The organism is Cellulosimicrobium sp. CUA-896 (assembly GCF_001942335.1).
Lineage (GTDB): Bacteria > Actinomycetota > Actinomycetes > Actinomycetales > Cellulomonadaceae > Cellulosimicrobium.
In genome coordinates, this window is sequence record NZ_MKKH01000015.1 from 1 (window position 1) to 56570 (window position 56570).

Here is a 56570-nt window from a genome sequence, read left to right on the forward strand (position 1 = left end):
GCGCCTTCTCCCCGGACGAGCCGCCGCAGGACGAGCCGACGGCCGCGACGTCCACGACCGACCCGGCCCCGAGCGGCGAGCCGACCGGCCCGTCGGCCCCGGGGACGCCGTCGACGGACCCCAGCAGCGAGCCCACGGACCCGGCGACCGACCCGACGTCGCCCGCCAACGTCCCGCCCGCCGACACGCTCGGGAGCACGCCCGTCGAGGTCCCGCCCACCGCTCCGGGCGGCACCCCGGCGACCGACGGCGTCGCGCAGGACCCGTCCGCCGTCGGCGGGACGCCGCCCTCGGGCGACCCGGCGCCCCCGCCGACGCCCGTCGACCCGGGACCGGTCGATCCCGGGCCCGTCGACCCCGGGCCGGTGGACCCGCCGCCCGCGCCGCCGTCGCTCGACCTCACGCTCGGCTCCGTGCAGCTCGCGGCGCGGCAGCCGGCGGAGCTCGTCGTCACCGCCTCGAACTCGGGCGGTCGTGCGGCCGAGCAGGTGTTCGTCGACCTCGTGCTGCCCACGGGGGTCGAGGTCCCCACCGCGCGCGTGGTCGGCGGGTCGGGCGTCGCGACCGTCGTCCGGGCGGAGACGGTGCCGTGCGGCGCCGCGGAGCCGCAGGGCGACGGCACGAGCGTCGTGAGCTGCTCCGTCGGCGTGCTGGGCCCGGGCGAGTCGCGGCGGCTGGCCGTCACCGTCCAGGCCGACTCCGGTGGCGACTACACGTTCTCCGGGTCGGTGCGGGCCCAGGGGGTCGAGCCCGTGCGCCGCACGTTCGCCCCGACGCCGGCCGCGTACTACGGCGCGGAGGTGCGGGTCGCCGCGCTCGACGGCGGTCGGCGCGTCGACGGGCTCACGGTGCCGATGGCCAACCCCGGCGACGGGTCGGTGACGCTGGAGGTCCGCAACACGGGTGACCGCGTCGCGGCCGACCCGGTCGTGACGTTCCCCCTGCCCGACGGCGTCCGCCTCGTCGGCGGCGGTACCGACGGCTGGACCTGTGGCGTCGGCGACGGGACCGTGTCGTGCACCACCGACGCCGACCTGGCGCCGAAGCAGGCGAGCGCGTTCGACGTGCACCTCCTCGCCGCGGCGCAGGACGCGGAGGCCGCCGACCACACGCTCACCGTGGGCGTCGACGCCGTGGACGCGCACGAGGGGTCGACGCGCGTCGGTCTCGACGTGGGGGCGTGGTGGGCCGGGGCCGACGGCCTCGCCGGCGTCGCCACGCCGCGGTGCGGCGCGGACGACGTCGCGTCGGTCCTCGCGACGTACACGAACGGCACGGCGTACGACGACCTGTCCGTCCGGCTCGAGGCCGCCGGTTCGAGCGCCACGGTGCCCGTGGGGCGCGACCAGGAAGCCACCCTCCAGGTCGACGACGGCGTGCGGTTCCCCGCCGGGCCGGCGGCGGTCGTGCTGTCGACGACCGTCGCGGGCGAGACGTTCGAGCACCGGCTCGACGCCGGGACGGTCGCCGCGACGGACTGCTGGACGCAGCCGCCGTGGCTCACCGCGGCGGACGTCGCGATGGTCGCGGAGAACGTCGGCGGGACGGTGCGCTTCACCGCGGTGCCGACCAACGACACGGGGATGCGCATGGATGTGCGCCTCCTCGCGCCCGACACGGGCACGTGGACCTCGGTCGCCGACTCCGCCGCCATCGCGCCGCTGCGCGAGGGCGCCTCGGGCCGGCTCGTGCTCGAGACCGGCCAGGCGCAGACCTCGCGCGCGAACGCGGTCCTGCGCCAGTACCGCTGGCACACGGACGCGGACGGCGACGGCAAGGGCTACCAGCGCCTGCTCCCGCTGCTGCTGGAGAAGCAGTCGATCGCCCCGGCGTCGAGCGCACCCACGGTCGGTCGGTGCGTGTTCGACCGGGCGACCGACACGTCGAGCGCGACGGTGACGCTGCACTACGACAACCGCGCGTCGACGCTGCCGGTGCCGTTCTCGGTGGCGGGCCGCGACGACCTGGCGCGCACGGTGCCCGGCGGCGAGGTGCTCGACGTCGAGGTGCCCGGCGGCGTCGGCGGCGAGGCCGCCGCGTTCACCGTCCGCGCCGACGGCATGGAGCCCCGGACCCATGAGGTCGCGGGGGTCGACTGCTTCCCCTGGGACGTGGCGGCGTCGGCCGCGGCGGCGTGGACCGCGGTCCCCGGGGGCGGGTCGGTCGTGCTCACCGGGACGTTCCGCAACGACCACGCGGTGACGGCGATGCGCGTCGTCATGGACGCCGGCGCGGCGGGGGAGTCGACCGCGGTCGACGTCGGGCCGGGCCAGGAGGTCGCGCTCGCCGTCGACACCCGGTCGCGCGACGTCCCGTCCGGCGCGGTGACGTTCCGCGCGACGCGGCTCGACGCCTCCGGCGAGGTGCACGAGGACGAGGTGGCGTACGCGGCCGTGCGGTACGCGCCGGCGGCGGACGCCGCGCCGACGGTCGGCGAGTGCGTGTTCGACCCGGCGACGGACACGTCGAGCGCCCCCGTGGCGCTGCGGCTCGACAACACCCGGTCGACGGTCCCGGTGACGTACTCCGTCGCCGGTGTCGGCGAGGCCCGCGTGGCCCCCGGCGCGACGGGCTCGCTCGCGGCGACGGTCGGCTCGCAGGGCACGACGTTCACGGTCCTGGCCGACGGCGCGCCGGTCGCGACGCACGACGTCGCCGGCGTCGACTGCTTCCGCTGGGCCGTGGACGGGTCCGCCGGCGTCGAGTGGGCGGCGGACGGCGGCACCGGGTCGCCGGTCCTCAGCGGCACGTTCCGCAACGACCACCGCGCCGCGCCGCTGCGCGTGGTCATGGACGCCGGCGCGCTCGGGGCCTCCGACGCGTGGAGGTCGCCCCCGGGCAGACGGCGACGCTCACGGTCCCCGCGCGGGGCCTGACCGTCAAGGCCGGCGAGGTCGCCTTCACCGCGACGCGTCTCGACGGGTCGGAGGGCGCGCACACGATCACGACGCCCTACGCCGCGTTCAGCTACACGCCGCAGTGGGCGACCGACGTGAGCGTCGAGGCGCGGTGGGAGGACGGCTCGGTCAAGCTCGTGGCGACCCTGACGAACGACTCGCCCGAGACGATCGACGCCCAGCTGCGCGGCGGTTCGCTGCCCGACTCGCCGGTGGTCCGCGGGATCGCCCCGGGCCAGACCGCGACGCTCGTCGCCGACACGCGCTCGACCGACGTGAAGCCGGGACGCGTGGCGTTCCTCCAGACCCGCACGGTGCTCGGCACGTTCTTCTTCGACCAGGACCTCACCGCCGCGTTCGGCGGCGCGTCGTACGTGCCGGAGTGGGACGTGTCGGCGACCGTCGCGACGCGGTGCGTCGCGGACGCGGCCGTGCTCGTGCCGAGCCTGCGCAACGACTCCGGCGAGACGATGCACGTCGTGGCGCGCACGCCGCCCGGGACGCACGACCTGGGCGACGTCGCGCCGGGCCGTGCCGTGAGCGCCGAGGTGGCGACCGGGCAGATGAGCGTCCCGGCCGGCGAGGTCACCTTCGACCTGACGCGGAAGGTCCTCGGCCGCACGTACGTCGAGCACGTCACCGCCGGGTACGGGGCTGTCGACTGCACCGTCCTGCTCCCGGCGGCGAGCCTGCAGCTCGGCGAGCCGTCCTACGACGACGCGCACGGGCGCTCGTACCGCGCCGTGTCCGTCGTCCTCGACAACACCGGGTCGAACGTCCCCGCGTCGTTCCGGGTCACCGGTGCCGCGCAGGGGTCCTGGGAGGTGCCGGCGCACGAGCGCCTGACCGTCGACCTCGGCCAGGTCGGCGCGCAGGGGGCGGCGTACGTCGTCCAGGCCGGCTCGTGGTCGCAGCAGCTCGCGGTCGACGCGTTCTCGGCGGCGCCGCAGTGCGCGACGCCCTGGGACGGTGACGCCTGGTACGTGCGCGGCGACATGGTGTCCTACGGAGGCCGGAACTACTCCGCGGTGTGGCACACGTTCGGCACGCGCCCCGGCGGTCTGATCGGCCGCGGGCTCTGGGACGACCGCGGGCGCTGCGGCGAGGGCTGACGCCCCACCGGGCGCCGGTCAGGCGAGCGCGTCCGCCAGCGCCTCGTCGACGGGGCGGTCGCCGCCCACGAGGTCGAGCACCGTCCCCGCGGAGCGCGGTTCGTGCAGCAGCGCCGCGACGACCAGCGCGACGTCGTCCCGCGAGATGTCCTCGCGATCCCCGCCCGCCTTGCGGCGCTTGCCGCGCGGGCGCTGGCCCTCGTCGTCCACCGGCGCGAGCGCGACCAGGCCCACCCCCGGCTCGTCGGTGAGTCGTCCGGGCCGCACCACGGTCCACTGCAGGAGGGAACGCCGACGCAGGTCGTCCTCCGCGGCGGCCTTGGCCTCCAGGTAGGCCCAGAACACGTCGTCGACCCCGTCCGGCCGCTGCCCGGAGTGCGCGGCCTCGACGCCACGCGAGGACACGAGCACGTACCGGCCGACGCCGCCCGCTCGGCGGCGTCGGCGAGGACCGCGGCGCCTGCCCGGTCGACGGTGTCCTTGCGCTCGGCGCCGCTGCCGGCGCCGGCACCCGCGGTGAAGACGACGGCGTCGGCACCCTCGAGCTCGAACGAGACGGCGACGGCGTCGTCCTGCTCGAGGTCGACGAGCGCGACGTGCGCGCCGAGCTCCGTGAGGTCGGTGATCTGCGCGGCCGACCGGACGAAGGCGACGACGTCGTCACCCCGCTCCACGAGGGTCCGGGCGAGGCGACGGCCGACCTGGCCGTGACCACCCGCGATGACTGTGCGCATGCGCCGAACGTATCGCCGACGGCGGTGGGTCGCCCGGTGAGCGTGCGGCGCTGACCTCGGCGTCGGGTCAGGAGGGCGCGTCGAGCTCGCCGAGCACGACGGGCACCTGGGGGTCGAACCGGTAGCCGAGGCCGCGCACGGTCGTGATGAGGTGGTCCACGCCGAGCTTGCTCCGCAGACGGCGCACGTGGACGTCGATGGTGCGGCTCCCGGGCGCCACGGCGTGGTCGGCCCAGACCGTCTCCAGCAGCTCCGCGCGGCTCACCACGCGGTCGGCGGCGCGCGCCAGGTGCGTGAGCAGGTGAAGCTCGCGCCGGGTGAGCCGGGTCCGGCGACCGTCGACCGTGACGGTCCGCCCGACGTCGTCCACGACCACGCGCGGCACGGGCGCGAGCGCCGCGAGCCGTTCGCGGAACGCCGCGATGTCGGGGACGGGCGACCGCTCGGCGGTCGCCGCGGAGGGTTCCGCGAGGGCGAGCGCGGTGTACGTCTCGGCGTCCGGCAGCCAGTCCCGGGCGAGCTCGCCCAGCGCCTCGGCGAGCTCGACGAGCTCGGCGGCGGGGGCCTCTCCCGGCGCGGCGTCGACGCGACGTACAGGACGAAGCCGGGGCGGCGGCCGCCGTCGTGGGTGGGGCGGGGTGCGGTGAGGGTGGTCACGGGTGGCTCCGGGTGCGTCGGGCTGCCGACGTCTCGGCCGGAGGGGTCCGGCGGGTCGGCGGGTCGAGGGCTGAACGAGGACGGTTCAGGCCTGACAACAGACGCACATGACCGCGCCCGGGAGCGCGCCGGACGGCGCGCTGGCGGGGGTGGTCAGGGTGCTCACGAGAGGCAGCATGGCAGCGCGCGGGCGGCGGTGCCAAGAGCCCGGACCGGAGATCTCACCATCCGGTACAGAAGACCCGGGGCGGCGCGTCACATGCCGGACGCGCGGCGACCTCAGACGACGCCGTAGAGGCGGTCCCCGGCGTCGCCGAGCCCGGGCACGATGTACGCCTTCTCGTTCAGGCGCTCGTCCACCGCCGCCACGACCACGTGGACGTCGACCCGCTCGCCGACGGCCTCCTGCACGACCTCCAGCCCCTCCGGCGCCGCGAGCAGGCACACGGCGGTGACGTCGCGCGCCCCCCGGGCGAACACGTAGTCGATCGCCGCGACGAGCGTGCCACCCGTCGCGAGCATCGGGTCGAGCAGGAACACGTGCGGCCGGTGAGGTCGTCGGGCAGCCGGTTCGCGTACGTGACCGCCTCGAGCGTCTCCTCGTCGCGCTGCATGCCGAGGAACCCGACCTCCGCCGTCGGCAGCAGGCGCGTCATGCCGTCCAGCATCCCGAGACCCGCGCGCAGGATCGGCACCACGAGCGGGCGCGGCTCCGCGAGCCGCACGCCCGTCGTCGTCGTGACCGGCGTCTCGATGTCGTGCGGTTCGACCCGCACGTCGCGCGTCGCCTCGTACGCGAGGAGCGTCACCAGCTCGTCGACGAGCAGCCGGAACGTCGGCGACGCCGTCTCCTTGTTCCGCAGGACGGTGAGCTTGTGGGCGACGAGGGGGTGGTCGGCGACGTGCAGGCGCATGACCGCAACGGTACCCGCCCGGGCGCACCCGCTCGCTAGCCTGGGTCGCGCGACGACGTCTCGCCCACCCCTGGAGGTCACGTGCCCGACGACGCCCCGCAGCCCCGCGACGGTCCCGGCCGGGCCTCGGCGCGCCGTGGGCCGACGCGTCGTTCCCGCCGCCGACGCTCGAGGCGCGCCGCGAGGTCTGGGACGCACTCATGGGCCTCGCGCTGCACGAAGCCACCCACGCGCTCGCGAGCGACGACGTGCCCGTGGGGGCGCTCGTCGTCGGCCCCGACGGGCGGCTGCTCGGGCTCGGGCGCAACCGCCGCGAGGAGACCGGGGACCCGATCGCCCACGCCGAGGTGCTCGCGCTGCGGCAGGCCGCCGCGACGCTCGGGACGTGGCGGCTCGAGGGCTGCACGCTCGTCGTCACGCTCGAGCCGTGCGTCATGTGCGCCGGCGCGCTCGTGCTGTCCCGCGTGCAGCGCCTCGTGCTCGGCGCGTGGGACCCGAAGGCCGGCGCGACGGGCTCCGTCTGGGACCTCGTGCGCGACCAGCGCGCCAACCACGAGGTCGAGGTCGTCCCGGGCGTCCGCGCCGAGGAGTGCGGTCGGCTGCTGCGGGACTTCTTCGGGACTCAGCGCTGAGAACTCCCGGCTCCCACGGTCAGGGTGCGGCCGTCCGGGACGACGCCGCCGGGTCGGGGGCCCGGCCCGACGGTCCGGGACGGCGGCGCCGGGTCTACCATCCGGCGCCTCGTTCCTCGGCGCCTCCCGCCAGACCCGCCACGACCCGGCGCCGCCGTCCCTCCCCGCCGGTCCCGGACCCGCGACGCGGCGTCGTCGTCGCTCCGCCTGGCCCAGGCGTCGGGCCGCGTCAGCTCAGGCGTCGGCGAGGGCGGTGAGGGTCTCGGAGACGCCGGCCTCGACCTTGAGGGTCGCGAGGGGGTCGCCGCGGGTCGCGCCGCGGTTGACGATGACGACCGGCTTGCCGGCCTTCGCCGCGTGGCGCACGAAGCGCAGGCCGCTCATCACCGTGAGCGACGAGCCGGCGACGAGGAGGGCGTCGCCGTCGTCCACGAGCGCGTAGGCGCGGTCGACGCGCTCGCGCGGCACGTTCTCGCCGAAGTAGACGATCTCCGGCTTGAGGACGCCGCCGCAGAACTCGCACGGTGCCGGGCGGAAGTGCGACGTCTGCTCGATCACGGCGTCCGCGTCCGGCGCGATCTCCACGTCGCCCACCTCGGTCACCGACTCGAGGAAGCCGGGGTTGAGCGCCGTGAGCCGGTCCGCGAGGTGCTCGCGCGAGATGACGCGACCGCACTGCAGGCAGATGACCCGGTCGTAGCGGCCGTGCAGGTCGATGACGGTGCGGCTGCCCGCGTCCTCGTGCAGCAGGTCGACGTTCTGCGTGATGAGACCGACGAGCACGCCCGCGTCCTCCAGGCGCACGAGCGCGCGGTGCCCGGCGTTCGGGTGCGTGCGGTGCACGTGCTGCCAGCCCACGTGGTTGCGCGCCCAGTAGTGGCGGCGGAACGCCTCGTCCTGCACGAACTGCTGGTACGTCATGGGGTTGCGCGGCGGCGAGTCGGGGCCCCGGTAGTCGGGGATGCCCGAGTCCGTGGACACGCCCGCACCCGTGAGCGCCGTGATGCGCAGGCCCCGCAGGAGCTCCGCGGCGTCCGCGGCCGTCCCCGTGCGCGGCGCCGGACCGGTGCCCGACGCCGGCGGCCGGCTCGGGCGCCAGGTCAGCCGCGACGAGACGGTCGGGACGGCCGACGGCGGCAGGTTCGCGGCGGACGTCGCCACGTGGGCGGGGGAGGACGAGGCCGGCGTCGAGGGGTCGGAGGGCACGCCTCCCACGGTACGACGACGCCCTGCGGTTGGCGCTCGTCGCCCTGGATGAGGGGCGGGTCGGTGCGCCGCGTCTACCCATCCGCCGCTCGTTCCTCGCGGCTCCCGCCAGCCCCGCCACGACGCGGCGCCCCCACCCACCCCTCCTGCTCCGTCTCACCCGGGCGCGGGGGTCCTGCCGGCCCGAGCCGCGTCGGGGTGCCGTCAGGACGTGGTCGTCGCGTCGTCGGTGTCCGTCGTCGTGTCGCTCTCGCGGCGGCCGCCACCCATGCCGCCCATGCCACCGCCCGACCACTCGCCCGCCGTCACGGGCGTCGAGGCGCTGCCGGTGGTGACGGTGTAGGTGTCGCCGCTCGTCACGTCAGGGGAGGAGAAGACGACGTTCGCCGTGTCCTTCGTGACCGTGTACGTCGCGAGCTCCGTGCCGTCGGCCGCCGTGATCGTGACGGTCCCGCCGGCGCTCGCGGAGACGTCCGTCGCGAGCCAGCCCTGCGCGGAGTCCGCGGAGGGTGCCACGGCCATGCCCGCGCTGCCCGCGGCGAGCAGCGTGCCCCCCGTGACCTCGAGCGTGCCGCCGACGTCGAGCGCGCCGTTCCCGTCGTTCGTCGGGCCCTGGACGACCGTGTCGCCGCCGCTGACGATCAGCGACCCGTTGGAGTCCAGGCCGTCGCCCCCCGCGTCCACGGTGAGCGTCCCGCCCGAGATCGTCAGCGTCGAGCCGTCGTCGCCCTCGAACCCGCCCCCGCCGCGCCCGCCCGGCGGCATCTCGCCCTCGGCCGGGGGCTCGGGCATCTCGCCGTCGGCGGGGGGCTCGGGCATCTGTCCGTCCGCCGGCCGATCGGGCCGTGTGCCGTCCTCCGGCGCGCCGGCAGGCGGCTGCGCCGTCCCGCCCGCCGCGCCGTCGGTGCCCGCGGTGGCGCCGTCGGTCGTGCCGGTGCTCGTGGTGCCGCTGGTCGCGTTGAGCCCGTCGTCGCTCGCGGTCACGTCGACCGTGCCCCCGGCGACGGTGATGTCGGCGCCCTCGATCCCCTCGACGGAGGTCGTGACGGTGAGCTCGCCGCCGGAGACGGTCACGTCGCCGTCGGCGTGCACGCCGTCGTCCCCGACGCGAGGGACACCGACCCGCCGGAGATCGCGACGGCGCCGTTCGCGTGCAGGCCGTCGTCGGCGGCGTCGACGGTCACGGCCGCGTCGTCGCCGACCACGACGCCCACGTCGCCCTTCAGACCCTTGGCCGACGCGTCGTCCGCGACCGTCTCGCCGGCACCGCCCGCCGCGACGACGTCGAGCGTGCCACCGGACACGATGACGTCGGTCACGGCCTGGACGCCGTCGTCGCCGGACGTGATCGTGACCGACCCGCCGCGCAGGTCGACGAAGCCGAGCGCCTCGTCGCCGTCCTCGGTGGATTTCAGCCCGTCGGCCGCGGCCGTGACGTCGAGCGTGCCGCCCGTGACGACGAGGTAGTCCTTGCCCCGCACGCCGTCGTCGCCCGCGTCGACCGTGAGGTCGCCGCCCGCGATGACGAGGCCGTCCTTGGAGACGATGCCGTCGGCCGCGTGCGACGTCACGGCCAGGGTCCCCGACCCGCCGATCAGCAGGTCGGCGGTCGAGAACAGCGCGCCGTCGGGCTCGCCGTCGGCGCCTGACCGGAGTACGTCTCGGCGTCGGTGAGGGTGTTCGCGGACCCGTCGGCGAGCACGACGGCGACCCGGTCGGCGTCCTGGACGTCCACCGCGGCGTTCGTCGTGCCCGTGACCTCGGCACCGTCGAGGACGAGCTGCACGAGCCCTTCCGCCGCGGAGTCGACGACGACCTGACCCTCGAGCGTGCCGCTCAGCACGTACGTGCCCGGGGCGGTGACGGTCACGGTGGCGCCGTCGACGGTCACGCCGCTGCCGTCGGTCACCGTGGCGGTGTCGCCGTCGAGCGCGACGGCGACGGCGGAGGCCGCGTCCCAGGCGAGGTCGGCGTCGTCGACGGCGACGTCGGTGTTGTCGGCCCGGGCCTCGTCGGGGGTCAGGCCCGCGACGGCGGTCGAGGCGACGGTCGTCGTCGCCGTGGTCGCGGCGGTGCCGTCGCTCTCGGTGGCGGCGGTGCCGCTCAGCAGGGAGCAGCCGGCGAGCGCGGCCGCGGCCGCGGCGGCGGTGAGGGTGGCGAGGGGGCGGCGGATGCGCATCAGAGGCTCCTGTCGTCGGGGTGCCCGGCGGTGCGGGCGGGTGCGGTGAGGCCGGGGTCGAGGTGGCGGCGGATGACGCGGCGCCACGGACCGTCCGGCAGGTCGGGGCGCAGCAGCGCCAGGCCGGTGCCGTACTTGGAGATCCGCTCCGGCCGGTGGCCGTGCCGCCACAGGAGGCGGTCGAGGGCGGACGGCGTCGACCCGCCCTTGGTCTCGACGACCACGACGTGCGGGACGGCGAGGGTGACGGCCCGTCCGGTCGGGCGGGTGGTCCCTGCCCGGTCGGTGCCGAGCCGCCACGCCAGCCCGGTGTCGACGGTGGCGCGCGCCCCGCCGTCGGGTCCCGGCAGGTGCAGGGTCGTGCGGCGGTAGCGAGAGACCAGGCCGGACTCGAGGAGGAGCCGGTCCGCGGCGGGGACGCCCTCGGCCACGAGCGCGCGGGTGACGAACGCGCCGCCGGGGCCGAGCGCCGTCGGGCACCCCGCGTGCTCCGCGCGCTGCTTGAGCGTCGTGCCACGGGCGGCCCGCGTCTTGACCTCGAGGAAGCTCTGGCCCGAGTCGAGGTAGGTCCGGGTGCGGACCTTGAACCGGCGACGGCGCCGCGTCGCGGTGAGGCGGAACGAGGCGAGGTCGGGCGTGTCGAAGTACACGGACTCGTAGCCGAACTGGCGGACGCCGTCGATCTCGAGGACCCGGGCGCCGCCCGTGCGGGCGAGCGTGTCGAGGACGGCGGTCGCGTCGTCGACCCCGAGGACGTACTTGCGGTCCACGCGCGCCAGCAGGCCGCGGACGCCACGAGCTCGTCGAGCGCGATCCCGTCGAGCGGGTGGAGGGCCGCGCGCACGAGGTCGTGCGCGGTCGCGAGGCGGGTGGGCGCGGTCACGCCGAGGCCCCGACGTGGGCGCGGGCGGGCGGCGCGGGTGCGACGTCGGGCGCGGTCGGCGCCGCGGCGTCGGCCCGGCCCTCGGCCCGCGCGGTCACGCCGGAGCGACCGGACCGGCGCGCCGCACGCCCCGGGGCGCTGAAGCGCACGTCGACCCAGGTCGTGTCGTTGACGAGGTCGACCCGCTGGACGCTCACCCCGTGGACGCGCGCGCCGAGGAGCTGCTCGAGGTGCGCGACGAGTGCCTCCTCGTCGACGAGCGCCCGGTCGAGGACGATCGTCCGGCTGCGCGCGCGGCGCAGGACGCGCTGGTGGTCGGCGGCGGCCATGACGGCGACGACGAGCGCCGAGCCCGCCACGGACAGCCACCCCGTGGTGGCGCCGAGCCCGCCGAGCAGGCCGAGCGCCAGGGCCGCGAAGTAGTACGCGACCTCGGTCTGGGACAGCTCGGTCGAGCGGAGCCGGATGATCGACAGGACGCCGAAGAGGCCGAGCCCGAGCCCGGCGCCGACCGCGCTCGACGCGAGCGTCGCGGCGACGACGAGCACGCCGACGTTGACGCCGAGGTACGCCACCACGAGGTCGCGCCGGCGGTGCCGGGGGAAGTAGAGGCCGAGGGCCAGGACGGCGACCGCGACGAGGTCGACGACGTAGAGCAGGGGCTGGGACACGGGGCGGCTCCCGGGGCCGGGGCGCTGGGCGCCGGTGGACGGTGACAGGTCCAGGGAAGGGCCGGTGCCTATGCGTCCGCTGTGGAGGCCGCAGGGCGCGCGTATGAGTGCCGTTCACCACGCGGACCCCTCGCGTTCACCGGGGCGGACGCCGGGTGTGACGTGGACCTCGCCGGACAGCCGTGGGAGGCGGGCGGCGAGTGATGTTAGCCTCACCTAAGACGGCCATCGACGAGAGGCAGGCATGTCGACCCCCACCACGCAGGCGCCCCGTCGCGCGCGCCCGCAGACGATCCTGGAGGTCCTCGAGACCTCATGGCTCGCGCCGCACATGGTGCGCGTCGTCGCGGGCGGGCCCGGCTTCGCCTCGTTCACGACCAACGCGAGCACCGACAAGTACGTGAAGATCTTCTTCGCCAAGCCGGAGCTCAAGCTCGAACCGCCGTACGACGTCGCCGCGCTGCGCGAGACGCTCGCGCCCGAGGACCTGCCGGTCACGCGCACGTACACCGTGCGGCACGTCGACGAGGCGGCGCAACGCCTCGCGATCGACTTCGTCGTGCACGGCGACGAGGGGATCGCCGGACCGTGGGCGGCGAGCGCGCGCCCCGGTGACCGCATCGTCTTCGCCGGCCCTGGCGGCATGTACACCCCTGACCCCACGGCGGACTGGCACCTGCTCGCCGGCGACGACTCGGCCCTGCCGGCGATCGCCGCCGCGCTCGAGGCGATGCCGCGCGACGCCGTCGGGACCGCGCTCGTCGAGGTCGCGAGGGAGGCGGACGTGCAGCCGCTCGACGCCCCGGCGGGCGTCGACGTGCGGTGGCTGTTCCGCGGCGACGCACCCGCGGGCACGACGACGCTGCTCGCCGACGCGGTCGACGCGCTGCCGTGGCGCGCAGGCGCGTGTGCGTCTTCGCGCACGGCGAGCGCGAGGCCATGAAGGCCCTGCGCCGCGTGTTCGCCTCCCGCGGCGTGCCGCGGGAGGACCTGTCGTTGTCCGGGTACTGGGCGTACGGACGCGCCGAGGACCGGTTCCAGGCCGAGAAGCGGCAGCCCATCGGTCAGATCTTCGAGGACTGAGGAAGAACATGAACGCACTGACCCACCGCGGCGCCGCCGCGACCCGTCGCGCCGCCGTCGCCGGTGCCGCCGCCGTCGCGCTGCTGGCGCTCGCGGCCTGCTCCAGCGACTCGGGCGACGACGCCGGGGGCGGCGACGCCTCGCCGTCGGGCACGGAGAGCGAGGCGGCGGCCGACGCGTTCCCCGTGACCATCGACACCGCCTTCGGCGAGGTCGAGATCCCCGAGGAGCCGACGCGCGTCGTCGCGCTCGGCTGGGGCGACGCGGAGACGGCGCTCGCGCTCGGCGTGGAGCCCGTCGGGGCGAGCGACTGGCTCGCGTTCGGCGGCGACGGCGTCGGGCCGTGGCTCGAGGACGCGTACACGGAGTCGCCGGAGATCATCGGCACGCTCGAGCCGTCGTACGAGCAGATCGCCGTGCTCGAGCCCGACGTCATCCTCGACGTGAAGTCGTCGGGCGACCCGGAGCGGTATGAGCGGCTGTCCGAGATCGCGCCCACCGTCGGCGTCCCCGAGGGCGGCGAGGCGTACCTCACGCCCATGGAGGACCAGGTCGACATGATCGCCGCCGCCCTCGGGCGCAGCGACGCCGGCGAGAAGCTGCTCGCCGAGGTCGACGACGCGTTCGCCGCCGTCCGCGAGGAGAACCCCGACTTCGAGGGCAAGACCGCCGTCATCGGCTCGTACTGGGCAGAGGGCTTCGGCGCGTACGTGTCGACCTCGAGCCGCGGCGAGTTCATGCAGTCCCTCGGGTTCGTCACCAAGCCCGAGATCGACGAGGCCGCGGGGGAGGAGTTCTCCGTCAACCTCGGCACCGAGAACCTCGACCTGCTCGACGCCGACCTCACCGTCATCCAGCCGATCGGCTTCACCGCCGCCGAGGTCGAAGAGCAGCCGCTGTTCCAGGCCGTCCCCTCCGTCGCGGACGGCCGGTACGTGGTGTTCGACGACGAGGACCTGTCCAACGCCTTCTCGCTCGGCACCCCGACCGCGGTGATCTACGCGATCGACAATGTCGTGCCGCTGTTCGCCGAGGCTCTCGGCGGCAGTGACCCGTGGCGTCGGTCGTCCCGTGAGGGCGGCCGACGCCCGCGGTGAGCCGCACCAGGACGCCGATTCGGTGTCCTGGGGTCGGAGCAGGTATCCTGCTTCGGCCGGGTTCACCGGCAGAGGTAGCGTGTCCGAGCGGCCTAAGGAGCACGCCTCGAAAGCGTGTGTGGGTGAAAGTCCACCGTGGGTTCAAATCCCACCGCTACCGCCACCCGAAGGGCCCCACCCGCGAGATTCCGCGGCTGTGGGGCCCTTCGTCGTACCCGGCCTTCGTCCCCACTCGCTGGGCGCGTGCCACCTCGCGGGCCAGCCGCATGACGAAGGGCGGCCCCAGAGCATTCCGGAACCGCCCTCGACTCGTCAGCCTCTCGCCGCTCAGCGCGACGTCAGCTCTTTCTTGCCGTGCTGCGGCGTGTCTCGCCGGACTGCCGCGATGAGCGCAGCGAGTTCCGGGATGACCTGAGGCTCAGCATCGAGCGCTGCGTCGACCTGGTCGAGCTCTCGCGGAGTCAGCTGGATGACACGGTCACGGAGAAGGACCTCGCGGGCGTGCTCCATCGCCGCGCCGAGCACGAATGCGGACACGTCCTGCTGCTGTGCTGCGGCTGCCTCGCGGATCGTCGCGAGTGCTTCGGGTGAAACCCTCATGTTGAGGCGTTCGGACCGCGCGTTCGCGGTAGGCATCTCTACTCCTTGTCGCGATGAGCCGGCGCGCTGCAGCGCGCCCGACGTACGGCCATCGTACGTACCTGGTGCGTACGGATCAATCGGGATCTGGAGCAGCGAAGGTCGCGCGGAGGTCCCCCGTGGTGAGGAACAGGCTGAGATCGTGATCGAGGAACCGCCGGAACCCGTGCTTGAGATAGAAGCAGGCGGCGTACTCGTGCAGAGCGTGGACGACCACGATCTCGAAGCCGACGTGGTCCGCCGCAGCCAGGAGCTTCTGCAGCGCATCGAAGAGCAGCAGGCGGCCGGCACCGTGTCCCTGGTAGTCGCGGTCGACGGCAAGGCGAGCGATGAGCATGGCCGGTACCGGGTAGCGGCGGCTACGTCCGGTGGCCGACGCGCCGTCGGCAGCCGAGAGCTCGAACGTGCGCATCGAGTAGTAGCCGGCGATGCGGCCCTGCTCCTCGTCGAGGAGGAGTGTCGTGCGGACGTTGTCCTTCTTCTCGCTCTGCCGCGCATACCTCGCCAGCCAGGTATCGAGCTCCGGCTCGCCGCAGCTGAACGGATGGAGCTTGAGAGCCGCGGAGTCGAACGGCCGCGTGATGAGCATCCTGCAGAGTGCCTTCCGCATCGACGGGCGAGCTGCCGTGGGCACCGTAGAGGGGAGCGGTGACACTGCGGCCCGAACGAAGGTGCGCGACCTGCTCGAGGTGCACCCTGCCCCGGAGCCGGTTACCGCCGGCTGATCGGGGGCGGGTCGCCGCGGGCACGGTGCCCTCCGTCAGGGCGATGCCGTCCCGGCGGGCGCCGGCGAACCGTCGGCCAGCAGCGCCTGCATCGCCCGCTCGATGGAGGTGAACCGGCCCGTGGCGTTCCCCAGGTAGCCGCGGACCATCGCGCCGTCGCGCAGCATCACGATGCGGTCCGTCGTTCCGGCCGGGTCGCGCACGCCTGCCGCGCGGACCAGGCGCAGCACCATGCCCCGGTACCAGGCGCGGTGGTCGTCGACGACGCGGCGGACCGGGTGGTCGGGGTCGCGGAACCCGCCGGCGGCGCTGAGGAACGGGCATCCGCGGAACGAGGGCGCGGACGTCTCCAGGCCGATGGCGCTCGCGAGGAGCATGAGCGCTTCCGTGCCGTTGCCGGCGGCGCGCGCGGTGAGCGACTCGACCGTCCGTCGGTCGTCGGCCGAACGGCGCTGGAGAAAGGACACCGCGAGATCGTCCTTCGACGAGAAATGCCGGTACAAGGTCATCCTGGTGGTGGACGCTCTCTCGACGACGTCCTCGATGCTCACATTCTTGATGCCGTGCTCGTAGAAGAGCTCGTCCGCCGCTTCAAGAATGCGTTTCTTCGTTGCGGACCCCCGCGGGGCGGGGGTGGCAGAAAATGTCACAGCGGGCCTTCTCCTGGCGCATCGAGGTCGCGTGGAAGGTGACCATAACCCCTCGTGGGCTCCCCAGGAAGACCCTGACGAACCCCTTACCAAACGGCTCGACGTGGGGTATACGCGCACGCGAGAGCGCCCGGACAAGAATGACCAGTATCGTTTCGAAGTGTTGTGTGTCGTGCGCGTAAAACGTCGATCGCGGATGGATAACAACCGCGGTCGGGGCCGAAGAATCGGGCAGGAGAGGCCCGATCCCGGACATAGCATCCCCGGGTCCACATCATCGGATCGTGACGCGCTCGACCGGATTCCGGCGGCGGTCATCCGACGGCGGCACACCCGACGCCGCCTCGCATCGGAGGAACTCATGAGAAACAGGCGCTTTGCCGCGCTCACGGCCCTCGGGCTGAGCGGCGTCCTCGCTCTGACGGCGTGCTCGTCCGGCTCGGACGACGACGCCCAGGACGCCAGCAGCAGCGGCTCGAGCACCGGCGTCGTCACCGTCAGCAACGGCGAGCCGCAGAACCCGCTGATCCCGACGATGACCAACGAGACCAACGGCTCGCTCACCGTGCAGAACATCTTCTCGGGCCTCGTGTACTACGACGCCGAGGGCGGCGTGCACAACGAGGTCGCCGAGTCGATCGAGTCCGAGGACAACCAGGCCTGGACGATCACGATCGCGGACGGCTGGACGTTCACCGACGGCACGCCGGTCACGGCCGAGAGCTTCGCGTCCGCCTGGGACTACGGCGCCGCGCTCGACAACGCGCAGAACCTGTCGTACTTCTTCGAGCCGATCCAGGGCTTCTCGTACGACGCCAACACCTCCCTGATCGAGGAGGGCGGCCTCGTCGTCGAGGACGAGTCCACCCTCGTGGTCAACCTGACGCAGCCGGAGTCGGACTTCCCGATCCGCCTCGGGTACGCCGCCTTCTTCCCGCTGCCCGAGGCGTTCTTCGACGACCCGGAGGCGTTCGGCGAGGCGCCGGTCGGCAACGGCCCGTACATGCTCGAGACGTGGGAGCACGACTCGCTCATCTCGCTGGTGCCGAACCCGGACTACGCGGGCGAGCGCACCCCGGCCAACGGCGGGCTCGAGCTCATCGCGTACACCGACGAGGACTCCGCCTACAACGACCTGCTCGGCGGGCAGCTCGACATCATCAAGAACGTGCCGTCCTCGGCCTTCGCGACGTTCGAGGACGAGCTCGAGGGGCGTGCGGTCAACCAGCCCGCCGCCGTCATCCAGACCCTGACGGTCCCCGAGTGGCTTCCCGAGTTCCAGGGCGAGGCCGGCCTGCTCCGCCGGCAGGCGATCTCCCACGCGATCGACCGGGACGAGGTCACCGAGACGATCTTCGCCGGCTCGCGGACCCCGGCGACCGACTTCACCTCGCCCGTCATCGACGGCTGGACCGAGGAGATCCCGGGCAACGAGGTCCTCGAGTACGACGCCGACCTGGCCGCCGAGCTGTGGGGCGAGGCCGAGGCGATCGAGCCCGTCGGCGACTACACGCTGCAGATCGCGTCGAACGCGGACTCCGACCACCAGACCTGGGTGGACGCGGTGTGCAACAACATCCGCACCGTCCTCGAGATCGGCTGCGAGTTCTTCCCGTACCCGACGTTCGACGAGTACCTCGACGCCCGTGACTCCGGCTCCGTCCCCGGCCCGTTCCGCGGCGGCTGGCAGGCGGACTACCCGGCCATGAGCAACTTCCTCGGCCCGATCTACGGCACCGGGGCGGGCTCGAACGACGGCCAGTGGTCGAACGCCGACTTCGACGCGACCCTGACCGAGGCGAACAGCGCCGAGACCCGGAGCAGGCGGTCGAGCTGTACATGGACGCCGAGACGATCCTGTTCGAGAACCTGCCGGGCACTCCCCCTGTGGTACTCCAACGCCACCGGCGGCTGGGCCGACACGGTCGAGAACGTCGAGTTCGGCTGGGACTCCGACCCGATCCTCTACCAGGTCACCAAGGCCGAGTGAGGCCGGCAGCCACGGCGCCGGGACCTCCCGGCGCCGTGGCCGCTGCGCCCCTGGATCGTGACGACGGAAGCGACACCGCCCCATGCGTTGGTACATCGGCCGCAGACTGCTGCAGGTCGTCCCCGTGTTCCTCGGCTCCACCCTCCTGCTGTACGCCCTGGTGTTCCTGCGCCCCGGTGACCCGGTGGCCGCGCTCGGCGGCGAGCGCGGGCTCGCGCCCGCCGTCCAGGAGCAGATCCGGGCCGAGTTCAACCTCGACGAGCCCTTCATCGTGCAGTACCTGCTCTACCTCAAGGGCATCTTCACGCTCGACTTCGGCGTCACCTTCACCGGTCGCGAGGTCATCGACGTCATCGCCCAGGCCATCCCGGTGACGTTCCAGCTCGCCCTGATGGCCCTGGTGATCGAGGCGGTCCTCGGCGTCGGCTTCGGGCTCCTCGCGGGCCTGCGCAAGGGCGGCGTGTTCGACTCCACGGTGCTGGTCCTCAGCCTCCTCGTGATCGCCGTGCCGACGTTCGTCATCGGCTTCGTCATGCAGATCGTCGTCGGCGTGAACCTCGGGTGGCTGCCGGTCACCGCCGGGCGGGACCCCGACCTGGTCAGCCTCCTGATGCCGGCGATCGTGCTCGCCGCGACCTCGTTCGCCTACGTGCTGCGCCTCACGCGCACCTCGGTCCAGGAGAACCTGACCGCGGACTTCGTCCGGACCGCGCGCGCCAAGGGCCTGTCCCGCACGCAGGTGACCGGCCGCCACGTGCTCCGCAACTCCCTGATCCCGGTCATCACGTTCCTGGGCGCCGACCTGGGCGCGCTGATGGGCGGGGCGATCGTGACCGAGGGCATCTTCAACATCCGCGGCGTGGGCGGGACGCTCTACGACGCGATCACCCGCGGCGAGAACGCCACCGTCGTGTCCCTGACCACCGTCCTGGTCCTCGTCTACATCGCGGCGAACCTGGTCGTGGACCTCCTGTACGCCGCGCTGGACCCGAGGATCCGCTATGCCTGAGACCCACTTGACGACGACGCCGGTGCGCACCGCACCGAGGCCCGGCCAGGAGCACGTCGCCCTCCCGCTCGACGAGGGCGGCCTCGGCGCCGTCGACGCCGTCGCCTCCACGGCCGCCCCGTCCGGCTTCTGGCGCGAGGCGTGGCGCGGGATGCGCCGTCGGCCCCTGTTCTGGGTGTCCGGCGCGGTCATCCTCCTCGTCCTCGCCGTCGCGGCGTTCCCCGGGGTGTTCACCTCGATCGACCCGCGCACCTGCTCGCTGTCCGACGCGCTCGCCGGCCCGCGCGGCGGCCACCTGTTCGGCTTCGACCGCCAGGGGTGCGACATCTTCTCGCGCACGATGCACGGCGCCCGGGCCTCCGTCACGGTCGGCGTGCTCACCACCACGTTCGTCGTGGTCGTGGGCACCCTGATGGGCGCGGTCGCCGGCTACCTCGGCGGCTGGGCCGACACCCTGCTGTCCCGCCTCACCGACATCTTCTTCGCGATCCCGCTGGTGCTCGCGGCCATCGTCATCATGAGCGTGTCGACGGAGCGGACGGCGCTCACGGTCGCGGTCGTGCTCGCCGCCTTCGGGTGGTCGTCGATCGCGCGGATCGCCCGCGGCACGGTCATGTCGGTGAAGAACAACGAGTTCGTCACCGCCGCGCGCTCGCTGGGGATGGGCCGGACCGCGATCCTGCTCCGGCACGTGCTGCCGAACTCCGCGGCGCCGATCATCGTCTACGCGACCGTCGCCCTCGGCACGTTCATCGTCGCGGAGGCCACCCTGAGCTTCCTCGGCATCGGTCTGCCTCCCTCGACAGTGTCCTGGGGCGGGGACATCTCGCAGGCGCAGGGTGCGATCCGCACCAACCCCGAGATCCTGCTCTACCCGGCCGGTGCGCTCGCCCTCACGGTGCTCGGCTTCATCATGATGGGCGACGTCGTGCGCGACGCCCTCGACCCGAGGCCCGCACCCGATGAGCGCTCCCACGCCCCCCACCCCCGACGTCGACCCCACGGCCCCGCTGCTGGAGGTCCGCGGCCTCGAGGTGTCCTTCAGGACGGACGCGGGTTCCGTCCAGGCCGTCCGCGGCGCCGACCTCACCGTCTACCCGGGGCAGTCCGTCGCGATCGTCGGCGAGTCCGGCTCCGGGAAGTCCACGACGGCGCACGCGATCATCGACCTGCTGCCCGGCACCGGGAAGGTCACCGGCGGCAGCATCCGGTTCGCGGGCCGCGAGCTCGTCGGCCTCGGACGCCGTGACGTCGAGGCGCTGCGCGGCGACCTCATCGGCCTGGTCCCGCAGGACCCGATGTCCAACCTCAACCCGGTGTGGAAGATCGGCACCCAGGTCGACGAGGCGCTGCGCGCGAACGGCTTCCGCGGGTCGCGGGCCGAGCGTCGGGCCCGCGTCGCCGAGCTCCTGGCCGAGGCGGGCCTGCCCGACGCCGGGCGGCGGGCCTCGCAGTACCCGCACGAGTTCTCCGGAGGCATGCGGCAGCGCGCCCTCATCGCGATCGGCCTGGCCGCCCGGCCCCGGCTGCTCATCGCCGACGAGCCGACCTCCGCCCTCGACGTCACGGTGCAGCGGCAGATCCTCGACCACCTCGACACGCTGACGCAGGAGATGGGGACCGCGGTCCTGTTCATCACGCACGACCTCGGTCTCGCCGCGGAGCGTGCCGAGCACCTCGTCGTCATGTACCGCGGCCAGGTCGTCGAGTCCGGGCCGGCACGCCAGATCCTGACCGACCCCCGGCACCCGTACACCCGACGGCTCGTGGCCTCCGCGCCGTCGCTGGCGTCGCGCCGCATCGAGGTCGCGCACGCGGACGGTCGGCCGAGCGACGAGGAGCTCGCGCGCCACTCCGGCGATCCGGAGCCGCGCCGGGACGAGATCGTGGTCGCCGCGCACCTCACCAAGACGTTCCGGCTCCGCGGCCACGGACCCGGCACGCGCGAGTTCACCGCGGTGGACGACGTGAGCTTCTCGCTCGCGCGGGGGCGCACGCTCGCCCTCGTCGGGGAGTCGGGGTCCGGCAAGTCGACGGCCGCGAACATGGTCCTGGGCCTGCTCGAACCCACCTCCGGGAGCGTGCAGTTCGACGGGCACGACATCGCCATGCTCACCGGTCGTCGCCAGATGGCGTTCCGTCGCCGCATCCAGCCGGTGTTCCAGAACCCCTACGGCTCGCTCGACCCGCAGTTCTCCGTCTACCGGACGCTCGAGGAGCCGCTGCGCCTGCACAAGGTGGGCGACCGCCGGTCGCGCGAGGCGCGCGTCCGGGAGCTGCTCGACATGGTCGCCCTCCCGCAGTCCGCCGTGCGGCGGTTCCCCAACCAGCTGTCCGGAGGGCAGCGGCAGCGGGTCGCGATCGCCCGGGCGCTCGCCCTCCAGCCCGAGGTGATCGTCCTCGACGAGGCCGTCTCCGCCCTGGACGTGCTCGTGCAGGCGCAGATCCTCGAGCTGCTGGCCGAGCTGCAGCGCGAGCTGGGGCTGGCCTACCTGTTCATCACCCACGACCTCGCCGTGGTGCGGCAGATCGCGGACTCCGTGGTGGTGATGAGGTCGGGGAAGGTCGTCGAGCACGCGCCGACCGACGAGTCTTCGACCACCCGCGGGAGGAGTACACGCGCGACCTGCTCACCGCGATCCCGGGCGCCGGCCTCGTGGTGAGCGCGTCGGACGCCTGAGGAGCGGGGTCGGCTCGACCGACCCGTGCGCGAGGGTCTCGCGACGTCGTCGGCAGCCCCTCGCGCACGGCCGGCGTGCTCGGCGGCCGGAAACGCGGTCGACATCGAGTCGTGACGCGATGGTTTCGTTCGGACCCTGGCGTAATAGGCGACGACCTGGCTAGTGTGCAGGAGTCCGAACAAATCGCCCTGGCGGGCCAGGAAGAGCAACGAGGCCTTCATGTCGCACCGACCGTCCCCAGCGCTGCACGCGCACCCCCCTCAGCACCCGGTCAGCCGCCCACCGCGCCGCGCCCGCAGCCGAGCCGCCGGCGCGGCGCTCGTCGCCGCCGGCGCTCTGGTCGCGAGCCTGCTCGCGACGCCGGCCGCCGCCGCGCCGCTCCCGTCCGCACGGCCCGCCGCGGCGGCCGACGGCCCCGCGGACATCAACGGCTACCGCAGCGTCGGCTACGTCATGGCCGACTCGCGCGTGACGCGCGACTTCCACGTCGCCGACCTCGTCCGCACCGGCGCGATCGAGGACCTCACCCACATCAACTACGCGTTCGGCAACGTCACCGCGGACCTCGTGTGCGACATCGCCGACGTCCCCGGCGAGGGCGACCCGCTCAACGACTTCGTCGCCGAGGTCGACGCCGAGGATTCGGTGGACGGCGTCGCCGACCGCCCCGGCCAGGCGCTCGCGGGCAACTTCAACCAGCTCCGCAAGCTCAAGGCTCTGAGCCCGGACACGAAGGTCCTCGTCTCGCTCGGCGGCTGGACCTGGTCCGACCACTTCTCCGAGGCGGCCTCGACGCCCGAGGGGCGCAGCGCGCTCGTCGACTCCTGCATCGACCTGTACATCGAGGGCAACCTCCCCCTGGTCGACGGCAAGGGTGGTCCGGGCGCGGCGGCGGGCGTCTTCGACGGCATCGACATCGACTGGGAGTGGCCCGTCACCGGCGGGGAGACCGCGAACGCGCGCCCCGAGGACAAGGAGAACTTCCTGCTCCTCATGGAGGAGTTCCGCGCCGAGCTCGACGCGCTCGGCGCCGAGACGGGCGAGGACTACCTGCTCACGGCGTTCGCGCCCGCCGGCGGCTGGAACGCCGGGCAGGGCGGCTGGCTCGACCCCCGCCTGTTCGCCGTCGTCGACTTCCTCAACGTCCAGGGCTACGACTTCCACGGCGGGTGGGTGCCGGACCAGACCGGGCACCAGGGCAACCTCCACCCGGACGGCACGCAGAACTGGGGCCTGGGGCTCGACGGCGCGATGGCGATGTACACCGCCGCGGGCGCGGACCCGAGCCAGCTCAACGCGGGCCTCGCCGCGTACGGGCACGGCTGGTACGGCGTCGACGACGGCTCGCGGGGCTGGCAGCCCGCACAGGGGTACGTCGGCACGCGGACGTACGCGCAGCTGCAGGCGCAGGACGGCGAGCGCTTCTTCGACCCGGAGATCGGCGCCTCGTGGCTGTACGACGGCGACGAGTGGTGGAGCTACGACGACCCGGCGTCGGTGACCGCCAAGGCGGAGTTCGTCGCGACGCAGGGCTACGGCGGCGCCATGTGGTGGGACCTGTCGGGCGACCACCGCAACGAGCTCGGCGACGCGCTCGGCTCGACGCTGCGCGCGGCGACGCCCGGCCCGGGCGTCGCGGACGCGTGCGCCGTGCCTGGTACGGCACCGGCGTCTACACGGGCGGCGAGGTCGTCTCGCGCGAGGGCGTCGAGTACCGCGCGCAGTGGTGGACGCGGAACCAGGAGCCGGGCGCGCACGCCTGGGGCCCGTGGGTCGAGGTCGGGCCGTGCGGCACCGCGCCGGCGGTCGAGGTCGCGGACTGCGCCCCCGCGTGGTCGCGCGAGGCCGTGTACACCGGCGGGCAGACCGTCTCGCGCGCGGGCGTGAACTACCGCGCCCAGTGGTGGACGGCGGGCGAGCTGCCCGGGTCCGTCACGTGGGGCTCGTGGGACCCGGTCGGCCTCTGCGCCTGAGCCGGCGCGCTCGGAGCCTTCACACGCAGGTCCGGCGCCCCTCGCCGCCCCGTCGGACGGGCGCGAGGGGCGTCAGGCGGGCCGTCGGTCGGGCACCGCCGCGACCGCCTCGATCTGGACCAGCGCGCCGGGGCGGCCGATCCCCACCCGCAGCACGGTGACGGCCGCCGGGTGCGGGCCCCACACCTCGCCGACGACGGCGAAACCCTCCCTGAGGTCGGCCTCCGGCGCGAGGTAGACGGCGAGACGGGCCACGTCCTCGGGGCCCGCGCCCGCGGCGTCGAGCACGGCGAGGACGTTGCGCAGCGCCTGCGCGGTCTGCGCGGCGATCCCGCCCTCGACGATCTCGCCGTCGGGGCCGGTCCCGTTCTGGCCTCCGACGTAGAGCGTGCGGCCGGTCTCCGTGATCGTCCCCTGCGAGAACGCGGGGTTCGTGTGCAGGCCGGGCGGGTTGACGTGCGTGACGGTCGGCGTGCTCGACATGCTGCGCCTCCTGGGTGTGCGACGACGGTCCTCGGGGCGGCGACGACCCGGGGTGGCCGGCCGTCGGCGACGCTACGCCGCACCCCCGACACGCCTCGCCGACACGCCGCTCCGGCGGGACGACCGCGCGCGGGGTGTGTAGGAAGGGGGCATGAAGCAGTCGGCCGGTCTGGTGCTCCACCGTGTGCGCGACGGCGTCGTCGAGGTGCTGATCGGGCACATGGGCGGGCCGCTGTGGGCGCGCAAGGACGCCGGCGCGTGGACGATCCCCAAGGGTGAGATCGACCCGGACGAGGACCCGCACGCCGCCGCGCTGCGCGAGTTCGCCGAGGAGCTCGGCGTGCCGGCGCCGGCGAGCGACGTCCCGGACCTCGACCTCGGGACGGTGCGCCAGCGGGCCGGGAAGCTCGTCACGGCGTGGGCGCGTCAGGCGGACCTCGACGTCAGCAGCATCGCGAGCAACACGTTCGTCGCGGAGTGGCCGCCGCGGTCCGGGAGGATGCAGGAGTCCCCGAGCTCGACCGCGCGGGGTGGTTCCCGCTCGCGCGCGCCCGCGGGCTCGTCGTCTCGGGTCAGGTCGCGTTGCTCGACCGCCTCGAGGAGCTGGTGCGCCGCGCTTGACGCGCCCGGGCACGGCGAAGGCCCCGGGACCACGAGGTCCCGGGGCCTTCGCGACCGGGGCTCAGCCGAGCAGGAAGGGCCCGGCGGCGAACCCTGCCACCAGCCCGACCGCGACGGCGGCGACCGCGGACAGGTGGGAGCGTCGCGCGCGGGTGGTGGCGCGGCGCACGGTGCCGGCCGGCGTGGCGGGCAGCGTCTCGGTCATGGCGGTCCTCTCGACGTGGTGTTCCAGGAAGGAGGACCGCGTCCGACACGATCCGTGACGCGTCTCGGGGCGACACGTGACGCGATCTGCGTCACACGTCGCCCGGCGAAGCGCGCCGAACCTGGTTCATCAGCGTGCACGAACCCCCGGGTGCCCGCGCGCCGAAACGGGCCGGTGCCCTGGTTCCTCCCGCTTCGTCCCGCGGTTCACGGCGCCTGGGCGGGACGAAGCGCGTCGCTCGATCGCGTCGTCGACCCGCGGCGTGCGACTCGCGTCGCTCGATCGCGTCAGTCGCGCACGCGCAGGACGAGCGCGTCGCCCTGCCCGCCGCCCCCGCAGAGCGCCGCGGCCCCGACGCCGCCACCGCGGCGGCGCAGCGCGAGCGCGAGGTGCAGCGCGAGCCGCGCCCCGGACGCGCCGACGGGGTGGCCGAGCGCGATCGCGCCGCCGTCCGTGTTGACGACCTCTGCGTCGACGCCGAGGTCGGCGACCGACTGCAGCGCGACGGCGGCGAACGCCTCGTTGATCTCCACGAGGTCGAGCTCCGACGCCGCGAGGCCCTCGCGCTTGAGCGCCGCCTCGATCGCGCGCGCGGGCTGGGAGTGCAGGGAGTTGTCGGGCCCCGCCACCTGGCCGGCGGCACCGATCTCGGCGAGCCAGGTCAGCCCGTTGCGCTTCGCGAAGGCGCGGCTCGCGACGACGACGGCCGCCGCGCCGTCGGACAGCGGCGAGCTCGACCCCGCGGTGATCGTCCCGTCCGGGACGAAGGCGGGGCGCAGGCGCTCCAGCGCCTCGAGCGTCGTGTCCGCCCGCACGCCCTCGTCGTGCTCGACGACGACCGGCTCGCCCTTGCGCTTAGGCACGCTGACGGGCGCGATCTCCTCGGCGAGCCGACCGGCGTCGCGCGCGGCGGCCGCGCGCTGGTGCGAGCGCAGCGCGTAGGCGTCCTGCTCGGGGCGGCCGATGCTGCGCGTCGCGCAGCCGCGGTCGGTGAGCTCGCCCATCACCTCGCCGCTGAACGGGTCGTCCAGGCCGTCGTGCGTGAGCGAGTCGGCCATGGTGACGTCGCCGAACGCGAAGCCGGCGCGCGAGTCCAGCACGAGGTGCGGGGCGTTCGTCATGGACTCCTGGCCGCCGGCCACGACGACGCCCGCCTCGCCGGTGCGCACGAGCCGCGCCGCGTCGATGATCGCGGTGAGCCCCGACAGGCAGAGCTTGTTGATCGTCACGGTCGGGACCTCCCAGCCGATCCCGGCGCGGATCGCGGCCTGCCGGGCCGGGCCCTGCTTGGCGCCGGCTTGGACGACCTGCCCGACGATCACCGTGTCCACCTGCTCGGGCCGCACGCCCGCGGCAGCCAGTGCGCCGCGGATCGCGTGCGCACCGAGCTCGGCCGCCGACAGCGACGCGAGCGCGCCGCGGAACCGGGCGAACGGCGTCCGCGCGCCGTGCAGGAGGACCGGGGTGACCTCGTCCTCGGAGGTGACGGCCGCGCCGTCGGGCACGGTGCTGGCGGTGGCGTCGCTGCTCATGGGGCTCCGTCCGGGGGTGCGGCTACAGGTGGTGACGAGAAGGGCCCCGGCGCCGCGAGGAGGGGCGGAGCGGCGCCGGGGCGCGGGTGGGGAGCCGGGCGCTCAGACGAACGCGGAGACGCCCGTGATGTCGCGGCCGACGATGAGCGCCTGCACCGACTCGGTGCCCTCGTACGTGTGCAGGGCCTCGATGTCGGCGAAGTGCCGGGCGACGCGGTTGCCGAGGAGGATGCCGTTGCCGCCGAGCAGGTCGCGCGCGGTCGACGCGATCTCGCGGGCGCCGCGCGTGCACGTGTACTTCGCGAGCGACGCCTGCGGGCCGGTGAGCGTGCCCTCCTCCGCGTGCTGCGTCATGCGCGCCACGAGGAGCTGGAGCTGCGTGAGCGTCGACAGCATCCGCGTGAGGCGTTCCTGGATCATCTGGTTCGCCGCGAGCGGGCGGCCGAACTGCACCCGCTGCGTCGCGTACGCGACCGCCGTCTCGTAGCAGGCGATCGCGTGCCCGACGGCGGCCCACGCCACCCCGAGGCGCGTCGCGAACAGCACGCGCGACGTGTCCTTGAACGACCGCGCGCCCGGCAGGGCGTTCCCGGCGGGGACGAAGACGTCGTCGAGCACGACGCGCGCCTGCCAGATCGCGCGCAGCGACACCTTGCCGGTGATCGTCGTGCCCGTGTAGCCGGGGGAGTCCTGCGGGACGACGAAGCCGTGGACCTGGCCGTCCGCCCACTCGTCGTCGGCATCGCCGACGGCGCGCGCCCACACGACCGTGATGTCGCCCGACGAGCCGTTGCCGATCCACTTCTTCTCGCCGTTCAGCACGTAGCCCTCGACGCCGTCGCGGGTCTCGCGGCGGGCCGTCGTCTCGAGGGAGACCGAGTCGGAGCCGTGCGTCGGCTCCGTGAGCGCGAAGGCCCCGATGACCTCGCCGCGCGCCATCGGCTCCGCCCAGCGCGCGCGCTGCTCGTCGGAGCCGAGCATCTGGATCGAGCGCAGCGCGAGGCCGCCCTGGACGCCGCAGATCGTCGCGACCGAGCCGTCGCCGCGCGACATCTCCATCGCGGCGAGGCCGGCCCCGAGGTGGCTGACGCGCTCGCGGCCGTCGACGTCGACGCCGTCGCGCAGGAGGTCGAGCTCGCCCATGCGCTTGACGAGCCCGAGCGGGACCTCGGCGCGCTCCCAGTACTCGTCGATGACGGGCAGCACCTCGTCCTGGACGAACTGCCGCACGCGCTGCTGGTGGGCGCGGTCGGCGTCCGTGGCGTGGGCGAACGCCCCCGCGTAGTCGACGTCGAGGGGCGTCGTGAGGTCGTACGCGGGCTCGGTGACACCGGGCATGATCGGCGGGGTGGGCATCGGTGCTCCTGTGCTCGACGGTCGGACGGCGCGCGGAGGTCCTCCCGCGCTGCTCGTCCCATCGTGCGCCGAGACGGCGTCTCAGGTCAAGCGATACTCCGTATCAGTGAAGCGGCGTATCGCTCGTGTCGTCGCGTCAGCCGAGCGTGGGCGCTCCGGCGGCGGCCGCCTCGGCCGTCGCGCGCCGGTTGACGCGCCACCACACGAAGAACCCGACGAGCGTGAACGCGCCGTAGAACACGTACATGAACGCGGACGCGTAGTACCCGGCAGAGACGAGCAGGGCACGCCCACGATGTCGACCGCGACCCAGACCAGCCAGAACTCGACCCAGCCCTTCGCCATGCCGTAGGTCGCGAGGAGCGAGCCCATGAAGATCCAGGCGTCCGCCCACACCGGCTCGAAGGAGCCCAGGGCGCGGAACAGCGGGGTGAGCAGGGCCGTGCCGAGGACCAGGGCGAGCACGAGGCCGATGCGCTGCCGCGCCGTCGCCCACTGCGGGACCACGGAGACGCCATGGCTGTCGGCGTCCGCGTCACCCAGCCGCTGCTGGGTGCGCCGCCACTGCACCCACCCGTACACCGACACGACGACGAACATGACCTGCCGACCGGCCTGGCCGAGCAGGTTCACGGGGTTGGGCGTCGCGAACACCGCGCCGAGGAACACCGTGAGCAGCAGCAGGTTGCCGACGATGCCCACGGGCCACGCCCACACCTTGCGCCGCATGCCGCCCAGCGCCGACGCCAGGCCGAACCCGTTGCCGACGATCTCGCGCCACAGCAGGTGCTGGTCGCCGATCGTGAGCTGCGCGTCGAACAGCGCCATCAGGTCCATCGGATGTCCCTCGTCCTCCCGGGCACGGAGGGCTCCGGGGCGAGGGCGGGCGTCGGGTGGTCGCGGCCCGTCAGGTCCGGACGCCTTCGCTCACCACGGCGGGGCCGGTCGCCTCGGGTGCGGGCTCGTCGAGTGCTCGACGGACCCGTCCCCGCGGGGACGGCCGCGCCGCACGTGCTTCCTCCCATCCGGACTGTCACCGTCGGTCCTGGAGTTCCACCAGGTCAACCGCGCGTAGGGCGCGGGTCGCGGACTGTCACCGCCGGCTCGGAATTGCACCGACCCCGGAGCACGTTCGTGCGTACTGCGTTCTGCAACCCCCGATCCTACCCGCGCATTCCCCGCGGGTCAGGCGAGGGCGTCGCGCACGGCGCGGGCGACGGCGTCCGCGACGCCGTCCGGGTCGGGGCCGGGCTCGACCACGGTCACGACGACGCGAGACGCACCGTCGCGAGCGGCGACGGCGCTCGCGACCTGGGCCGTCGCGGCGTCGCCCTCGGCCGGGCCGCGGCCGACGGCGGCCCGGCGCAGCTCGGCGAACGCCTCCTCGAGCTGCGGGCGCAGGTCCTGCTCAGAGTTGCGCAGCCAGCGGCGCAGCAGCGCGTTGTGCACGGCGACCACGGACGCGGCGAACGCGATGGACGCCGTCGAGCGGCGCCTGTCCGGCGGCAGGGCGTCGCGCAGGTACGCGGTGAACGCCCGCTCGTAGCGGTGCGTGGTGACGAGCTCGCGGTCGCGCAGGGCGGGCACCTGCTGGAGCAGGTGCCACCGCGCGATCGACGTCTCGCGCTGACCGACGTGGTGGTCGAACACCAGGCGGGCCGCGCGGCACACCTCGAGGTAGGGGTCGACCGCCGGGTCCGGCTCGAGGTTCCCCGCGGCGTCGGGCACCGGCCGTGTGGACGCGAGCATGACGACGACCTCGTCGAGGAGCAGCTCGTGGTCCGCGAAGACCACGTCCTCCTTCGAGCGGAACCGGCGGAAGAACGTGGCGCGGCTGACCTGCGCGGCGTCGGCGATCTCCTCGACGGTGGTCTGCTCGTACCCGTTGCGTGTGAAGAGCTCGATCGCTGCGTCGACGGCCTGGGCGTGGGTGCGGCTGCGGACGTCGGTCATGCCTGCCGACGGTACACCGGTACCGGTCGCACGCCGGGTGCCTCGCCGTCGTCGCACCGACGTCGCGCTGACCCCGCGCCGACGTCGCACCGACCGCTCGCCGGTGCCAGGGTGGGACGGTGACCGGAACCCCGCGCGTGCACTCCCTCCACGTCGCCAAGGCGCGCCGTCTGCCGACCCGGACCGTCCCGGAGGTCGAGGCGGAGGAGGGGCGCGGCCTCGTCGGCGACCGCTACCACGGGTCCAAGCACCGGCACGTGACGATCCAGACGCTCGCGGACCTCGCCGCGGCGTCCGAGGCCCTCGGGCAGGAGATCGACCCCGGCCTCACCCGGCGCAACGTCACGCTGGACCACGGCGACCTGCCGACCAAACCCGGCTCGTTCCTGCGCCTCGGCGACGTCGAGCTGCAGGTGCTGCGCATCGCCGCGCCGTGCCGGCTCCTCGACGACTGGATCGCACCCGGCGCGATGCGCTCGATGCACAACCGTGGCGGCGTCGTGTGCCGGCTGCTGACGTCGGGGACGATCCACGTCGGCGACGAAGCGCGCTGGGAGGCTCCGCAGGGCTGACCGCTCCGCAGGGCTGACCGGAGAGGACCCGGCGCGGACTCAGAGCGCGAGCCGGTAGAACCGCAGGAGCGCGAAGTCGTCGACGGGCAGCACCCCGAGACCCGCGAAGCCTGCCTCGCGCGCGTACCGGCGCAGCGTGGCGGGCCGCATGACCGTCCCCGTCCCGGCGGACGGCCGGGCGGACAGGCCGTCGGGCAGGCACACGAACAGGCTGTACCCGTACATGATCCGGTCGACGTCGCCCGCCGGGGCCGCGAACTCGTCCGCGACGGCCTCGTCGACGACGACCACGACCCCGTCGGGCCGCACGGCCCGCCGCACCGCGTCGAGCACCTCGACCGGCCGTGGCATGTCGTGCACGCACTCGAACGCGAACGCCGCGTCGAACGGCTCGGTGGCGCGCAGCTCGGCCGCGTCGGCGTGGTGGAACACGACCCGGTCCGTCAGCCCCGCCTCGGCCGCCGCGGCCCGTGCAGCGTCCACGGAGGGCTGGTCGACGTCGACGCCGTGGACCACTGCACCGGGGTACGCCCGTGCGATCGCGAGGGTCGACCAGCCGAACCCGCAGCCGACGTCGACCACGCGCGCCCCCGGTCGGGAGAGCACGTCGTGCACCTCGGGGAGCCGGGCGAGCGTCGGCGCGAGCCGGTGCTCGAACCACGGCCGGTTGACGTCCGCCTGCGCCTCGCGCGCGTCGTCACCGAGCTGGTCCCACGAGACGCCGCCACCCGTGCGGTAGGCCTCGAGCAGGTGCGGCAGCTGCGGCCCGACCGCGCCGAGGAACCGGGCGAGCGGGGCCGAGTAGGCGAGCGACGACCCGTTCGTCAACACCTCGGCGTGCGCGGCGGGGAGCGCGTAGCGGCGCTCGCGGGCGACGTCGGCCGGGTCGGCGTCCAGCGCGGGCCCGGCGCCCGGGTCCTCCGCGACGAGGAACCCCGACGCGGCCTGCTGCTCGAGCCACTCGCGGGCGTAACGCTCGTCCGTGCCGGTGGCCTCGGCGAGCGCGGTCGAGGTCAGCGGTCCCGCCCCGACCAGCGCGCGGTACCAGCCGAGCCGGTCGCCCACGTGGACGGCGAGCATGTCGATCGCGCCGAGCGCCGCCGCGAACAGGCGCTCGGCGAACGCGTCGACCACCGGGTCGGCGAGCGCGTCCGCGGTCGTCGCGGCGGCGGTCTCCTCGTCCGTGGTGCCCATCGGTGCTCCGTCCGGGACGTTGGCCGGGCGCTCGCCGCGGGGCGGCGGCGCCCGTCCCTCGACGGTAGACCCGGGTCGGTCCGTCGTCGAGGGGTGGGCCGGCGCAGCGCGGGCGAAACCCGTCTCGGGGCGGAGCGCCGACCCGGAGGCCGCGGGTCACCGCCGCGGGGCCCTCGCGGTCGCCCGCGCGTGCCGAGGTGGTGCCGGAGACGGACGGCACGCGCTCCGGTCGGCTGGGCTCAGGCGCCGAGGAACGCGTTCATCGCGAGCCAGGAGAACAGCACCGCGCCGGCCACGACGGCGACGGCGACGACCCAGCCGTTCGCCCGCTCGACCGGCGGGACCGTCCGGCGCGCCGCACCGGTGGCGCGACGGCGGGCGGCGCGGGCTGCGGGACGGGCCGTCGACGTCGTCGCGCGGGCGAGGGGCTGGCTGGTCACGGGTACCTCCGGAGCTCACGGCGCCGCTGCCCGACGCCGGGACCCAGTCTTCGCCACCGGGCGCTGCGTGCGCGTCGTCCGTCCGACGGATCCTGCGCTCGGCCGACGTGCGACCTGCGGATGACACCGCGGGGCCCGTGCGTCGGCGAGCCGCGCCGGCCACGACGGCGGGATGCCGCGACCAGGTCAGCGCGGCGCGTTCTCCTGGTACCGCGGGCCGCGCCGACCGCCCCGGGCGACACGCTGCAGGTAGCGGACCTCGCGCAGCGCCACCGCCGCGGCGACCGCGAGCGGTACCCAGGCCCACACCCGTCCGCGCAGCACGAGCGTGAGGCACGCCAGCGCGACGACGACCCCGCCGAGCACCGTCGCGACGCTCGACCAGCGCGTGCCGGTCCGGACGTCGTCGGCCCGCCGCCACCACGCGCGCAGGCGCGCGACGAGCCGGCTCATCCCGCACGCTCCTCGGGGCGTGCCAGCGCCACGCCCTCGAGGCTGCGCAACGCCATCCGCAGCGCGTCGGAGCGGGACAGGTCGCCCTCGTCCGCCATCGACCACGCGTTGAAGAGCATCCACCACAGGGTGCGCAGCAGCCACGGGACGCTGAGCTGGTCGTCGAGCACCCCGTCCTCCTGCCCGCGCCGCAAGAGCTGCCGGACGGGCTCCTCCGCCTCCTCGGCGTCGGCCCAGAAGGCAGTCTCTCCCTCGGCCATCTCGTTGAACAGCACCATGTACCAGGGCCCGAGCTCGAAGTACTCGAAGGCGAGGCGGCGCAGAGCGGCGGCGGGGTCGCCGTCGTCGACCCGGGCGGCGGCGATCGCGGCGCGGGTCCGTTCGACGGCCTCGGCGGCGATCGCCTCGACGAGGTCGGTGCGCTCCGGGAAGTAGCGGTGGAGGGTGGTGCGGCCAACCTGCGCCGCCTGCGCGACGTCGGACAGCGACGCGGACCGGTCGGAGCTCAGCACGGTCGCCGCGGCCTCGAGGATCGCACGGCGGGTCCGGGCGCGCGCCGCCGTCTCCCGGGCGCCCGCGTCCGCGGCCTCCACGTCGCTGCGCGGGGCGGCCCCGCTCGTCCGTACCGTCACGCGCTCACTGTAACGAGCGCGGGAGTGGCACACATCTTGCCGAGAGTGGAACATTCATGTTCCACTGAGATGCCGACGCGCTTCGCGTCCGGCGGCTCGACGAACCCCGCAGGCGCTGTCATCCCCGGTTGACAGCAGATCGGATGTCCACCATGGTCGACCGCACGGCCACCGACGCCGCGACGCCGCCCGCAGGCCCCTTCCTGCCTCGCCTCCGGGTGCTGTGGGAGTTCGTGCGACCGCACCGACGCACGCTCCTGCTCGGCCTCGTCCTGGGCCTCGGCACGACCGCCGCGACGCTCGCGACGCCCATGGTGACGAAGTGGGTGCTCGACACGCTCGGCACAGGTCGGTCGCTCACCCCCGCGGTCCTCACCCTCGTCGGGCTCCTCGTCGTCGGGCTCGTGCTCGGGCTCTGGCAATGGGTGCTGCTCGGGACGCTGGCCGAGCGGGTCGTGCTCGACGCCCGGTCGTCCATGGTGCGCCGGTACTTCCGCGCCCGCGTCGGCGCGGTGTCGGGACGCTCGGCCGGAGAGCTCGTCACGCGCGTCACGTCCGACACGGTGCTGCTGCGCGAGGCCGCGTCCTCGAGCCTCGTCAACCTCGTCAACCTCGCGGTGTCCTTGGTCGGGACGATCGTGCTCATGGGCGTCCTCGACATCGTGCTGCTCGGGACGACGCTGGGGGCGATCGTCGTCGTCGGGGTGCTCGTCGGAGCGCTCATGCCGCGGATCGCCAAGGCGCAGGAGCGCGCGCAGGAGTCGCTCGGCAGCCTGGGCGGCACGCTCGAGGGCGGTCTGCGGGCGATCCGGACGATCAAGGCGAGCCGGGCCGAGGGGCGGCAGGTCGACCGGGTGCTGGACGACGCACAGGCGTCGGCACGCCACAGCGTCCGCGCGGTGCGGACCGAGGCGGTCGCCTGGACGATCGCGGGCGGCGGCATCCAGCTCGCGATCATCGTCGTCCTCGCCCTGGGCGCATGGCGCGTGGACCAGGGGCTCCTCGCCGTGTCCGGCCTCGTCGCCTTCCTGCTCTACGCGTTCCAGATCGTCGAGCCGGTCACCGGCCTCACCATGAACGTCACCCAGCTGCAGGCGGGCATCGCCGCCGCCGGCCGCATCCGCGACGTCCAGGGCATCGAGACGGAGGAGGGCGAGGCCCGGGACCCGGCGGCGCGGAGCCCGCGCGAGACCGTCGCGGAGGCGGGTTACGACGGCGCCCCGCGGCTCGCGCTGCGCGGTGTGACGGCGCGCTACCTTCCCGGCGGAGAGCCCGTCGTGCGCGACCTCGACCTCGACGTGCCGCGGCGCGGGCAGGTCGCGATCGTGGGGCCCTCGGGCGCGGGGAAGACGACGACGTTCTCGCTGCTGCTGCGCTTCCTCCAGCCCGAGTCGGGCGAGATCCTGCTCGACGGCGTGCCGTACGACGCGCTGTCCTACGACGACGTCCGTCGCCGGTTCGCCTACGTCGAGCAGGAGACGCCCGTCGTCCCGGGCACGATCCGCGAGAACCTCCGGCTCTCGACCCCGGACGCGACCGAGGACGCGATGTGGGCGGCGCTCGCGAAGGTGCGTCTCGACACCAAGGTCCGTTCGCTCGAGGACGGGCTGGACACGTCGCTCGTCGGGACGACGGTCTCCGGCGGTGAGCGTCAGCGCGTCGCGCTCGCGCGCGCCGTCCTGCACGCGCCCGACGTGCTGCTGCTCGACGAGGCCACCGCCCAGGTGGACGGGCTCACCGAGGCCGCCGTGCACACCGTCATCGGCGAGCTGGCGCGCGAGCGTGCCGTCGTCACGATCGCGCACCGGCTCTCCACCGTCATCGACGCCGACCTCATCCTCGTCATGGAGGCGGGGCGGGTGCGAGCACGGGGCACGCACACGGAGCTGCTCGCGAGCGACGAGCTCTACCGCGAGCTCGTCGCCGCGCTGCGCATCGCGACCGACGAGGCGCCCGCCCGCGTGTGACTCCCGGCGGCGAGTCCGCGGCACGACGAGGTCGTCAGAGCGTCGCGACCTGAGGTGCCCCCTCGGCGACGACCTTCTCGAACACGGTCTGGTCCGCCTCGAACTGCGTGCCGGGGATCGGCCAGTGCAGCACGATCTCCGTGATGCCCGCGTCCGCGTACCCGGCGGCGGTCTCGACGAACGCGTCGACCGAGTCCAGCGGCCGGTCCGGGGTGAAGCCGGTCAGCAGCACGCGCTCCATCGTCGCGGGTTCCCGACCCGCGTCGACGCACGCCTCCTCCAGGCGCCGCACCTGGTCCCGGACGCCGTCGCGCGCGTCGGCCGCCGTCGCGCCGTCGCGCAGCTCGCCGTCGCCCGTCGTCACCCACGCCTGGCCGTAGCGCGCGGTCAGGCGCAGCCCGCGGGGCCCGTTGGCCGCGATCGCGAACGGGACGCGCGGCGACTGGACCGGACCCGGGATCGTGCGCGCCTCGTGCGCGCGGTAGTGGCCCTCGTCGTGCGTCACCGCGGGCTCGGTCAGGAGACGGTCGAGGAGCGCCGTGAAGTCGCGGAGCCGGTCGGCGCGCTCGCCCGGGGGCCACGGCTGGCCGCCGAGCACCGTCGCGTCGAAGCCCGTCGTCCCGGCGCCCAGCCCGACGGTGAGGCGCCCGCCCGACAGGTCGTCGAGGGTCATGACGTCCTTCGCGAACGTCACCGGCTCGCGGAAGTTCGGCGACGTCACGAGCGTGCCCAGACGCAGCCGCTCGGTGACGCCCGCGGCGGCGGCCAGCGTCGGCACCGCGCCGAACCACGGGCCGTCGCGGAACGAGCGCCACGACAGGTGGTCGTACGTGTAGGCGGCGTGGAGACCGAGGTCGTCGGCCGCCCGCCACACCTCGCGGCCCTCGCGCCACGGGTAGATCGGCAGGATCACGGTGCTCACGCGCATGGCACGACTCTACGGGCGCGGCCCTCTAGGGTGGCCGGTGTGATCCAGCACACCGTCGCCTTCCGTCTCGTGCACGCCCCCGACAGCCCGGAGGAGGCGCAGTTCCTCGCCGACGCACGGCGGACCCTCACCGCGATCCCCGGCGTCCGGGACTTCACCGTCTCGCGCCAGGTCAGCGCGAAGAGCGCGCTGTCCTTCCAGTTCTCCATGGTGTTCGACGACGACGCCGCCTACGCCGCGTACGACGCCCACCCGGCGCACCGGTCGTTCGTCGCCGACCGCTGGACGACGGAGGTCGCGGAGTTCCAGGAGCTCGACCTCGTCCCGCTCGCCCAGGGCTGACGACGGCACCGCGGCGCTCGCAGGCCCGGGGCACACCGCGCCGTCGGGCAGACTGGCGCCATGACCCAGATCGACCTGCGCATCTTCACGGAGCCCCAGCAGGGCGCCTCCTACGACGACCTCCTCGCCGTCGCGAAGGCCACCGAGGACCTCGGCTTCGACGCCTTCTTCCGCTCCGACCACTACCTCGTCATGGGCGACGCGACGGCATGCCGGGCCCCACCGACGCCTGGACGACGCTCGCGGGCCTCGCGCGCGAGACGAGCCGCATCCGCCTCGGGACGCTCATGTCGTCCGCGACGTTCCGTCACCCGGGCGTGCTCGCGATCCAGGCCGCGCAGGTCGACCAGATGTCCGGCGGGCGCGTCGAGCTCGGCCTCGGCGCCGGCTGGTACGCCCGCGAGCACGAGGCGTACGGCATCCCATTCCCGGCGAAGCGGTTCGGGATCCTCGAGGAGCAGCTCGCCGTCGTCACCGGGCTGTGGGAGACGCCGGTCGGCGAGACCTTCAGCTTCTCGGGCGAGCACTACACGCTCGTCGACGCCCCGGCCCTGCCCAAGCCTGCCCAGGACCGCGTCCCGGTCATCGTGGGCGGCCACGGCCCCCGGCGCACGCCCGCGCTCGCGGCGCGCTACGCGAGCGAGTTCAACGTCGCGTTCCCCGACCCGGGCGTGCTGCCCGACCGCATCGAGAACGTGCGCGCCGCGTGCCTCGACGCCGACCGCGACCCCGACTCGCTCGTCTACTCCGCCGCGTTCGTCATCGCGATCGGCAAGGACGAGGCCGAGTTCCGCCGCCGCGCCGAGGCGATCGGCCGCGACCCCGAGGAGGTGCGCCGCAACGGCGTCGCCGGCACCGTCGCGGAGGCCGCCGACACGCTCGCCGCCGCCGCCGAGCAGGGCGTCACGCGCTTCTACCTCCAGGTGCTCGACCTGCACGACCTCGACCACCTGCAGCTCGTCGCCGACGAGGTCCGGCCCCAGCTGGGCTGACGCACGACGGGAGCCGCCGTAGACGGGAGCCGCCGAGCCCCGGGTCGGGCACCGTTCGCCGTCGTGAAGGGTGCGACCCGGGGCTCGGCAGGCCCGGGCGCCCGTTCGACGGCACGTCCGCGGGCGCGAAACCGTGGCGTGACGTCCGGGCACTACCCTGCACCGGGGGTTTCCCCAGGGACGTCACGGACAGGAGAGTCATGAGCGCCATCGGCTGGCGGGTGCACGGGGACGGCAAGCGCGTGGCGCCGGGGGACGTCGTCGACCCCGGCGAGCGGCTGACCTGGCCGCGCACCATCGGCATCGGCATGCAGCACGTCGTCGCGATGTTCGGCGCGACGTTCCTCGTGCCCCTCATCACCGGGTTCTCCCCGGCGACCACCCTGTTCTTCTCGGCGCTCGGCACCGCCGTCTTCCTGCTGATCACGCGGAACCGGCTGCCCAGCTACCTCGGGTCGAGCTTCGCGTTCATCGCGCCGATCGGCGCCGCGACGGCGTCGCAGGGCCAGGCGGTCGCCGTCGGCGGCATCCTCGTCACCGGTCTGGTGCTCGCGGCGGTGGGCCTCGTCGTGCACCTCGCCGGGGCGCGGTGGATCGACGTCGTCATGCCGCCCATCGTCACCGGCACGATCGTCGCGCTCATCGGGCTCAACCTCGCGCCCACGGCGTGGACGAACGTCGAGCAGGCGCCCGTCACCGCCGTCGTGACGCTCACGGCGATCATCCTCGTCACGGTGCTGTTCAAGGGCATCCTCGGGCGGCTGTCGATCCTCGTCGGCGTGGTCGTGGGGTACGTCGTCGCGGTGGTCCAGGGCGAGGTCGACTTCGCCGCGGTGCGCGACGCCGCGTGGTTCGGCCTCCCGCAGTTCGTCGCGCCGTCGTTCGACGTCGCCGTCCTCGGCCTCTTCGTGCCCGTCGTGCTCGTGCTCGTCGCGGAGAACGTCGGCCACGTGAAGTCGGTCGCCGCGATGACCGGCCAGAACCTCGACGCGATGACCGGCCGCGCCCTCCTCGCCGACGGCGTCGCGACGACGCTCGCGGGCGTCGGCGGCGGCTCCGGCACCACCACCTACGCCGAGAACATCGGCGTCATGGCCGCCACGCGCGTGTACTCCACGGCGGCCTACTGGGTCGCGGCGGCGACGGCTCTCGTGCTGTCGCTCTCCCCGAAGTTCGGCGCGCTCGTCGCAACCATCCCGGCGGGCGTGCTCGGCGGGGCGACGACCCTGCTCTACGGCATGATCGGCGTCCTCGGCGCGCGCATCTGGGTGCAGAACCGCGTCGACTTCTCCGACCCGGTCAACCTCACCACCGCCGCGGTGCCGCTCGTCATCGGCATCGCGAACTTCACGTGGGTCGCCGGCGAGCTCACGTTCGAGGGCATCGCGCTCGGGACTGCGGCGGCGCTCGTGATCTACCACCTGATGCGGGTCGTCTCACGCTGGCGCGGCACGGGCCAGGAGCCGGCCAGCCCGGCGTCGGCCCCGGGCGGCGACGAGCACGTCGTCCACGACGCGCACTGACCCGCCGAACCCGGGGTTGTGCGCGGCTCCGGTGGCCGAACCCCGGGTTGTGCGCGGCTCCGGTGGCCGAACCCCGGGTTGTGCGGCAGGCGTGGCCGTTCGTGACGCACGACCGGGGTTCGGCAGGACGGCGTGGCCGGCAAGCCCGGGTTTGGCGAGCGGCTCACGCTGCTCGGTGTCGCTCGCACGCCCGGAGCGCCCGGCGCACCGCACGCGCGGTGGCGCCCTGCGTCCGCACGTCGTGCCAGGTGAAGCGCAGGACTGCGGCGACGTCCGCCGTGACGAGGTCGTTGTGCCGCGCACGGTCCGCGAACGCGGCGTCGGGCGTGTCGTGGATCTCGGCGCCGTCGACCTCCGCGACGAGCCAGCGTCCGTCGTCGACCCGCCAGCCGAGGTCGGCCCGGCGTCGTGCGCCGCTCGCGCCGGCGAGCTCGACCTGCAGCGCGTCGGGCGGGACGCCGCCGTCCACGCAGTCGAGGCGGGCCCACGTCTCGAGCGGCGACTCCGACCTCCCGTCGGCGAGCTCCCACCACGCGTGCGTCCGCGCGACGCCCCTGCGCCCACGCGCATGGTCGTGCGCCCGGGCGAGAGCCGGCGCATCGAGGAGACCGAGGTGCAGCGCGGAGTCCATCATGGAGACGGACGGCTCACGGTCGAGCTCGGGCACCGCCTGTGCGAGCGCCCACTCCGGGCTCGCGACGAACCGGTCGCCGACCCGCACGACCGTCATCCCGTCGTCGAACATGCGCAACCGGATCCCGTCCCGGGACTCCAGAGCACGCCCTCCGGGCAGGGCCGCCTCGGGGACGACCCGGCCCGGAAGACCCACCACGCCGAGCAGCGCCAGGGCGCACGGGCCGACGGCGATCGCGCTCGGCCCGAAGGCGAGCAGCGCGGCCCACGCCGCGCGACGGCGCCGGCGGTCGACCGGTCGTCGCGCGCCCGGCGTCGGGTCGGTGTCGTACACGCCACGCGTGATGCGGCTCCACGCGCCGGTGCGGACGAGCCGGTCGACGACCCGGAGGGTGAGCCCTCCGTCACGGCACTGCCGGGTGGAAACGAGGCCCTCCTGTGCGGCAGCGACGACGAGGAGATCCTCCGGCACGGGCTGGCAAGGTGTGGGCACGGCCTCATCGCACCGGAGATCGGTGCCGAGCGGTCGGCGTCACGCACGGGCTGTGGACGGGACGGTCGCTGTCCGGGCCTGTGGAGAACCGCCAGAGGTGCCGCGACGCTACGCCGGGTGCCGCGGCGTCGGGCACGGCCGCTGCCGCGAGCCCCGGGACACACACCGATCCGGCCGTTGAGCGGTAGGCGTCCACGGGTTCGGCGCGCGAGGAGTGCGCAACCCAGCGTTCGACCGGCTGTGGGTCGATCCCCGGGTTGTCGACCGCTGAGCCGGCGGAACGGTGCGTAACTCGGGGTTCGGCGCGCCGAGGAGTGCGCAACCTGGGGTTCGGCGCGCGAACGGTGCGCAACCCGGGGTTCGGCAGGCGGAGGAACCCGTAACCCGGGGTTCGGCGGACGAAGGTCAGAGGCGCAGACCGAGCGTGACGCCGCCGAGGCCGTCGCCGCAGAGCTCCGTGAAGCCCAGGTGCCGGTAGAACCCGACGGCCCGGGCGTGTCGGCCGCGACGCCGAGGTGGACCCCGGGGGACCCGGCGGAGCGCAGGGCGTCGAGGAGCGTCTCGATGAGGCGGCGCCCGTTGCCGCCGCCCTGCGCGGCGGGGAGCAGGTCGACGTGCAGGTGCGAGGGGTGGGAGGCGACGACGTCGGCAGGCGCCGTCGGCGGGTCGTGGACGAGTCGCACGAGGGCGTCGTCGCGCGACCCATCGGGGAACGCGCCGAGCGGGTAGCGCTCGCGCAGCGCCGGCCACCAGCGCTCCTCGCACGCCGCCTCGAACGCCGCGGTGTCGCGCGCGCCGAGCACGTAGCCGACGGCCGCTCCCGCGTCGTCGACGACGAACGCGAGGTCCGGCTCGAGCGCGAGGTACGCCCCGAGGTACACCTCCCCGAGGAGGCGCGGGTCGGCGTACAGGGCGGTCGCGTCGCCGCCGGACGCGCCGGTGCGCAGGCAGACGTCGTAGAGCCGGTCGACCTCGGCGGGGTCGGCGGTCCGGGCCGGGCGGATCGGCAGGCCGGTCATCGGGATCGCCGCCGTCCACAGGGCCGCATGGGCACGGGCCGCAGGGTCACGGCTCGACGGGGCCGCGCCCGGTGAGGGCGCCGGGCGTCGGGACCGCGGAGGCGACCGTCGTCCTCGTCGGACACGACGAAGGGTGGGGTCTCAGCCCGCCGCCGCATCCTCGCCCGCCGCCTCCTGGCCCTCCGCGGTCGCGTCGTCGCCCCCCTCGGCGGGCGGCACGGGCAGGGGGCGCGGCGTGATCTCCTCGACGGGGACGCAGCCTTCGCGGCTCTCGAGCGGGACGTCGGCGGCGATGCCGACCAGCTCGCTGTCCACGATGTCGTCGAAGTCCTCGCCGATGTAGAGGGTGACGGTGGCGTCCTCGCGCGCGTCGAGCACCAGACCCGGCTCGGGGTAGTGGGCCGCGAGCGTGTACGCCGCGGGCACGCCGGCCGCGCCTGCGTGGATCTGCGTGCGCTCCATGAGGTCGGGCCCGTCCTCGCCGTCGAGGTCCGGCGCGTTGCCGATCGCGTCGATCGCGAAGCCGCGCTCGGTGAGGACGTCCTCGTTGAGACCGGCCAGCGGCTCGCTCTTGCCGGAGGCGTTGAGGATCGTGACGTGGACGTCGCCCGCCGGGACGGGCAGCGTGCCGTCGGGCACGCACGGGACGGGCACCTCGGCCAGCGGGTCCGTCTCCTCCGGTGTCGTGAACGGGCGGTCGAACGGCGCGTCGATGGCGCCCGTGTACACCGCCAGCGCGCCGAGCCCCGTGACCGCGAGCGCCGCGATGAGCAGCCCGAAGACGACGGCCTGGCGCTCGTGCATGCGCCGCCGGCGCACGGTGCGGGCCTGGTCGGGCTGGTTCGTCACGCCTGAAACCTACCGGACGACCGACGTCATCGGACGGTCAGGACGCGGGCGTGGAGGATGGCGCGCTGCTGGAGCGCGGCGCGCACGGCGCGGTGCAGCCCGTCCTCGAGGTAGAGCACGCCTCGTACTCGACGACGTGGGCGAACAGGTCGCCGAAGAAGGTCGAGTCCTCGGCGAGCAGGGCGTCGAGGTGGAGCGTGCGCTTCGTGGTCACGAGCTCGTCGAGGCGGACCTGGCGCGGCGGCACCTCGGCCCAGTCCTGGGCGGTCACCCTCCCGTGGTCCGGGTAGGGGCGCCCGTCGCCGACGGCCTTGAAGATCATGCGGGACATCCTAGGGGTCGTGGGGCGCCACGTCCCGCACGTCCGCCGCGAAGGTCACGTGTCGGTCACCAACGGCTCACGTACCGCCCGGTATCCGTTGTGCGCGCGGCCGTGCGGGGGGCGCAGGTCAGGATGCCGTCAGGGGCGCGCCGCCGGGCGCAGGGTTCCGTCAGGACGCGGGTGCGCGACGTCGTCCCGGTCGTAGAACGGGATCGTGCGCAGCCCGCGCACCGGCCGGCGCCGTGGGGCGCCCGGCCGCCCCGGCTCGAGAAGGTGTCCTCCCATGGCCGACGTGGCCTACCTCCTCCTCACGGTGGCGTTCTTCGCCACCGTCGCGCTCGTCGCGCGTCGTCACGGCTCGTCGGGAGGTGCCCGGTGATGCTGCTCGACTGGATCGCCCTGGTCGCCGTCGTCGGCGTGCTGGGCTACCTGTTCGTCGCGCTGCTGCGCAGCGACCGGGCGCGGTGAGCGCCGGCATGTCGTCCACCGTCGACGCCGCGACGGTGTGGGCCGCCGTCGGCCAGGTCGCGCTGCTCGTCGCCGCCCTCGCCGCGGTGCACGCGCCGCTCGGCGCGTACATGGCGCGCGTCTACACCTCCCCGCGGCACCTGCGCGTCGAGCACGCCGGGTACCGGCTCGCCCGCGTGGACCCGGACGCCGAGCAGACCTGGAGCACCTACTGCTGTCCCTGCTGGGGTTCTCGCTCGTGTCCGTCCTCGTGCTGTACGGGCTCGGCCGCCTCCAGGAGCACCTGCCGCTGGACCTCGGGTTCACGGGCCTGGACCCCGCCGGGGCCTGGAACAGCGCCGTCTCGTTCGTGACGAACACGAACTGGCAGTGGTACTCGGGCGAGGCCGCCGCCGGGCACCTGCTCCAGATGGCCGGCTTCGCCGTCCAGAACTTCGTCTCCGCCGCGGTCGGCATGTCCGTCGCGATCGCGCTCGTGCGCGGGTTCGCCCGCTCCGGGACCGCGCGCGGGTCGGCAACTTCTGGGCCGACCTCACCCGGTCGGTCGTGCGGATCCTGCTGCCGGTGGCGTTCGTCGCCGCCGTCGTGCTCGTGGCGAGCGGCGTGATCCAGAGCTTCGCCCCGCACACCGCGGTCGAGACGCTCGCGGGCGGCACGCAGCACGTGCTCGGCGGGCCGGTCGCTCCCAGGAGGCCATCAAGGAGCTCGGCACGAACGGCGGCGGGTTCTTCAACGCGAACTCCGCCCACCCGCTCGAGAACCCGAACCCGGTCACCAACCTGGTCGAGATCTTCCTGCTGCTCGTCATCCCGTTCACGCTGCCGCGCACCTTCGGTCTCCTCGTCGGCGACCGTCGGCAGGGGTGGGCCGTCCTCGGCGCGATGGCGGCGCTGTTCGTCGTCGCGCTGACCCTGGTGACCTGGGCCGAGCTCGCCGGCCCGGGCGCGCGCCGCAGGCCGCGGGCGGCGCGACGGAGGGCAAGGAGACACGGTTCGGCCTCGCGGCGAGCGCGCTCTTCGCGACGTCGACCACCGGCACCTCGACCGGTGCCGTCAACGCGATGCACGACTCGCTGACCGCACCGGGCGGTGGGGTGGTGCTCTTCACCATGCTCCTCGGCGAGATCGCCCCGGGCGGCGTGGGCGCGGGCCTCTACGGCATGCTCGTGCTCGCCGTGGTCGCGGTCTTCGTCGCCGGGCTCATGGTCGGCCGTACGCCCGAGTACCTCGGCAAGAAGGTCGGCCGTCAGGAGATCACGCTCGTCGCGCTGTACATCCTCACGCGCCCGCCGTCGTGCTCGTCGGCACGGCGCTGTCCGTGGTGCTGCCGGACGGGCTGGCCGGGCAGCAGGAGGGCGGGCCGCACGGCCTGTCCGAGGTGCTGTACGCGTTCGCGTCCGCCGGCAACAACAACGGGTCCGCCTTCGCCGGTCTCTCGGTCGGGACGCCGTACTACAACACCCTGCTCGGGCTCGCCATGCTCGTCGGCCGCTTCGTGCCGATCGCGCTCGTCCTGGCGCTCGCGGGGCGGCTCGCCTCCCAGCGGGCCGTGCCGGCGTCGGCCGGCACCCTCCCGACGCACCAGCCGCTGTTCGTCGGCCTGCTGGCCACGGTCGCCCTGGTCGTCGTCGGCCTCACCTTCATCCCCGCCCTGTCTCTCGGTCCCGTCGTGGAGTCCCTCTCATGAGCACGCCGCTCGCCCCCGTCACCCGTCCGTCCGCACCCCACCCTTCGGCGCCTCCCACCGGGGGTGGTGTCACGCCTCCCGAGCGCACCGCCCGCGCGCTGACCTGGGCGCAGGTGCGCTCCGCGCTGCCCTCCGCGCTGCGCAAGCTCGACCCGCGCGAGCTCTCCCGGTCACCGGTCCTCTTTGTCGTCGAGCTGGGCGCCGTCGCGACGACGGCCCTCGCCGCGACGGACCCGGACCTGTTCTCGGTCTCGATCGCCGTGTGGCTGTGGGCGACGGTCGTGTTCGCCACGCTCGCGGAGTCGGTCGCGGAGTCGCGCGGCAAGGCCCAGGCCTCGAGCCTGCGGGCCTCTCAGAAGGGCACGTCGGCGCGCCGGGTCGCCGCGCCCGCGGGCACGCTCGACGGCGGCACCGGCCTGCACCTGCTGCCCACCGTCGAGGTGCCGTCCTCGCGCCTGCAGGTGGGGGACGTCGTCGTGGTCGAGGCCGGAGGGACGATCCCCGGGGACGGTGACGTGATCGAGGGCGTCGCGTCGGTGGACGAGTCCGCGATCACGGGCGAGTCCGCGCCGGTGATCCGCGAGTCCGGCGGCGACCGGTCCGCGGTGACCGGCGGGACGACCGTTCTCTCGGACCGGATCGTCGTGCGGATCACGGCTCCGGCGGGTCACACGTTCGTCGACCGCATGATCGCGCTCGTGGAGGGGAGCGAGCGCCAGCGCACGCCGAACGAGATCGCGCTGAACGTGCTGCTCACCTCGTTGACGATCGTCTTCGTCCTCGCGGTCGCGACGCTGCAGCCGTTCGCGGCGTACTCCGGGGCGAAGCAGTCGCTCGTCGTGCTCGTCGCGCTCCTCGTGTGCCTCATCCCCACGACGATCGGAGCCCTCCTCTCCGCGATCGGCATCGCCGGCATGGACCGGCTCGTGCGCCGCAACGTCCTCGCGATGTCGGGCCGCGCGGTCGAGGCCGCGGGCGACGTCGACGTCCTGCTGCTCGACAAGACGGGCACGATCACGCACGGCAACCGGTTCGCGACCGAGGTGCTGCCGGTGGGTGGGGTCGGCGCGCTCGAGCTCGCGCGGGCGGCGCGCCTGGCGTCCGTCGCGGACGAGACACCCGAGGGCCGCAGCATCGTGGAGCTCGTGGACGGCATGGACGACGGCGCCCGCGACGGTCGCGAGGACGCGGCGCGCGGCGCGCAGCTCATCCCCTTCACCGCGCAGACCCGCATGTCGGGCGTGGACCTGCCCCTGCCCGACGGCGCGGTCCGGCGCCTGCGCAAGGGCGCCGGCAGCGCGGTGCAGCGCTGGGTGGCCTCGACCGGCGGCTCCGTCACCGGGGCGGGCGCCGACGAGCTCGCCGCGCACGTGGAGACCGTGAGCGTGCAGGGCGGCACGCCCCTCGTCGTCGCGGAGCAGGTCGGCGACGCCCCGGCACGGGTCCTCGGGGTCGTGCGGCTCAAGGACGTCGTCAAGGACGGGCTGCGCGAGCGGTTCGACCAGCTGCGCGCGATGGGCATCCGCAGCGTCATGGTCACGGGCGACAACGCGACCACCGCCCGGGCGATCGCGCAGGAGGCGGGCGTCGACGACGTCCTCGCCGAGGCCACGCCCGAGGACAAGCTCGCGCTCATCCGGCGCGAGCAGGAGGGCGGGCGTCTCGTCGCGATGGCCGGCGACGGCACCAACGACGCGCCCGCGCTCGCGCAGTCGGACGTCGGCGTCGCGATGAACACCGGGACGACCGCCGCGAAGGAGGCGGGGAACATGGTGGACCTCGACTCGAACCCGACGAAGCTGCTGGAGATCGTCGAGATCGGCAAGCAGCTGCTCATCACGCGCGGCGCGCTGACGACGTTCTCCGTCGCGAACGACGTCGCGAAGTACTTCGCGATCCTGCCCGCGATGTTCGCCGGCGTGCTGCCGGCGCTCGGCGTGCTCGACGTCATGCGCCTGTCCAGCCCCGAGTCCGCGATCCTCTCGGCCGTGATCTTCAACGCGCTGATCATCGTCGTCCTCGTCCCGCTCGCGCTCCGCGGCGTGCGGTACCGGCCGGCGTCCGCCTCGGCGCTGCTGCGCCGCAACCTCCTCGTCTACGGCGTCGGCGGACTGATCGCCCCGTTCGTCGGCATCAAGCTCGTCGACCTCCTCGTCTCCCTCCTCCCGGGCCTGTGAGCCCGGTGCCGAAAGGAACCCCCGTGCACGACACCTCCTTCTCCCCGGCCGGCAGGTCGACCGGGTCACGCGGCTCGGCCGGCGGTGCCGTCTCCTTCGTGCGCCAGTCCTGGGCCGGGCTGCGCGTGCTGCTCCTCCTGACGGTCCTCCTCGGCGGCCTGTACCCGCTGGCCGTCACCGCGGTCGGGCAGACGGCGTTCGCGTGGCAGGCGAACGGGTCGCTCGTCCGCGCCGACGGCACCCGGGCGACGTCGGTCGACGACGCGGGCGACGACGGCGCACCGGTGATCGGCTCGGCGCTCGTCGGCCAGGACTTCGGCGGGCCCGGCACGCAGCCGCAGTGGTTCCACGGCCGCCCGTCCGCCGGCGGCTACGACACGCTCGCGTCGGGCGGCTCCAACCTGGGCCCGACGAACCCCGACCTGGTCGACGCGATCGAGCAGCGCCGCGCCGCGGTCGCCGCCGAGGACGGCGTCGACCCGGCCACCGTGCCGCCCGACGCCCTCACCGCGTCGGCGTCCGGGCTCGACCCGCACGTGTCCCCGGCGTACGCCGAGCAGCAGGCCGCCCGGGTCGCGGCGGCGCGCGGTCTCGACGTCGCCCAGGTGCGTGCCCTCGTCGAGCAGGAGTCGGCCGGCCGGGTGCTCGGCGTGCTCGGGGACCCGCGCGTGAACGTCCTCGCGCTCAACCTCGCGCTCGAGCGGCTCGACGCCCCGGGCGACGCGCCCCGCGACGCGGACGGCTCCTGACGGCCGCTGCCGCCGGGGACGTGGTGGACTGCTCGCATGAACGCTGAGACGTCGCGGCGCCGGGGGCGGCTCACCGTCTACCTCGGCGCCGCGCCGGGCGTCGGCAAGACCTACGCGATGCTCGACGAGGCGCTGCGGCGCCGCTCCCGCGGCACCGACGTCGTCGTGGGCCTCGTCGAGACGCACGGGCGCGCCGCGACGGCGGCGAAGATCGACGACCTCGAGGTGGTGCCCCGCCGCGTCGTCGGCCACCGCGGGGTGGCGCTCACCGAGCTCGACGTCGACGCGGTCCTCGCGCGCCGCCCCGACGTCGTGCTGGTCGACGAGCTCGCGCACACGAACGCGCCCGGCTCGCGCCACCCCAAGCGGTGGCAGGACGTGCACGACCTGCTCGACGACGGGATCGACGTCGTCACGACGGTCAACGTGCAGCACCTGGAGTCGCTCACGGAGGACGTCGAGGCGATCACGGGCGTGCGCCAGCGCGAGACCGTGCCCGACCACGTCGTGCGCGAGGCCGACCAGATCCAGCTCGTCGACCTCTCGCCCCAGGCGCTGCGCCGGCGCCTCGCGCACGGCAACGTGTACCGCGCCGAGCAGATCGACGCCTCGCTGTCGTCGTACTTCCGCGAGGGCAACCTCACCGCGCTGCGCGAGCTCGCGCTGCTGTGGCTCGCGGACCGGGTCGACGACGCCCTGACGCGGTACCGGACCGAGCACGCGATCTCCGGGACCTGGCCCGCGCGCGAGCGCGTCGTCGTCGCGGTGACGGGCGGGCCGGAGAGCGCGACGCTCCTGCGCCGCGGCGCGCGCATCGCCGAGCGCGCCGCGGGCTCGGAGCTGCTCGCCGTGCACGTCCTCGCGACCGACGGCCTCCCCGCCGCACCGCCCGCCGCGCTCGCGGCCGACCGCGAGCTCGTCGAGTCGCTCGGCGGCACCTTCCACACCGTCGTCGGCGAGGACGTGCCGACGGCGGTCGTCGACTTCGCGCGCGGCGTCAACGCGACCATGGTCGTCGTCGGCGTGTCGCGGCACTCGCGGTGGCGCGAGGCGCTGCTCGGGTCCACGAGCGCGGAGATCGCCCGCCTCTCCGGCGCGCTCGACGTCCACCTCGTCACCCACGAGCGCGCCCGGGCCGGCCGCGTCTCTCGGCGGGCGATCAGCCCGCTGTCCGTCCGGCGCCGCGCGGCCGGCTGGGTGCTCGCCCCCACCGCGCCCGCGCTGCTCACCCTGCTCTTCGACGGCGTCGACGAGCTCGTCGGCCTGCCCACGCAGGTCCTCGTGTTCCTCGCCCTCACGGTCGGCGTCGCGCTCGTCGGCGGGATGTGGCCGGCCCTCGCGTGCGCCGTCGTCTCGTTCCTGGGCATCAACTGGTTCTTCACCCCGCCGACCGGGCTGCTCACCGTGGCGGACCCGGAGAACCTGCTCGCCCTGCTGCTCTTCGTGCTCGTCGCGGTCGCCGTGGCCTCGGTCGTCGACCTGGGCGCGCGGCGGTCGGTCCAGGCCGCCCGCGCCCGTGCGGAGGCGTCGACGCTCGCGGCTCTGTCCCGCTCGGTGCTGGCGGGCGAGGACACCGCGGACGCGCTCGTCTCGCGGCTCGCCGAGACGTTCGCGGTGCGCCGCGCGGTGCTCGAGGAGCGGACCGCGGACCGTCCGGAGGCGCCGTGGTCGGTGATCGCCGAGGCGCGGCGTGCGCCGACGGCCGGGACGGAGCCGGCAGCCGGCCGGCGGGGCACGACGGCGCGCGGCGGCCCGGGCGACGACACGCGGACGCCCGTGCGGATCGACGACGTCCGACGCCTCGTCCTTGAGGGGCGACCCCTGCCTGCGGGCGACCGGCAGGTGCTCGACGCCTTCGCCGCCCAGGCCGGCATCGTCCTGGAGTACCGCCGCCTGCGTGAGCAGGCGTCGCGCGCGGCGGTCCTCGCCGAGGCCGACGCGACGCGGACCGCGCTCCTGGCCGCCGTCTCGCACGACCTGCGCACGCCGCTCGCGGCGATCCGCACGGCGGTGGACGGCTTGCGCGCGCCCGGCGTCGTCCTCGCGCCCGCGGACGAGGAGGCGCTCGTGGAGACCGTGGCGACGGCGACGGGGCGGCTCGAGCAGCTCATCGACAACCTGCTCGACCTGTCGCGCCTGCAGACCGGGGGCGTCGTGCCGTCGCTGCGCGCGGTCTCGCTCGACGAGGTCGTCTGGCCGGCGGTCGACTCGGTGGTCGAGCCGTCCGGGGCCGGGCACGTGGACCTCGTCCTCCCGGAGGACCTGCCGCTCGTGCGGACCGACGCCGGCCTGCTGGAGCGCGTGGTGGCGAACGTCGTCGCCAACGCCGTGCGGTTCTCGCCCGGGGACGTGCGGGTCGGTGCGTCGGCGACGCGCGACGGCGTCGAGCTGCGCGTCGTCGACCGCGGTCCTGGCCTGCCCGAGAGCGCACGGGCGCGGATGTTCGAGCCCTTCCAGCGGCTCGGCGACGCGAGCGGGAGCGGCGTCGGGCTGGGCCTCGCGGTGGCGCAGGGGTTCGCCCGCGCCGTCGGCGCGACGGTCGTCCCGGAGGACACGCCGGGCGGCGGGCTGACGATGGTCGTCACGGTGCCGGTCGCGGACCGCGACACGCGCGGGGCACCGCGACGACGACGGAGGAGCTGCGGTGAGCGGTGCGGTGCGGGGTGCGGACGGGAGCGGGAACCGGGTGCTCGTCGTCGACGACGACCCCGGCCTGCTGCGCGCGATGGCGATCACGCTGCGCGTGCACGGCTGGGACGTGACGACCGCCGCCACGGGCCGCGAGGGGATCGACGCCGCCGCGACGTCGCACCCGGACGTCGTGCTCCTCGACCTCGGGCTGCCCGACGTGAGCGGTCTCGACGTCATCACGGCGGTGCGCGGGTGGAGCCGCGTGCCGATCATCGTGCTGTCCGCGCGCCAGCTCGGCGACGACAAGGTCGACGCGCTCGACGCCGGGGCGGACGACTACGTGACGAAGCCGTTCGCGATGCCCGAGCTCATGGCGCGCCTGCGCGCCGCGGTGCGCCGGGCCGCGCACGACCCGGGCGCCGACGAGCCGGTCGTCGAGGCGGGCGACCTGCGGGTCGACCTCGCGCGCCGCGAGGTGACCCGCGACGGTGCGCCGGTGCGGCTCACGCCGACGGAGTGGGCGCTGCTCGAGCTCCTGGTGCGGCACGCGGGCCGCGTCGTCGGGCGCGAGCAGATGCTGCGGGAGGTGTGGGGCCCGACGGCCACGCGGGACACCCACTACCTGCGGGTCTACGTCGCGCAGCTGCGGCGCAAGCTCGAGCCCGACCCGGCGAGCCCGCGCCACCTGCTGACGACCCCGGGGATGGGCTACCGCTTCGAGCCCTGAGAGGTCAGCCGATGACCGCGGCGCTCTCCGGCCGGCGGAAGAGGCGCGGGCGTGCGCGCAGCGCGAGCGCGGTGCCGAGCGTGATCGGGCCGAGCCTGCCGAGGAACATCAGGCCCACGAGGAGGAGCTGGTGCGGCGCGGCGAGGTCGGCGGTGATGCCCGTCGACAGGCCGGTGGTCGAGAACGCCGACGTCACCTCGAACAGCACGCGGTCGAGGCCGAACGGGGACGTGGCGGTGATGACGAGCGTCGGTGCCAGGACCGCCGCCACGCCGAGCAGGGCGACGCTCACCGCCTGGCGCTGGGTGGCGGGGGAGACGCGGCGGTCGAACGCCGTGACGTCCGGGTCGCCGCGCAGCTCCGACCAGATGACGAACGCGAGCACCGCGAACGTCACGACCTTGATGCCGCCGGCCGTGCCCGCGCTGCCGCCGCCGACGAACATGAGGACGTCCGTGCCGAGCCACGTGCCGCTGTTCATCTCCGACGTGTCGAGCGAGTTGAAGCCGGCCGTGCGGGCCATCACGGACTGGGTGACGGCCGCGAGGACGCGCTCACCGACGCCGAGCCCGCCGAGCGTGCGCGGGTTCGCCCACTCGGTGATCAGGAAGAACAGCGTCCCGCCCGCGAGGAGCGTCCCGGTGGTGACGACCGTGAGCTTGGAGTGCAGGCTCCAGCGCGACGGGCGCACGCGCCTCCGGTAGAGCTCGAACAGCACGGGGAACCCGATCCCGCCCAGCACGACCGCCACGCACAGCGGCACGCAGACCCACGGGTCGCCGACGAAGCCCATGAGCGAGTCCGGGTGGAGCGCGAAGCCGGCGTTGTTGAACGCGGAGACCGCGTGGAACACGCCGTGCCACAGCGCGGTCCCGGGTGCGACGTCGTACCCGACGACGAGCCGCGCCGCGACGACGAGCGCGACGGTGCCCTCCACCAGGGCGGTCACCCGCACGACGCCCACGAGGACCGACCGCACGTCGCCGAGCCCGATGCTGCGCGTCGACGCGGCGGCGACGAGGCGGGTGCGCAGGTCGAGCCGCCGGGAGAGCAGGAGGCCGAGCAGGGACGCCGCCGTCATGACGCCGAACCCGCCGAGCTGGATCAGCGTGAGCACCACCACCTGGCCGAACGGGCTCCAGAAGGTCCCGGTGTCCACGACGGCGAGGCCGGTGACGCACACCGCCGAGGTCGCGGTGAAGAGCGCCTCGACCAGCGTGGGGGCGCGGCCGGTCGCCGAGACCGGCAGCAGGAGCAGGACCGTGCCGACGGCGACGGTCGCCGCGAACCCGCCGACGACGAGGCGGCCGGGCCGCCCCGCCGTGGACGTGGACCGCGGGCGGCGCGGGGCGGGCGGCCGGAGGACGGCAGGCAGGCGCACCCTGCCGGTCTACCGGACGCGCGACGCCCTCCCCGCGATCTTGACGGGATCCTGACCCCCGGGCCGGGCGCCGTCGCGCCCGGGGGTCAGCGCGCGACGAGCTCCGCGCGCCGCCACCACCAGGCGGTCCCGACCCAGCCCGCCGCCGCCAGCAGGGGCACCGTCGCGAGCTGCGCGAGGGAGACCTCGACGCCGGCGCCGCCCATCCCGAGCCAGAGCCCGGGGACCGCCCAGGGGAACCACGCGCCCCCGCCGACCACGGTCACGAGCTGCGTCACGACCACGACGCCGATCACGGCGCCGACGCCGGCGAGCGGGTCCCGACCCCACGTGGCGACGAGCCCGAAGGGCAGCGCCGTCAGCGCGCCGAGCACCCCGCCGAGCGCCGCACGGGCCGCGCCGGGCCACGGCGACCCGGAGCCCGGCGCCGTGAGCGCGCCGACGACGACGACCACCGCGGCGGCGGCGACGCACGCCAGGACCGCCCACGCCGCGACGACGGCGAGCTTCGCCGACGCGATCCCGGCGCGCGAGGTCCGGCTCACGAGCAGCGGCTCGACGGTGCCCTCGCTCAGCTCGCGGCCGAACGTCCGGCTGACGACGAACCCGGTGGCCAGCAGCGCGGCGACCGCGAGCACCTGCCCGGCGACGCCCGTGACGGCGTCCCAGCCCGCTCCCGTCACCATCGGGCGCACCTTGAGCGCGAGGGTGCTGTCCCCGCCGAGCCGTGCCGCCGCGGCCAGCCCGACGGCGACGACGGGGACGACGAGCACGAGGACGACCGTCGCGACGCGTGCGACGGTCGAGCGCACGAGCGTGCGGACCTCGACGCCGAGCGCCGCGCTCACGAGACCGCCGCCGCGTGCACGGTCCGGAAGAACTGGCGCTCAAGGTCCGTGCCGTCGGGCGGGAGCGTGCCGACGACGCGCCCGTCGTGGACGACGTGGATTGTCGTCGCCACGCGCGCGACCTCGTCGAGGTGGTGGCTCGAGACGAGGACGGCGGCACCGGTGTCCGCGCGCTCCAGGACGGCCTGCCGGACCTCGATGACGCCGGCCGGGTCGAGCGCGCTCGTCGGCTCGTCGAGCACGAGCAGCGCGGGGTCGTGCACGAGCGCGGACGCGACCGCGAGCCGCTGCCGGTTGCCGTCCGAGAGCGTGCGGGCGGGGCGCGACGCCCAGCGGCCGAGGGCCAGCCTCTCGACGAGCGCGTCGGCGCGCCGGTCGGCGTCCCGCGGGGCGCACCCGTGCAGCCGCGCGGCGGCGCGCAGGTTCTCGCGCACGGTGAGCTCGCCGTACGCCCGTCCGCCCCCGGCGTAGCCGACGCGTGCGCGCACGTGGGCCGGCGCGTCCCACGCGGGCGCGCCCCAGAGCTCGGCCGTGCCCGCCCCGGGGCGCAGGAGGCCCACGAGGAGCCGCAGCAGCGTGGACTTGCCCGCGCCGTTGAGCCCGACGAGCGCGTGCACCTCGCCGGCGCGCACGACGAGGTCGACGTGGCGGACGGCGGGCACGTCGCCGAACGAGCGCGCGAGCGCGGCGGCGCGCACCACGGGCGGGTCCGCGGGCCGGCGCCGCGCTGCCGCCTCACGCACGGTGCCCACCGGGGTCGTGCGCGAGGTCGCCGTCCGACCCGGCGGCGTCGCGCGGGACGAGGACGGCGAGCGCACGGTCGAGCACGTCGCGAGGTCGTCGTCCTCCGACCGCGCCCAGTGGAGCAGCGCCGCGGTGAGCGCGGCGAGGGTCGCCCCCACGGCGGCGCGGGCGGCGAGCGGGTCGCACCCGTCGGCGACGAGCTGCTCGACGACCGCGTCCTCGGTGCGCGCGTTGTTCTGCCACACGGCTCCGCGCAGGGCGGGCGTGCGGGCGACGACGCGCGTCCGTCGTCGCACGACCTCCACGGCGTCCGGCGGGATCCCGCCCCACGCGGCGCGCAGCCCGCCCACGGTCCGCTCCAGCGGCGTCCGGGTCGCCGGCTGCGCGGCGACGGCCGCGACCAGCACGGGGTCGTACGGGTCGTCGAGGACGACGCGCTCCTTCGCGCCGAAGTGGCGGAAGAACGTCATCTCGGTGACACCGGCGGCGGCCGCGACCTGTGCCGCCGTGGTCGCGTCGTACCCCTGCCGCTCGAAGAGGTCCAGGGCGCACGCGACGAGGGCGTCCCGCGTGCGCCGGCGACGTCCTGGAGCGAGCGGGTCGCGTTCGGTCATCCTCGAATGTTAGCCGCTAACAATCACCGTCCACCAGGAGTGTTCAGCAGTTCTCGCACGCTGGCGCCACACTGGTGTCGACGAGGCGTTGCCATGACACCACAAGTGGTGTCATTATGACGTCATGGACCTGAACCGGTACGTCGACGACCTCCAGCACCGCCTCACCACGGCGGCCGACGCCGCGGGGGACGAGGCCCGCGAGCTCGCCGGACGCCTCACCGCCCCGCTCGACGCCGCGGTGCGTCTCGTCCTCCTGGACGCGCTGTCCGCGGCGGCCGGCGAGATCTCCGCCGAGCTCGCCCCGGGATCGGTGGACGTGCGGCTGCGGGGCGGGGAGCCCGAGTTCGTCGTCGCCGCACCGCCCGCCGAGCCGGCCGGCCCCGGCGCGGCCGTCGCCCCCGCGCCGGTGTCCGCGCCGCCGGCCGTGCCCGACGTCGACGCGGCGTCCACCACGCGGACGACGCTGCGCCTGCCCGACCACCTCAAGGCGCAGGTCGAGCTCGCCGCCGCCCGCGACGGCGTCTCGGTCACGCCTGGCTCGTCCGCGCCGTCGCCGCGTCGCTCGAGCAGTCCAGCGGCCGCCCCGCCGCCCCGAGGCACGACCGGCGCGGCCCGGAGACGGGCGGCACCACACGCCTCACCGGCTGGGTGCGCTGAGCGCCCACCCCGCGACCTCCCCGGAAACCCGACCGACACCCTCCCTGGAGCCCGTCATGCCCACCTTCCCCGCGCCCGGACCCGTCCCCGTCCTCGTCGACGTGCCCTTCGGCAACCTCCACGTCGTCGCCGGCGACCGCGACGACGTCGTCGTCACCGTGCTCCCCACGGACCCCTCGTCCTCCGGCAGCGTGCGCGCGGCCCGGGACGTCCGCGTCGAGCGGGACGGCGACACCGTGAGCATCACCTACCCCGGCTCCTGGAAGCAGTTCATGCTCCCGTTCGCCGCCGGGACCGCGAACATCACCGTCGAGCTGCCCACCGGGTCGGACGTGCGCGGCAAGACCGGCGCGCTGCTCGCCGAGGGGCGGCTCGGCGCGGTCGACCTCGTCCTGAGCGCGGGCGACGCCCGGGTCGACGAGGCGGACCGCGTCGACCTCAAGGCCTCGGCCGGGTCCGTCGTCGTGGGCCGCGCCGCGGGCACCGCGAACCTGCGGGCCAGCGCCGGCTCCGTGCGCATCAGCGAGCTCTCGGGCGACGGCAGCGTGCGCGCGGCGAACGGGACCACGACCGTGGGGTCCGTCACCGGGACCCTGACCGTCGCCGGGGCGCACGCCGACATCGCGGTCGGACGCGTCAGCGGCACCGTCACCGCGCGGTCGGCGCACGCCGGCATCCGCGTCGAGCGGGTCGAGTCCGGCTCGGTCTCGCTCACCACGTCCTACGGCTCGATCGAGGTAGGCGTGCCCGAGGGCACCGCCGCGTGGCTCGACGTCGCCTCCGAGCACGGCACCGTGCGCAACCAGCTCACCCCCACCGAGGGTCCCGTCGACGACGAGACCACCGCCGAGATCCACGCCAGCACCGGCTACGGCGACGTCGTCGTCCGTCGCCCCTGACCACCCCGCACCATCGACCGGGCGATCGGCACCGAGGCGCCCGAGGACGGAGAACGGACATGACCACCGACCAGTCCCTCGCGCCCGCGATCCGCGTGCGGGGCGTCGAGAAGTCCTTCAAGGACCTGCACGTGCTGCGCGGCGTCGACCTCGACGTGGCGGCGGGCACCATCGTCGCCCTGCTGGGGTCGAACGGCGCGGGCAAGACGACCCTGGTGCGCATCCTCGCGACGCTGCTCCGGGCCGACGCGGGCACCGCCGTCGTGCACGGGGCCGACGTCGCCACGAGCCCGGGCGACGTGCGGCGCTCGATCAGCCTCACGGGCCAGTTCGCCGCGGTGGACGAGGTCCTCACCGGGCGGGAGAACCTTGAGCTCGTCGCCCGGCTGCGCCACCTCGACGACCCGCGCGCGGTGGCGGACGCCCTGCTCGACCGCTTCTCGCTCACCGAGGCGGGCGACCGCCGGGCCGGGACCTACTCGGGCGGCATGCGCCGCCGGCTCGACATCGCGATGAGCCTCGCGGGGGACCCGCCGGTGATCGTGCTCGACGAGCCGACGACCGGCCTGGACCCGCAGGCCCGCAACGAGGTGTGGCAGACGATCCGGGAGCTCGCCGCCGGCGGCACGACCGTGCTCCTGACGACCCAGCACCTCGAGGAGGCCGAGCAGCTCGCCGACCGCATCGCGATCCTGCACCGGGGCACGATCATCCAGGACGGCACGCTCGCCGAGCTCCAGCGCCT

The 56570-nt window shown here is 74.8% G+C and carries 43 protein-coding genes, 1 tRNA gene, 14 pseudogenes and 1 riboswitch (1 of these 59 running past the window's edge); of the genes and pseudogenes, 29 read left to right on the forward strand and 29 right to left on the reverse strand.

Annotated elements, in window-relative coordinates; translation table 11 throughout:
* Together BJF88_RS19485 and BJF88_RS06460 are read left to right on the forward strand one after the other, a co-directional pair.
* A pseudogene (locus tag BJF88_RS19485) lies at positions 1-2876 on the forward strand (hypothetical protein); the annotation flags it as partial.
* Positions 2822-4009, forward strand: coding sequence for a hypothetical protein (locus BJF88_RS06460; protein WP_075828208.1), 1188 nt, complete (start codon positions 2822-2824; stop codon positions 4007-4009). The pseudogene BJF88_RS19485 and the gene BJF88_RS06460, both read left to right, overlap by 55 nt.
* 18 nt (positions 4010-4027) lie before the next feature.
* Here BJF88_RS06460 and BJF88_RS23200 read toward each other — a convergent pair.
* Positions 4028-4683: pseudogene (locus BJF88_RS23200) on the reverse strand (NAD(P)-binding oxidoreductase).
* On the opposite strand from BJF88_RS23200, the gene BJF88_RS21475 reads away from it, so the two are divergent.
* On the forward strand, positions 4606-4797 hold the full coding sequence (locus BJF88_RS21475) for a hypothetical protein (RefSeq protein ID WP_255371820.1): 192 nt from the start codon (positions 4606-4608) through the stop codon (positions 4795-4797). The pseudogene BJF88_RS23200 and the gene BJF88_RS21475 sit on opposite strands and share 78 nt — an antisense overlap.
* 13 nt (positions 4798-4810) lie before the next feature.
* Here BJF88_RS21475 and BJF88_RS06470 read toward each other — a convergent pair whose 3' ends face one another.
* Positions 4811-5128 (reverse strand): winged helix-turn-helix domain-containing protein, encoded by a 318-nt coding sequence (locus BJF88_RS06470; protein WP_158068890.1) that lies wholly within the window; start codon positions 5126-5128, stop codon positions 4811-4813.
* Positions 5129-5679: 551 nt separating this feature from the next.
* A pseudogene (gene upp, locus BJF88_RS06480) lies at positions 5680-6314 on the reverse strand (uracil phosphoribosyltransferase).
* A 200-nt stretch (positions 6315-6514) separates the two neighbouring features.
* Here upp and BJF88_RS06485 point away from each other — a divergent pair.
* The gene (locus BJF88_RS06485; protein WP_075828211.1) at positions 6515-6946 is read left to right on the forward strand and encodes a nucleoside deaminase; all 432 of its coding nucleotides are present in this window, start codon (positions 6515-6517) and stop codon (positions 6944-6946) included.
* A 234-nt stretch (positions 6947-7180) separates the two neighbouring features.
* Here the strand turns inward: BJF88_RS06485 and BJF88_RS06490 are convergent, their stop codons facing one another.
* The 6 genes from BJF88_RS06490 to BJF88_RS06505 form a co-directional block, all read right to left on the reverse strand.
* The gene (locus BJF88_RS06490) at positions 7181-7966 is read right to left on the reverse strand and encodes an NAD-dependent protein deacetylase (RefSeq protein WP_075828237.1); all 786 of its coding nucleotides are present in this window, start codon (positions 7964-7966) and stop codon (positions 7181-7183) included.
* Positions 7967-8356: 390 nt separating this feature from the next.
* Entirely contained in the window at positions 8357-9244 is an 888-nt protein-coding gene (locus BJF88_RS20290; protein ID WP_222843938.1) for a carbohydrate-binding domain-containing protein, read from the reverse strand.
* Positions 9223-9771, reverse strand: a complete 549-nt coding sequence (locus BJF88_RS20295; RefSeq protein ID WP_222843939.1) for a carbohydrate-binding domain-containing protein — start codon at positions 9769-9771, stop codon at positions 9223-9225. The genes BJF88_RS20290 and BJF88_RS20295 overlap by 22 nt, the downstream gene beginning before the upstream one ends.
* Positions 9747-10331 (reverse strand): carbohydrate-binding domain-containing protein, encoded by a 585-nt coding sequence (locus BJF88_RS20300; protein WP_083648921.1) that lies wholly within the window; start codon positions 10329-10331, stop codon positions 9747-9749. The genes BJF88_RS20295 and BJF88_RS20300 overlap by 25 nt, the downstream gene beginning before the upstream one ends.
* Entirely contained in the window at positions 10331-11101 is a 771-nt protein-coding gene (locus BJF88_RS06500; protein WP_139315942.1) for a VTC domain-containing protein, read from the reverse strand. Before BJF88_RS06500 ends, BJF88_RS20300 begins: the two co-directional genes overlap by 1 nt.
* A 109-nt stretch (positions 11102-11210) precedes the next feature.
* Entirely contained in the window at positions 11211-11885 is a 675-nt protein-coding gene (locus BJF88_RS06505; protein WP_083648922.1) for a DUF4956 domain-containing protein, read from the reverse strand.
* Positions 11886-12216: 331 nt separating this feature from the next.
* Between BJF88_RS06505 and BJF88_RS06510 the strand changes: the two are divergent.
* The 3 genes and pseudogenes from BJF88_RS06510 to BJF88_RS06520 all read left to right on the forward strand — a co-directional run bounded on the left by BJF88_RS06510 (position 12217) and on the right by BJF88_RS06520 (position 14228).
* Positions 12217-12968: pseudogene (locus tag BJF88_RS06510) on the forward strand (siderophore-interacting protein).
* Between the two features lie 8 nt (positions 12969-12976).
* Entirely contained in the window at positions 12977-14065 is a 1089-nt protein-coding gene (locus tag BJF88_RS06515) for an iron-siderophore ABC transporter substrate-binding protein (RefSeq protein ID WP_075828212.1), read from the forward strand.
* A gap of 73 nt (positions 14066-14138) precedes the next feature.
* Positions 14139-14228 (forward strand) — tRNA-Ser (locus BJF88_RS06520).
* A 164-nt stretch (positions 14229-14392) separates the two neighbouring features.
* On the opposite strand, the gene BJF88_RS19490 is transcribed toward BJF88_RS06520, so the two are convergent.
* The 3 genes from BJF88_RS19490 to BJF88_RS19495 form a co-directional block, all read right to left on the reverse strand.
* Complete coding sequence (locus BJF88_RS19490) at positions 14393-14701, reverse strand: DUF1778 domain-containing protein (protein ID WP_075828213.1); 309 nt, start codon at positions 14699-14701, stop codon at positions 14393-14395.
* 79 nt (positions 14702-14780) lie between these two features.
* Positions 14781-15293 carry a GNAT family N-acetyltransferase gene (locus BJF88_RS06530; RefSeq protein WP_075828214.1) on the reverse strand — a complete coding sequence of 171 codons (513 nt, stop codon included), beginning with the start codon at positions 15291-15293 and terminating at the stop codon, positions 14781-14783.
* 171 nt (positions 15294-15464) lie between these two features.
* Positions 15465-16079 carry a TetR/AcrR family transcriptional regulator gene (locus BJF88_RS19495; protein WP_075828215.1) on the reverse strand — a complete coding sequence of 205 codons (615 nt, stop codon included), beginning with the start codon at positions 16077-16079 and terminating at the stop codon, positions 15465-15467.
* A gap of 361 nt (positions 16080-16440) precedes the next feature.
* Between BJF88_RS19495 and BJF88_RS06540 the strand changes: the two genes are divergently transcribed.
* The 5 genes and pseudogenes from BJF88_RS06540 to BJF88_RS20305 all read left to right on the forward strand — a co-directional run bounded on the left by BJF88_RS06540 (position 16441) and on the right by BJF88_RS20305 (position 23646).
* A complete protein-coding gene (locus tag BJF88_RS06540) occupies positions 16441-18069 on the forward strand; it encodes an ABC transporter substrate-binding protein (RefSeq protein WP_139315944.1) in 1629 nt (542 codons plus the stop codon).
* 82 nt (positions 18070-18151) lie between these two features.
* Entirely contained in the window at positions 18152-19078 is a 927-nt protein-coding gene (locus BJF88_RS06545; protein WP_075828216.1) for an ABC transporter permease, read from the forward strand.
* Positions 19071-20030, forward strand: a pseudogene (locus tag BJF88_RS06550) (ABC transporter permease); the annotation flags it as partial. The gene BJF88_RS06545 and the pseudogene BJF88_RS06550, both read left to right, overlap by 8 nt.
* A 10-nt stretch (positions 20031-20040) precedes the next feature.
* Positions 20041-21758 (forward strand): annotated as a pseudogene (locus BJF88_RS06555) (dipeptide ABC transporter ATP-binding protein).
* Positions 21759-21978: 220 nt separating this feature from the next.
* Complete coding sequence (locus BJF88_RS20305) at positions 21979-23646, forward strand: glycoside hydrolase family 18 protein (RefSeq protein WP_075828217.1); 1668 nt, start codon at positions 21979-21981, stop codon at positions 23644-23646.
* Between the two features lie 158 nt (positions 23647-23804).
* Here BJF88_RS20305 and BJF88_RS06570 read toward each other — a convergent pair whose 3' ends face one another.
* Positions 23805-24215 (reverse strand): RidA family protein, encoded by a 411-nt coding sequence (locus tag BJF88_RS06570; protein ID WP_075828219.1) that lies wholly within the window; start codon positions 24213-24215, stop codon positions 23805-23807.
* A 220-nt stretch (positions 24216-24435) separates the two neighbouring features.
* Here BJF88_RS06570 and BJF88_RS23205 point away from each other — a divergent pair.
* Positions 24436-24513, forward strand: a pseudogene (locus tag BJF88_RS23205) (NUDIX hydrolase); the annotation flags it as partial.
* Positions 24514-24692: 179 nt separating this feature from the next.
* Positions 24693-24836 (forward strand): hypothetical protein, encoded by a 144-nt coding sequence (locus tag BJF88_RS23210; RefSeq protein WP_369824505.1) that lies wholly within the window; start codon positions 24693-24695, stop codon positions 24834-24836.
* A 61-nt stretch (positions 24837-24897) separates the two neighbouring features.
* Here BJF88_RS23210 and BJF88_RS19505 read toward each other — a convergent pair whose 3' ends face one another.
* The 5 genes and pseudogenes from BJF88_RS19505 to BJF88_RS06595 form a co-directional block, all read right to left on the reverse strand.
* A complete protein-coding gene (locus BJF88_RS19505) occupies positions 24898-25041 on the reverse strand; it encodes a hypothetical protein (protein ID WP_158068891.1) in 144 nt (47 codons plus the stop codon).
* 287 nt (positions 25042-25328) lie between these two features.
* The gene (locus BJF88_RS06580; protein ID WP_075828220.1) at positions 25329-26573 is read right to left on the reverse strand and encodes an acetyl-CoA C-acyltransferase; all 1245 of its coding nucleotides are present in this window, start codon (positions 26571-26573) and stop codon (positions 25329-25331) included.
* A 102-nt stretch (positions 26574-26675) separates the two neighbouring features.
* Positions 26676-27929 (reverse strand): acyl-CoA dehydrogenase family protein, encoded by a 1254-nt coding sequence (locus BJF88_RS06585; protein WP_075828221.1) that lies wholly within the window; start codon positions 27927-27929, stop codon positions 26676-26678.
* Between the two features lie 136 nt (positions 27930-28065).
* Positions 28066-28766, reverse strand: a pseudogene (pnuC, locus tag BJF88_RS06590) (nicotinamide riboside transporter PnuC).
* A gap of 170 nt (positions 28767-28936) precedes the next feature.
* A riboswitch (FMN riboswitch) is annotated at positions 28937-29063 on the reverse strand.
* Positions 29064-29114: 51 nt separating this feature from the next.
* Positions 29115-29882, reverse strand: coding sequence for a TetR/AcrR family transcriptional regulator (locus tag BJF88_RS06595; protein WP_075828222.1), 768 nt, complete (start codon positions 29880-29882; stop codon positions 29115-29117).
* A gap of 119 nt (positions 29883-30001) precedes the next feature.
* On the opposite strand from BJF88_RS06595, the gene BJF88_RS06600 reads away from it, so the two are divergent.
* The gene (locus BJF88_RS06600) at positions 30002-30454 is read left to right on the forward strand and encodes an MOSC domain-containing protein (RefSeq protein WP_139315945.1); all 453 of its coding nucleotides are present in this window, start codon (positions 30002-30004) and stop codon (positions 30452-30454) included.
* Positions 30455-30493: 39 nt separating this feature from the next.
* Here BJF88_RS06600 and BJF88_RS06605 read toward each other — a convergent pair whose 3' ends face one another.
* The 4 genes from BJF88_RS06605 to BJF88_RS06620 form a co-directional block, all read right to left on the reverse strand.
* Complete coding sequence (locus tag BJF88_RS06605; RefSeq protein ID WP_083648925.1) at positions 30494-31648, reverse strand: cyclopropane-fatty-acyl-phospholipid synthase family protein; 1155 nt, start codon at positions 31646-31648, stop codon at positions 30494-30496.
* Between the two features lie 239 nt (positions 31649-31887).
* Positions 31888-32088, reverse strand: coding sequence for a hypothetical protein (locus BJF88_RS06610; protein ID WP_075828223.1), 201 nt, complete (start codon positions 32086-32088; stop codon positions 31888-31890).
* A 186-nt stretch (positions 32089-32274) separates the two neighbouring features.
* Positions 32275-32541, reverse strand: coding sequence for a hypothetical protein (locus tag BJF88_RS06615; RefSeq protein ID WP_255371821.1), 267 nt, complete (start codon positions 32539-32541; stop codon positions 32275-32277).
* Positions 32538-33173, reverse strand: a complete 636-nt coding sequence (locus BJF88_RS06620) for a TetR/AcrR family transcriptional regulator (RefSeq protein WP_158068892.1) — start codon at positions 33171-33173, stop codon at positions 32538-32540. Before BJF88_RS06620 ends, BJF88_RS06615 begins: the two co-directional genes overlap by 4 nt.
* A gap of 143 nt (positions 33174-33316) precedes the next feature.
* Between BJF88_RS06620 and BJF88_RS06625 the strand changes: the two genes are divergently transcribed.
* Positions 33317-35140, forward strand: a complete 1824-nt coding sequence (locus BJF88_RS06625) for an ABC transporter ATP-binding protein (RefSeq protein WP_083648927.1) — start codon at positions 33317-33319, stop codon at positions 35138-35140.
* A gap of 34 nt (positions 35141-35174) precedes the next feature.
* Here BJF88_RS06625 and BJF88_RS06630 read toward each other — a convergent pair whose 3' ends face one another.
* The gene (locus tag BJF88_RS06630; protein ID WP_075828225.1) at positions 35175-36068 is read right to left on the reverse strand and encodes an LLM class flavin-dependent oxidoreductase; all 894 of its coding nucleotides are present in this window, start codon (positions 36066-36068) and stop codon (positions 35175-35177) included.
* A gap of 39 nt (positions 36069-36107) precedes the next feature.
* Between BJF88_RS06630 and BJF88_RS06635 the strand changes: the two genes are divergently transcribed.
* The 3 genes and pseudogenes from BJF88_RS06635 (at position 36108) to BJF88_RS06645 (ending at position 38925) form a co-directional block, all read left to right on the forward strand.
* Entirely contained in the window at positions 36108-36410 is a 303-nt protein-coding gene (locus BJF88_RS06635) for a Dabb family protein (protein ID WP_075828226.1), read from the forward strand.
* Between the two features lie 69 nt (positions 36411-36479).
* A pseudogene (locus BJF88_RS06640) lies at positions 36480-37402 on the forward strand (LLM class F420-dependent oxidoreductase).
* Between the two features lie 200 nt (positions 37403-37602).
* A complete protein-coding gene (locus BJF88_RS06645; RefSeq protein WP_075828227.1) occupies positions 37603-38925 on the forward strand; it encodes a uracil-xanthine permease family protein in 1323 nt (440 codons plus the stop codon).
* 163 nt (positions 38926-39088) lie between these two features.
* Here BJF88_RS06645 and BJF88_RS06650 read toward each other — a convergent pair whose 3' ends face one another.
* From BJF88_RS06650 to BJF88_RS06665, 3 genes and pseudogenes are all read right to left on the reverse strand, one after another.
* Positions 39089-39892: a hypothetical protein gene (locus BJF88_RS06650; protein ID WP_139315946.1), complete on the reverse strand. Its 804-nt coding sequence runs from the start codon at positions 39890-39892 to the stop codon at positions 39089-39091.
* Positions 39893-41211: 1319 nt separating this feature from the next.
* Positions 41212-41919, reverse strand: coding sequence for a LytR C-terminal domain-containing protein (locus BJF88_RS06660; RefSeq protein ID WP_255371822.1), 708 nt, complete (start codon positions 41917-41919; stop codon positions 41212-41214).
* Between the two features lie 26 nt (positions 41920-41945).
* Positions 41946-42241 (reverse strand): annotated as a pseudogene (locus tag BJF88_RS06665) (type II toxin-antitoxin system VapB family antitoxin).
* A 378-nt stretch (positions 42242-42619) separates the two neighbouring features.
* Between BJF88_RS06665 and BJF88_RS18165 the strand changes: the two are divergent.
* The 8 genes and pseudogenes from BJF88_RS18165 (at position 42620) to BJF88_RS06690 (ending at position 50679) form a co-directional block, all read left to right on the forward strand.
* A complete protein-coding gene (locus BJF88_RS18165; RefSeq protein ID WP_139315947.1) occupies positions 42620-42709 on the forward strand; it encodes a potassium-transporting ATPase subunit F in 90 nt (29 codons plus the stop codon).
* A 110-nt stretch (positions 42710-42819) separates the two neighbouring features.
* A pseudogene (locus BJF88_RS21480) lies at positions 42820-43124 on the forward strand (potassium-transporting ATPase subunit KdpA); the annotation flags it as partial.
* Positions 43079-43599, forward strand: a pseudogene (locus BJF88_RS21485) (potassium-transporting ATPase subunit KdpA); the annotation flags it as partial. The pseudogenes BJF88_RS21480 and BJF88_RS21485, both read left to right, overlap by 46 nt.
* Positions 43572-44395 (forward strand): annotated as a pseudogene (locus BJF88_RS21490) (potassium-transporting ATPase subunit KdpA). The pseudogenes BJF88_RS21485 and BJF88_RS21490, both read left to right, overlap by 28 nt.
* Positions 44392-46572, forward strand: coding sequence for a potassium-transporting ATPase subunit KdpB (gene kdpB, locus BJF88_RS06675; protein WP_075828229.1), 2181 nt, complete (start codon positions 44392-44394; stop codon positions 46570-46572). The pseudogene BJF88_RS21490 and the gene kdpB overlap by 4 nt, the downstream one beginning before the upstream one ends.
* 98 nt (positions 46573-46670) lie before the next feature.
* Entirely contained in the window at positions 46671-47321 is a 651-nt protein-coding gene (gene kdpC / locus BJF88_RS06680; RefSeq protein ID WP_075828243.1) for a potassium-transporting ATPase subunit KdpC, read from the forward strand.
* 117 nt (positions 47322-47438) lie between these two features.
* A pseudogene (locus BJF88_RS06685) lies at positions 47439-49859 on the forward strand (DUF4118 domain-containing protein); the annotation flags it as partial.
* Between the two features lie 187 nt (positions 49860-50046).
* Entirely contained in the window at positions 50047-50679 is a 633-nt protein-coding gene (locus BJF88_RS06690) for a winged helix-turn-helix domain-containing protein (RefSeq protein WP_083648935.1), read from the forward strand.
* 4 nt (positions 50680-50683) lie between these two features.
* Here the strand turns inward: BJF88_RS06690 and BJF88_RS06695 are convergent, their stop codons facing one another.
* From BJF88_RS06695 to BJF88_RS21495, 3 genes are all read right to left on the reverse strand, one after another.
* The gene (locus tag BJF88_RS06695) at positions 50684-52060 is read right to left on the reverse strand and encodes a TrkH family potassium uptake protein (RefSeq protein WP_255371824.1); all 1377 of its coding nucleotides are present in this window, start codon (positions 52058-52060) and stop codon (positions 50684-50686) included.
* Positions 52061-52146: 86 nt separating this feature from the next.
* Positions 52147-52908, reverse strand: a complete 762-nt coding sequence (locus BJF88_RS06700; RefSeq protein ID WP_075828230.1) for an ABC transporter permease — start codon at positions 52906-52908, stop codon at positions 52147-52149.
* Positions 52905-54266 (reverse strand): ABC transporter ATP-binding protein, encoded by a 1362-nt coding sequence (locus BJF88_RS21495; protein ID WP_255371825.1) that lies wholly within the window; start codon positions 54264-54266, stop codon positions 52905-52907. The genes BJF88_RS06700 and BJF88_RS21495 overlap by 4 nt, the downstream gene beginning before the upstream one ends.
* A gap of 716 nt (positions 54267-54982) precedes the next feature.
* On the opposite strand from BJF88_RS21495, the gene BJF88_RS06720 reads away from it, so the two are divergent.
* Both BJF88_RS06720 and BJF88_RS06725 read left to right on the forward strand, forming a co-directional pair.
* Positions 54983-55825 carry a DUF4097 family beta strand repeat-containing protein gene (locus BJF88_RS06720; protein WP_075828232.1) on the forward strand — a complete coding sequence of 281 codons (843 nt, stop codon included), beginning with the start codon at positions 54983-54985 and terminating at the stop codon, positions 55823-55825.
* Positions 55826-55884: 59 nt separating this feature from the next.
* Positions 55885-56570, forward strand: partial view of an ABC transporter ATP-binding protein gene (locus tag BJF88_RS06725; protein ID WP_075828233.1) — the 5' portion only. Its footprint extends 154 nt past the window's final position; the window shows 686 of its 840 coding nt (coding positions 1-686); the start codon lies at positions 55885-55887; the stop codon falls past the right edge of the window.

Bases quoted from the DNA above. Each gene is read 5' to 3' on its own strand.
- kdpB (WP_075828229.1), top strand. From the start codon at position 44,392: ATGAGCACGCCGCTCGCCCCCGTCACCCGTCCGTCCGCACCCCACCCT.
- BJF88_RS06690 (WP_083648935.1), top strand. From the start codon at position 50,047: ATGGCGATCACGCTGCGCGTGCACGGCTGGGACGTGACGACCGCCGCC.
- BJF88_RS06545 (WP_075828216.1), top strand. From the start codon at position 18,152: ATGCGTTGGTACATCGGCCGCAGACTGCTGCAGGTCGTCCCCGTGTTC.
- BJF88_RS20305 (WP_075828217.1), top strand. From the start codon at position 21,979: ATGTCGCACCGACCGTCCCCAGCGCTGCACGCGCACCCCCCTCAGCAC.
- BJF88_RS06605 (WP_083648925.1), bottom strand. From the start codon at position 31,648: ATGGGCACCACGGACGAGGAGACCGCCGCCGCGACGACCGCGGACGCG.
- BJF88_RS06515 (WP_075828212.1), top strand. From the start codon at position 12,977: ATGAACGCACTGACCCACCGCGGCGCCGCCGCGACCCGTCGCGCCGCC.
- BJF88_RS06585 (WP_075828221.1), bottom strand. From the start codon at position 27,929: ATGCCCACCCCGCCGATCATGCCCGGTGTCACCGAGCCCGCGTACGAC.
- BJF88_RS06595 (WP_075828222.1), bottom strand. From the start codon at position 29,882: ATGACCGACGTCCGCAGCCGCACCCACGCCCAGGCCGTCGACGCAGCG.
- BJF88_RS06540 (WP_139315944.1), top strand. From the start codon at position 16,441: ATGAGAAACAGGCGCTTTGCCGCGCTCACGGCCCTCGGGCTGAGCGGC.
- BJF88_RS06570 (WP_075828219.1), bottom strand. From the start codon at position 24,215: ATGTCGAGCACGCCGACCGTCACGCACGTCAACCCGCCCGGCCTGCAC.
- BJF88_RS21495 (WP_255371825.1), bottom strand. From the start codon at position 54,266: ATGACCGAACGCGACCCGCTCGCTCCAGGACGTCGCCGGCGCACGCGG.
- BJF88_RS06530 (WP_075828214.1), bottom strand. From the start codon at position 15,293: ATGCTCATCACGCGGCCGTTCGACTCCGCGGCTCTCAAGCTCCATCCG.
- BJF88_RS06615 (WP_255371821.1), bottom strand. From the start codon at position 32,541: ATGAGCCGGCTCGTCGCGCGCCTGCGCGCGTGGTGGCGGCGGGCCGAC.
- BJF88_RS06580 (WP_075828220.1), bottom strand. From the start codon at position 26,573: ATGAGCAGCGACGCCACCGCCAGCACCGTGCCCGACGGCGCGGCCGTC.
- BJF88_RS19490 (WP_075828213.1), bottom strand. From the start codon at position 14,701: ATGCCTACCGCGAACGCGCGGTCCGAACGCCTCAACATGAGGGTTTCA.
- BJF88_RS06645 (WP_075828227.1), top strand. From the start codon at position 37,603: ATGAGCGCCATCGGCTGGCGGGTGCACGGGGACGGCAAGCGCGTGGCG.
- BJF88_RS06485 (WP_075828211.1), top strand. From the start codon at position 6,515: ATGGGCCTCGCGCTGCACGAAGCCACCCACGCGCTCGCGAGCGACGAC.
- BJF88_RS18165 (WP_139315947.1), top strand. From the start codon at position 42,620: ATGCTGCTCGACTGGATCGCCCTGGTCGCCGTCGTCGGCGTGCTGGGC.
- BJF88_RS06630 (WP_075828225.1), bottom strand. From the start codon at position 36,068: ATGCGCGTGAGCACCGTGATCCTGCCGATCTACCCGTGGCGCGAGGGC.
- BJF88_RS06625 (WP_083648927.1), top strand. From the start codon at position 33,317: ATGTCCACCATGGTCGACCGCACGGCCACCGACGCCGCGACGCCGCCC.
- BJF88_RS20300 (WP_083648921.1), bottom strand. From the start codon at position 10,331: ATGCGCATCCGCCGCCCCCTCGCCACCCTCACCGCCGCCGCGGCCGCG.
- BJF88_RS19505 (WP_158068891.1), bottom strand. From the start codon at position 25,041: ATGACCGAGACGCTGCCCGCCACGCCGGCCGGCACCGTGCGCCGCGCC.
- BJF88_RS06720 (WP_075828232.1), top strand. From the start codon at position 54,983: ATGCCCACCTTCCCCGCGCCCGGACCCGTCCCCGTCCTCGTCGACGTG.